Origin of the sequence: Kitasatospora sp. A2-31 (genome assembly GCF_022288725.1) — a bacterium.
Classification (GTDB): domain Bacteria; phylum Actinomycetota; class Actinomycetes; order Streptomycetales; family Streptomycetaceae; genus Kitasatospora.
Genome location: NZ_JAKNTA010000002.1, coordinates 119,187 through 176,857 on the forward strand (window position 1 = coordinate 119,187; position 57,671 = coordinate 176,857).

General features: G+C 75.6%; 44 protein-coding genes (2 of these 44 cut by a window edge). 25 read left to right on the plus strand and 19 right to left on the minus strand.

Annotated features, from left to right (window positions below):
- A protein-coding gene (locus MCM47_RS05520) for an SPFH domain-containing protein (protein ID WP_238859105.1) crosses the window boundary here: on the minus strand, positions 1-150 show its 5' end (the start). It extends 855 nt beyond the left edge of the window; only the first 150 of its 1,005 coding nucleotides appear in the window; its start codon is at positions 148-150; its stop codon lies beyond the left edge, outside the window.
- Positions 151-302: 152 nt separating this feature from the next.
- On the opposite strand from MCM47_RS05520, the gene MCM47_RS05525 reads away from it, so the two are divergent.
- Together MCM47_RS05525 and MCM47_RS05530 are read left to right on the plus strand one after the other, a co-directional pair.
- Complete coding sequence (locus MCM47_RS05525; protein WP_238859106.1) at positions 303-1,400, plus strand: hypothetical protein; 1,098 nt, start codon at positions 303-305, stop codon at positions 1,398-1,400.
- A 212-nt stretch (positions 1,401-1,612) separates the two neighbouring features.
- Positions 1,613-3,928, plus strand: a complete 2,316-nt coding sequence (locus tag MCM47_RS05530) for a transglycosylase domain-containing protein (protein ID WP_238859107.1) — start codon at positions 1,613-1,615, stop codon at positions 3,926-3,928.
- Between the two features lie 135 nt (positions 3,929-4,063).
- On the opposite strand, the gene MCM47_RS05535 is transcribed toward MCM47_RS05530, so the two are convergent.
- Entirely contained in the window at positions 4,064-5,347 is a 1,284-nt protein-coding gene (locus MCM47_RS05535; protein WP_238859108.1) for a glycerophosphodiester phosphodiesterase, read from the minus strand.
- A 207-nt stretch (positions 5,348-5,554) separates the two neighbouring features.
- Positions 5,555-6,103, minus strand: coding sequence for an alpha/beta hydrolase (locus MCM47_RS05540; protein ID WP_238859109.1), 549 nt, complete (start codon positions 6,101-6,103; stop codon positions 5,555-5,557).
- Between the two features lie 357 nt (positions 6,104-6,460).
- Between MCM47_RS05540 and MCM47_RS05545 the strand changes: the two genes are divergently transcribed.
- From MCM47_RS05545 to MCM47_RS05560, 4 genes are all read left to right on the plus strand, one after another.
- Positions 6,461-7,027, plus strand: a complete 567-nt coding sequence (locus MCM47_RS05545; RefSeq protein ID WP_238859110.1) for a DJ-1/PfpI family protein — start codon at positions 6,461-6,463, stop codon at positions 7,025-7,027.
- A 368-nt stretch (positions 7,028-7,395) separates the two neighbouring features.
- The gene (locus MCM47_RS05550) at positions 7,396-8,670 is read left to right on the plus strand and encodes a serine hydrolase (protein WP_238859121.1); all 1,275 of its coding nucleotides are present in this window, start codon (positions 7,396-7,398) and stop codon (positions 8,668-8,670) included.
- Positions 8,671-8,901: 231 nt separating this feature from the next.
- Entirely contained in the window at positions 8,902-9,543 is a 642-nt protein-coding gene (locus tag MCM47_RS05555; protein WP_238859123.1) for a DedA family protein, read from the plus strand.
- Positions 9,544-9,731: 188 nt separating this feature from the next.
- Positions 9,732-10,274, plus strand: coding sequence for a gamma carbonic anhydrase family protein (locus tag MCM47_RS05560; protein ID WP_238859125.1), 543 nt, complete (start codon positions 9,732-9,734; stop codon positions 10,272-10,274).
- 40 nt (positions 10,275-10,314) lie between these two features.
- On the opposite strand, the gene MCM47_RS05565 is transcribed toward MCM47_RS05560, so the two are convergent.
- Positions 10,315-11,547 (minus strand): MFS transporter, encoded by a 1,233-nt coding sequence (locus MCM47_RS05565; RefSeq protein ID WP_238859127.1) that lies wholly within the window; start codon positions 11,545-11,547, stop codon positions 10,315-10,317.
- Positions 11,548-11,734: 187 nt separating this feature from the next.
- On the opposite strand from MCM47_RS05565, the gene MCM47_RS05570 reads away from it, so the two are divergent.
- The 4 genes from MCM47_RS05570 to MCM47_RS05585 all read left to right on the plus strand — a co-directional run bounded on the left by MCM47_RS05570 (position 11,735) and on the right by MCM47_RS05585 (position 13,638).
- The gene (locus MCM47_RS05570; protein WP_238859129.1) at positions 11,735-11,971 is read left to right on the plus strand and encodes a DUF2277 domain-containing protein; all 237 of its coding nucleotides are present in this window, start codon (positions 11,735-11,737) and stop codon (positions 11,969-11,971) included.
- 90 nt (positions 11,972-12,061) lie between these two features.
- Positions 12,062-12,298, plus strand: coding sequence for a DUF6296 family protein (locus MCM47_RS05575; RefSeq protein ID WP_238859131.1), 237 nt, complete (start codon positions 12,062-12,064; stop codon positions 12,296-12,298).
- Positions 12,299-12,367: 69 nt separating this feature from the next.
- Complete coding sequence (locus MCM47_RS05580) at positions 12,368-12,652, plus strand: DUF427 domain-containing protein (RefSeq protein WP_238859133.1); 285 nt, start codon at positions 12,368-12,370, stop codon at positions 12,650-12,652.
- A 92-nt stretch (positions 12,653-12,744) separates the two neighbouring features.
- Positions 12,745-13,638, plus strand: coding sequence for a hypothetical protein (locus tag MCM47_RS05585; RefSeq protein ID WP_238859135.1), 894 nt, complete (start codon positions 12,745-12,747; stop codon positions 13,636-13,638).
- A 126-nt stretch (positions 13,639-13,764) separates the two neighbouring features.
- Here MCM47_RS05585 and MCM47_RS05590 read toward each other — a convergent pair whose 3' ends face one another.
- The 5 genes from MCM47_RS05590 to MCM47_RS05610 form a co-directional block, all read right to left on the minus strand.
- Positions 13,765-14,121, minus strand: coding sequence for a hypothetical protein (locus tag MCM47_RS05590; RefSeq protein WP_238859137.1), 357 nt, complete (start codon positions 14,119-14,121; stop codon positions 13,765-13,767).
- Between the two features lie 108 nt (positions 14,122-14,229).
- Positions 14,230-14,391 carry a hypothetical protein gene (locus tag MCM47_RS05595; protein ID WP_238859139.1) on the minus strand — a complete coding sequence of 54 codons (162 nt, stop codon included), beginning with the start codon at positions 14,389-14,391 and terminating at the stop codon, positions 14,230-14,232.
- 176 nt (positions 14,392-14,567) lie between these two features.
- Positions 14,568-15,818, minus strand: a complete 1,251-nt coding sequence (locus MCM47_RS05600; protein ID WP_374209079.1) for a cytochrome P450 — start codon at positions 15,816-15,818, stop codon at positions 14,568-14,570.
- Positions 15,819-16,104: 286 nt separating this feature from the next.
- Positions 16,105-16,347, minus strand: a complete 243-nt coding sequence (locus MCM47_RS05605) for a ferredoxin (protein ID WP_238859144.1) — start codon at positions 16,345-16,347, stop codon at positions 16,105-16,107.
- 224 nt (positions 16,348-16,571) lie between these two features.
- Positions 16,572-18,113 (minus strand): ATP-dependent DNA ligase, encoded by a 1,542-nt coding sequence (locus MCM47_RS05610; protein ID WP_238859146.1) that lies wholly within the window; start codon positions 18,111-18,113, stop codon positions 16,572-16,574.
- Positions 18,114-18,422: 309 nt separating this feature from the next.
- On the opposite strand from MCM47_RS05610, the gene MCM47_RS05615 reads away from it, so the two are divergent.
- The 3 genes from MCM47_RS05615 to MCM47_RS05625 all read left to right on the plus strand — a co-directional run bounded on the left by MCM47_RS05615 (position 18,423) and on the right by MCM47_RS05625 (position 22,212).
- Positions 18,423-18,965, plus strand: coding sequence for a GNAT family N-acetyltransferase (locus MCM47_RS05615; RefSeq protein ID WP_238859148.1), 543 nt, complete (start codon positions 18,423-18,425; stop codon positions 18,963-18,965).
- Positions 18,966-19,223: 258 nt separating this feature from the next.
- A complete protein-coding gene (locus MCM47_RS05620; protein WP_238859150.1) occupies positions 19,224-20,228 on the plus strand; it encodes a CAP domain-containing protein in 1,005 nt (334 codons plus the stop codon).
- A gap of 325 nt (positions 20,229-20,553) precedes the next feature.
- Positions 20,554-22,212, plus strand: coding sequence for a sigma-70 family RNA polymerase sigma factor (locus MCM47_RS05625; protein WP_238859152.1), 1,659 nt, complete (start codon positions 20,554-20,556; stop codon positions 22,210-22,212).
- Positions 22,213-22,326: 114 nt separating this feature from the next.
- Here MCM47_RS05625 and MCM47_RS05630 read toward each other — a convergent pair whose 3' ends face one another.
- Positions 22,327-22,578: a hypothetical protein gene (locus MCM47_RS05630; RefSeq protein WP_238859154.1), complete on the minus strand. Its 252-nt coding sequence runs from the start codon at positions 22,576-22,578 to the stop codon at positions 22,327-22,329.
- A 214-nt stretch (positions 22,579-22,792) separates the two neighbouring features.
- Here MCM47_RS05630 and MCM47_RS05635 point away from each other — a divergent pair, with 214 nt between their 5' ends.
- Positions 22,793-23,893, plus strand: coding sequence for a chemotaxis protein (locus tag MCM47_RS05635; protein ID WP_238859157.1), 1,101 nt, complete (start codon positions 22,793-22,795; stop codon positions 23,891-23,893).
- A 42-nt stretch (positions 23,894-23,935) separates the two neighbouring features.
- On the opposite strand, the gene MCM47_RS05640 is transcribed toward MCM47_RS05635, so the two are convergent.
- A complete protein-coding gene (locus MCM47_RS05640) occupies positions 23,936-24,361 on the minus strand; it encodes a hypothetical protein (protein WP_238859159.1) in 426 nt (141 codons plus the stop codon).
- A gap of 221 nt (positions 24,362-24,582) precedes the next feature.
- Between MCM47_RS05640 and MCM47_RS05645 the strand changes: the two genes are divergently transcribed.
- The 4 genes from MCM47_RS05645 to MCM47_RS05660 are packed head-to-tail and all read left to right on the plus strand — an operon-like array spanning position 24,583 to position 33,456.
- On the plus strand, positions 24,583-25,938 hold the full coding sequence (locus tag MCM47_RS05645; RefSeq protein WP_238859162.1) for a hypothetical protein: 1,356 nt from the start codon (positions 24,583-24,585) through the stop codon (positions 25,936-25,938).
- Positions 25,935-28,142: a caspase family protein gene (locus MCM47_RS43160; RefSeq protein ID WP_238859164.1), complete on the plus strand. Its 2,208-nt coding sequence runs from the start codon at positions 25,935-25,937 to the stop codon at positions 28,140-28,142. Before MCM47_RS05645 ends, MCM47_RS43160 begins: the two co-directional genes overlap by 4 nt.
- 41 nt (positions 28,143-28,183) lie before the next feature.
- Complete coding sequence (locus tag MCM47_RS05655; RefSeq protein ID WP_238859167.1) at positions 28,184-29,320, plus strand: MoxR family ATPase; 1,137 nt, start codon at positions 28,184-28,186, stop codon at positions 29,318-29,320.
- Positions 29,317-33,456: a TIR-like protein FxsC gene (locus MCM47_RS05660; RefSeq protein WP_238859169.1), complete on the plus strand. Its 4,140-nt coding sequence runs from the start codon at positions 29,317-29,319 to the stop codon at positions 33,454-33,456. The genes MCM47_RS05655 and MCM47_RS05660 overlap by 4 nt, the downstream gene beginning before the upstream one ends.
- A gap of 50 nt (positions 33,457-33,506) precedes the next feature.
- Here MCM47_RS05660 and MCM47_RS05665 read toward each other — a convergent pair whose 3' ends face one another.
- The 3 genes from MCM47_RS05665 to MCM47_RS05675 all read right to left on the minus strand — a co-directional run bounded on the left by MCM47_RS05665 (position 33,507) and on the right by MCM47_RS05675 (position 37,001).
- The gene (locus MCM47_RS05665; protein ID WP_238859171.1) at positions 33,507-34,532 is read right to left on the minus strand and encodes a hypothetical protein; all 1,026 of its coding nucleotides are present in this window, start codon (positions 34,530-34,532) and stop codon (positions 33,507-33,509) included.
- On the minus strand, positions 34,519-35,040 hold the full coding sequence (locus MCM47_RS05670) for a SigE family RNA polymerase sigma factor (protein ID WP_238859173.1): 522 nt from the start codon (positions 35,038-35,040) through the stop codon (positions 34,519-34,521). The genes MCM47_RS05665 and MCM47_RS05670 overlap by 14 nt, the downstream gene beginning before the upstream one ends.
- A 449-nt stretch (positions 35,041-35,489) precedes the next feature.
- On the minus strand, positions 35,490-37,001 hold the full coding sequence (locus MCM47_RS05675) for a M1 family metallopeptidase (RefSeq protein WP_238860027.1): 1,512 nt from the start codon (positions 36,999-37,001) through the stop codon (positions 35,490-35,492).
- 455 nt (positions 37,002-37,456) lie between these two features.
- On the opposite strand from MCM47_RS05675, the gene MCM47_RS05680 reads away from it, so the two are divergent.
- Positions 37,457-38,374, plus strand: coding sequence for a carbohydrate kinase (locus MCM47_RS05680; protein WP_238859175.1), 918 nt, complete (start codon positions 37,457-37,459; stop codon positions 38,372-38,374).
- Positions 38,375-38,402: 28 nt separating this feature from the next.
- Here MCM47_RS05680 and MCM47_RS05685 read toward each other — a convergent pair whose 3' ends face one another.
- On the minus strand, positions 38,403-38,945 hold the full coding sequence (locus tag MCM47_RS05685) for a GNAT family N-acetyltransferase (RefSeq protein WP_238859177.1): 543 nt from the start codon (positions 38,943-38,945) through the stop codon (positions 38,403-38,405).
- A gap of 254 nt (positions 38,946-39,199) precedes the next feature.
- Between MCM47_RS05685 and MCM47_RS05690 the strand changes: the two genes are divergently transcribed.
- A complete protein-coding gene (locus MCM47_RS05690; RefSeq protein WP_238859178.1) occupies positions 39,200-40,153 on the plus strand; it encodes a polysaccharide deacetylase family protein in 954 nt (317 codons plus the stop codon).
- A 50-nt stretch (positions 40,154-40,203) separates the two neighbouring features.
- Here the strand turns inward: MCM47_RS05690 and MCM47_RS05695 are convergent, their stop codons facing one another.
- Positions 40,204-40,644, minus strand: a complete 441-nt coding sequence (locus MCM47_RS05695; RefSeq protein ID WP_238859179.1) for a YchJ family protein — start codon at positions 40,642-40,644, stop codon at positions 40,204-40,206.
- A 465-nt stretch (positions 40,645-41,109) separates the two neighbouring features.
- Between MCM47_RS05695 and MCM47_RS05700 the strand changes: the two genes are divergently transcribed.
- The 4 genes from MCM47_RS05700 (at position 41,110) to MCM47_RS05715 (ending at position 53,624) form a co-directional block, all read left to right on the plus strand.
- Positions 41,110-46,146: a non-ribosomal peptide synthetase gene (locus tag MCM47_RS05700; protein ID WP_238859180.1), complete on the plus strand. Its 5,037-nt coding sequence runs from the start codon at positions 41,110-41,112 to the stop codon at positions 46,144-46,146.
- A complete protein-coding gene (locus MCM47_RS05705) occupies positions 46,143-51,662 on the plus strand; it encodes a non-ribosomal peptide synthetase/MFS transporter (RefSeq protein ID WP_238859181.1) in 5,520 nt (1,839 codons plus the stop codon). The genes MCM47_RS05700 and MCM47_RS05705 overlap by 4 nt, the downstream gene beginning before the upstream one ends.
- 151 nt (positions 51,663-51,813) lie before the next feature.
- The gene (locus tag MCM47_RS05710; protein WP_238859182.1) at positions 51,814-53,121 is read left to right on the plus strand and encodes a tyrosinase family protein; all 1,308 of its coding nucleotides are present in this window, start codon (positions 51,814-51,816) and stop codon (positions 53,119-53,121) included.
- Positions 53,121-53,624, plus strand: a complete 504-nt coding sequence (locus tag MCM47_RS05715; RefSeq protein WP_238859183.1) for a hypothetical protein — start codon at positions 53,121-53,123, stop codon at positions 53,622-53,624. Before MCM47_RS05710 ends, MCM47_RS05715 begins: the two co-directional genes overlap by 1 nt.
- Positions 53,625-53,699: 75 nt before the next feature.
- Here MCM47_RS05715 and MCM47_RS05720 read toward each other — a convergent pair whose 3' ends face one another.
- Entirely contained in the window at positions 53,700-54,356 is a 657-nt protein-coding gene (locus tag MCM47_RS05720) for an NADPH-dependent F420 reductase (RefSeq protein WP_238859184.1), read from the minus strand.
- 157 nt (positions 54,357-54,513) lie between these two features.
- On the opposite strand from MCM47_RS05720, the gene MCM47_RS05725 reads away from it, so the two are divergent.
- Positions 54,514-56,127, plus strand: a complete 1,614-nt coding sequence (locus tag MCM47_RS05725) for a PQQ-binding-like beta-propeller repeat protein (protein ID WP_238859186.1) — start codon at positions 54,514-54,516, stop codon at positions 56,125-56,127.
- A gap of 119 nt (positions 56,128-56,246) precedes the next feature.
- On the opposite strand, the gene MCM47_RS05730 is transcribed toward MCM47_RS05725, so the two are convergent.
- Together MCM47_RS05730 and MCM47_RS05735 are read right to left on the minus strand one after the other, a co-directional pair.
- Positions 56,247-57,332 (minus strand): polyprenyl synthetase family protein, encoded by a 1,086-nt coding sequence (locus MCM47_RS05730; RefSeq protein ID WP_238859188.1) that lies wholly within the window; start codon positions 57,330-57,332, stop codon positions 56,247-56,249.
- Positions 57,329-57,671, minus strand: partial view of a hypothetical protein gene (locus MCM47_RS05735; RefSeq protein ID WP_238859190.1) — the 3' portion only. 77 nt of this gene lie beyond the right edge of the window; 343 of the gene's 420 nt are visible here — the last part of the coding sequence; its start codon lies off the right edge, out of view; its stop codon occupies positions 57,329-57,331. Before MCM47_RS05735 ends, MCM47_RS05730 begins: the two co-directional genes overlap by 4 nt.

Here is a 57,671-nt window from a genome sequence, read left to right on the forward strand (position 1 = left end):
CACTTCGGAGAGGGCGGCGCTGAGCGGGCGGAACCAGAACGCCAGGCCGGTCCCGTCGTGGGCGACCTTGCCGCGGTTCAGGTGGCGGATGTGGGCGGTGGGGGCGGCGCGCAGGTGGCGCAGTCCGAAGCGGCGGGTGATGTCGGCCATGGGGAGGCACCTCTTTTCGTCACTCAGACGATATGGGTCGGAGATCGCTATCGTCAAGATGACGAAAAGTGGGGGTCGGTGCGGCCGGCCGTTCTCCGCCCGGGCGCACCCGCGCGCGGGCGCCGCCGTGGGAGGATCGGCGGGTGCTGAGGATGCGAACGAACACGCGGCGGAGGCGGAGCCCCGGGCCGGCGCGCCCCTCGGCGGCCCTGGCCGCGGCCGCCCTGGCCGCAGCCGCCGCCCTCGGAACCCTCGCCGTCGCCCCGCCCGCCCGCGCGGCCGACGGTGCCGGCCAGGCGTTCACCATCACCGACCCGCGGATCACCGAGTCCAGCGGGCTCGCGGCCAGCCTCGCCCACCCCGGCGTCTACTGGACGCACAACGACAGCGACGACGGCCCCTACGTGTACGCCGTCGACTCCAGAGGGCGGACCGTCGCCACCGTCACCCTGCGCGGCGTCGAGCCGCGGGACGTCGAGGCGATCTCGATCGGGCCCGACGGACGCGTCTACGTCGGGGACATCGGCGACAACCTCGGCGGCAAGTGGTCCGAGGTGTGGATCTACTCCTTCGCCGAGCCGACCGAGCTGCGTGACCAGTCGGTGGACGTGGTCCGCTACCGGGTGCGCTACGAGGACGGGCCGCGCGACGCCGAGGCGCTGATGGTCCACCCGGTCACCGGCCGGGCCTACATCGCCAGCAAGAAGCAGAGCGGGGGAGCCCTCTACCAGGGCCCGGAGAAGCTCGCGCCCACCGGCATCAACACCTTCCGCCGGATCGCCGACGCGCCCTGGGTCACCGACGGCGCGTTCTCGCCGGACGGCACCCGGCTCGTGCTGCGCGGCTACTTCTTCGCCACCCTCTACCGCTGGAAGGACGGCGCGCCCGCCGAGATCGGTGCGCTCTCCGCGCCCTGGCAGAGGCAGGGGGAGTCGGTCACCTTCACGGCCGACGGCCGGGCGGTGCTCTACGGGAGCGAGGGCAAGGACAGCCCGGTCTGGCGGGCGCCGCTGGCCGACGACGAACTCCCCGACACCGTGAAGCCGTTGCCCGGCTCCTCGCCGTCGGCCGCGGCCGGTGCGGGGGCGCCGCCCGCCGGCTCGCCGGCCGATCCGACCTCCGGCGCCTCCGCCGGGCCGGCCGCAGCGGGCTCCTCCGACGGGCCGTCGGACCGGGCGCTCGGCGTGGTGTTCGTCCTCGCCGTGGTCGCCGCCGTCCTCGGCCTGCGCAAGAAGCGGAAGGGGGCCTGACCGGCCCGGGCGTGCACCGGAAGCCCTTCGGTCGCGGCCCTGCCAAGCGGTCGCGACCGAACGGCCGTGGGCGAACGGTCCCTTCGCCGCCGGGGAGCGTCGCCGGGCGGGTTTCCGGCTGGTCCCGATGAGGTGAATCTGTCGCCGATTTGTGACAAAGGTTGGCCAACACCCGCCCCGCGCGGGGTTTTCGTGGACGTAGTGTTCCGGCTATGTCACGGAAGAGTCGCCGCACCTCCACCCCCGACCCGGGCGACACCTGGGTCGCACGCCCCCGCCGCCGCGAGACACCGCTCGGCCTGCTGGGCCACGGAGTGAAGTTCCTCGGCTACAGCTCGCTCGCCGGCGTGCTGCTCGCCGGGGTGGCCCTGCCGGCCGCGGGGGCGCTCGGGCTGACCGCCAAGAGCACCGCCGACAGCTTCGACAGCATCCCGGACGACTTCAAGACCCCGCCGCTGAACCAGGCCTCGCAGATCTTCGACGCCGACGGCGGCCTGATAGCCAAGGTGTACGAGCGCGACCGCACGGTGATACCCGCCGACCAGATGTCGCCGCTGATCCGCACGGCGCAGGTGGACGTCGAGGACGCCCGCTTCTACGAGCACGGCGCCGTCGACCTCAAGGGTGTGCTGCGCGCGATCACCAAGAACGCCGAGAGCGGCGCCACCGTCCAGGGTGCCTCGACGCTGACCCAGCAGTACGTGAAGAACGTCAACGTGGAGAAGGCCGGCGACGACCAGGCGGCCGTCCTGGAGGCCCAGCGCAAGACCCTGGGCCGCAAGATCCAGGAGCTCAAGTACGCCATCAAGCTGGAGGAGGACCTGACCAAGGACCAGATCCTCACCAACTACCTGAACATCACGTTCTACGGCCACCAGGCGTACGGCATCCAGGCCGCCGCCCAGCGCTACTTCAGCAAGGACGCCAAGGACCTCACGCTCCCCGAGGCCGCCATGCTCGCCGGCCTGGTGCAGAACCCGTCCCAGTACGACCCGAAGCTGCACCCGGTGGCCGCCCAGAAGCGCCGCGACACCGTCATCGACAAGATGGTCGAGAACAAGCACGTCACCGCCGCCCAGGCGCAGGAGGCCAAGGCCGCGCCGCTGGGCCTGAGGTACAAGGAGCCGCAGAACGGCTGCATCACCGCCAACGCGGGCATGGGCTTCTTCTGCGACTACGTGCGCCACGTGGTGAAGCAGGACCCGGTCTTCGGCAAGACCGCCGCGGAGCGGAAGAAGCTCTGGGCCGAGGGCGGTCTGAACATCTACACCACGCTCGACCCGGCCAAGCAGGCCGCCGCCCAGAACGCCGTGACCAGGCGGGTCAACGTCACCGACCCGGTCTCCGCGGCCATGACGATGGTCGAGCCGGGCACCGGCAAGATCCTGGCGATGGCCCAGACCCGCCCCTACGGCCTGGACCCGAACAGGAACCAGACCGTCGTCAACTACAACGTCGACGCGGCGATGGGCGGCGGCAACGGCTTCCAGCCGGGCTCCAACTTCAAGCCGATCGTGGCCGCCGCGGCACTGGAGGCCGGCCTCCCGCCGACCCAGCAGTACTCCGCGCCGAACCGGATGGACTGGCCGACGATGTCCACCTGCTCGGGCAACTGGAAGAACCTGAAGAAGGGCACCAAGGAGGGCAGCGTCCCCAACGAGTCCGCCGGCGAGGTCGGCCCCTACGACCTGAAGAAGGCGATGGCCCTCTCGGTCAACACCTACTTCGTGCAGATGGAGCAGGAGATCGGCCTCTGCGCGGTCAAGCAGATGGCCAACAAACTGGGCATCGCGACCACGGCCAGCGGCGAGCCGCTCAAGGAACTGCCCGCGATGGGCCTCGGCACCCAGGAGGTCAGCCCGCTGGTGATGGCGAACGTCTACGCCACCTTCGCCGCCCGGGGCACCTACTGCGCGCCGGTCGCGATCAGCAAGATCTCCACCGTGGACGGCCGCGACGTGCCCGTCACCCCGGTCAAGTGCAGCCAGGCGATCGCCCAGACCACCGCCGACGTGATCAACACCGTGCTCCTCGGCGTCACCGAGAAGGGCACCGCGCGCGACCTCGACCTCGACGACGGCCGGCAGATCGCCGCGAAGACCGGTACCGCGGACGAGAAGAAGGCCGCGTGGTTCAGCGGCTACACCGCCAACCTGGCCGCCTCGGTCTGGCTCGGCGGCCCCGCCAAGGGCGTTCCGATGAAGGACATCCGGATCGGCGGCAGGTACTACGACGAGGTCTTCGGCGCCACCGGGCCGGGCCCGATCTGGCGGCTGGGCATGAACCAGGCGGTCAAGGGCATGCCCGAGGAGACCTTCCCGACCGTCTACATCCCCGACCCGCCCAAGCGCGAGCCCACCCCCAGCCCCGGCGCGAGCGGCGGCTCCGGGTGGCCGACCTTCGGGCCGGGCTCCAACCGCCCGGAGACCGCGCCGGGTTGGCCCGGCGGTGGCCGTACGCCCAACCCCCGGCCCGGCAACCCGCGCACCACACCGACCCCCGGCGGCGGCCAGGACGACGAGGGCTGACGTCCGTTCCACGCCGCGCCGGCCCTCGCCCGCGTCCTCGCCCGCGTCGGCCGTCGCGCCGGCGCGGGCCCGCCGACAGCCGTGCCCCGGACCGTCCGACGGTCCGGGGCACGGCTGGTTCGGCCGGCGGAAGGGTCAGTTGACTCCCTTGGCGGCCCAGAAGTCCTGGCGGGCCAGGATCGCGGTGTCGGACTGGTCCGTGAAGAAGCCGTCCACCCCGAGCTCGAACAGGTACCGGGCCCAGCCGATCGCGTCGCCGTAGGCGTTCGGGTCGGTGCCGCGCCGGTAGTCCGCGGGCAGGAAGGCGTTCTCGTTGCGCACCGTGTACGGGTGCAGCAGCAGCCTGGCCGCGTGGGCGTCGCGCACCAGCGTGGTCGGCGGCTGGAGCTTGCCGTCGGCGTCCACCGGGGCGATCAGCTGGGTGGTCGGGCCGATGCCGTGCGCGAAGGACGCGATCCAGCGCAGCCCCTCCGGCTTGACCAGGTCGGCCACCGTCCGCGGGTCCCCGGCGAGCACGAAGTCGTACGGCCGGCTGGTCGCGCCGCCGAGCAGCTGGATCCGCGGGTTGTCGACCAGTGCGGCCAGCCGCTGCAGGCTGCTCGGCTCGAACGACTGCAGGATCGCCCGACCGTTCCGCCCGGCCAGGCCGGTGCGGCGCAGCTCGTCGGCGAGCCGCTCCTCCAGCGGCAGGCCGATCGAGCGGAAGTAGCTCGGGTGCTTGGTCTCCGGGTAGAGCCATACCTCGCGGCCGAGCTCGCGCCCGCGCTTGCGTGCGAAGTCCGCCAGCTCGCGGAAGGTGAGGATCTGCCAGCGGCCGTCGTAGAGGGTGTTGCGCTGGCGCTGCTGCGGCAGGCGCTCCTTGGCACGCAGCGTCTTCAGTTCGGCGAGGGTGAAGTCCTCGGTGAACCAGCCGGTGAGCGGCTGGCCGTCGACGGTCCTGGTGGTCCTGCGGCCCTCGAACTCGCGGTGGTCGGCGACGTCCGTGGTCTCCGCGATGTTGTTCTCGTGCCGGACGACCAGGTGGCCGTCCTTGGTCGGGACCAGGTCCGGCTCGATGACGTCCGCGCCCAGCTCCAGCGCCAGCTCGTACGAGCCGAGGGTCTCCTCCGGCCGGTAGCCCGGGGCGCCGCGGTGGCCGATGACCAGCGGGTGCGGCAGCCGGTCCAGCCCGGTGCCGGTGCGCACCGGCGGACGGGTCCCGGTCGGGCGGGCGGCGGCACCGCGCTCCTCGTCGCCGGCCTGGCGTCCCGCGTCCGGCTGGTCCTCGCCGCCCGCCGCGAACGCGTCCCCGGCGCCGGCGGCGAACGCGGCCGCACCCAGGCCGGCCGCGCCGGTCGCCCGCAGGAACCAGCGGCGCGAGGACTCGGCGTCCGGCGCCGACTCCGCCGGGCTGTTGCCGTCGAGCGGACGGTACGTCATGACTGCTCCTTGCTCGCACAGGTGGCGTGGAGGTGGTGGGTCCTCGCCCGCAGACTAGGAGCCGTGACGCCAGGCCGGGTGGCCGTTCGGCGAACTGCGGGAGAAGATCCGCCACCCGTCGACCCGTCGACCCGTCCAGCAGTCCACCCGTCCACCCGGCGCCGGGCGTCCGGACGCAGCCGGGCAGCCGCCCGGCCGGGCCCTGCCTCAGAGCTCGGCCAGCAGCTTCCGACCCTCGGGCCAGTCGCCCAGCGCGGAGTCCGAGTTGATGTGCCCGAGCGCGCCCACCTCGGCGTACCGGGCACCCCACGCGGTGGCGAAGCCCCGGCCGCGCTCCGGGGTCACCCACGGGTCGTCGGTGCTGTTGACGACGATCGCCGGGAACGGGAGCCGCTCCCGTGCCACCGGACGGAAGCCGAACAGCTGAGGGACGTCGGCGGTGTCGATGTCGGCGGGCGCGACCAGCAGCGCGCCCCGGACGGCCGCCGTCCGTTCGGCGGGCGCGGTGGCCGCCCAGCGGGCCACCGTGGCACAGCCGAGGCTGTGGGCCACCAGCACGACCTCCCCGTCGGCCGCCGCGCCGGCCACCGCCGCGTCCAGGGCGGCCACCCACGCCTCCGGCTCGGGGTGGTCCCAGTCCTCCTGCTCCACCCGCCGGAACGCCACGGGGTCGGCCGCCTCCCAGCGGCTCTGCCAGTGCTCCGGTCCCGAGCTCTGGTAGCCGGGCAGGACGAGGTACGTGGTGCGGTCCGGCATCGGGTGCGGACTCCCTCCGGTGTGCGGTGCCTTGTGTGCGGTCGCGGGCCCCGAAGTCTAGGCCCTTGGGGGTCACGCGTGGGCCGAGGGTTCACGCGTTCCCCGCCTGCCGGCGCTGGACTCCGGCAGGCGGGCATTCCCGCGGAACCTTCCGCGCACTCCAGGGGCGCGCGTGCGTCCTCACCGGCGCGTGATGGGCGAACCCGGCGCGCGTGGGAGCGTATGCGCCACTGCATGACCGGTGCGCCCTGTTGCGGGGCCGCGCCCGGTGCGGGAGGTTGGTCGCGGCTCGCGGCGGTCGCCATCTCGGCGAGTGCGGAGCATGCCTGACGACCGATCATGTGGAGGGCTGTCGCTATGACGTCGAAGATCCTGCTGGTCACCGGTGATGCCGCGGAGTCGTTGGAGGTGTTCTACCCCTACCAGCGGCTGCGCGAGGAGGGCTACCAGGTCGACATCGCAGCGCCGGCGAGGAAGCGGCTGCAGTTCGTGGTCCACGACTTCGTCGACGGTTTCGACACCTACACCGAGAAGCCCGGCTACACCTGGCCCGCGGACATTGCCTTCGCGGACGTGGACCCCGCCGACTACGTCGCGCTGGTCGTCCCCGGCGGCCGGGCGCCCGAGTACCTGCGCAACGACCCCCACGTGCAGCGGATCGTCCGGCACTTCTTCGAGGGCGACAAGCCGGTCGCGCAGATCTGCCACGGACCGCTGGTCTCCGCAGCGGCCGGGGTGCTGTCCGGTCGCCGCAGTGCCGCCTACCCGGCGCTGGAGCCGGACGTGATCGCCGCCGGTGCGCAGTACGTCGACGGCGAGGCCGTCGTGGACGGCGTGGTGGTCTCGGCCCGCGCGTGGCCGGACCACCCGGCGTGGATCCGCGCGTTCGTCGAGGTGCTGCGGGTGAAGGCGCCGCTGTCCTGACCCGCCCCCCGCGCGCGGCCGTCCCCGCGCGCGGCCCCTCCGCCCCCTGGCTCCTCGGCCCGGGGGCGGAGGCGTTTCCCCGGGATTCGTCGGGGTCGGGTACGACCTGAGGGGTAGCGGTCCGCGCGCGGGGATCGGACCCGGGGCGGACACGGCCCGGACCTGAGGCTGACGACCATCGCCGAAGCCGCCGTCAGAGTGTCAGTTATCGGTTTCGGGGCGGGTGTTGGGTAAATCCGCCCGTTCGATCGCGGGAGGGTGGCGGCATGGCGGAAGCGGTGTACGGGCGGCCGGAGCAGTCCGGGGGGCCTTCAGGGCGGGGGAGCGCGGCACGGGAGGCGCGGAGGCGCGGAGCGGCCGTCCGCGCGGTGGCCGTGGTCCTCGCGGGCGCGGGGCTGGTCGGCGCGTTGACCCCGGTCGCCGCGGCGACCGGGGCGCGCGGTGCCCGGCCGGCCGTGGACGGCGCAGCGGTGGCGGTCGCCGGGCCGGAGCCGGTGGCCGAGGCCGCCGGGCGGGCCGACCGGGCGGCCCTGGACGCCGCCGTGCGCGCCATGGTGAGCCCCGGCGGCTCCACCGCCGCCCTGGGCCTGGTCGTCGAGCGCGGCCGCCCGGTCTGGAAGGGCGCGGCCGGTACGGCGGACCTCGCCACCGGCACCCCGGCCTCCCCCGACGGGCAGTTCCGGATCGGCAGCGTGACCAAGACCTTCGTGGCGACGGTCGTCCTGCAGCTCGTCGCCGAGCACCGGGTGGGCCTGGACGACCCGGTGGAGCGCCACCTCCCCGGCCTGGTGCCGAACGGCGGGCAGATCACCGTCCGCCAGCTGCTCGGTCACACCAGCGGCATCTTCAACTACACCGAGGACGCCTCCTTCGCGTTCGAGGAGAGCGAGGGCACGCTGCAGCAGTGGCTCGCCACCGGCCGCTGGCGCTCCTACCAGCCCCGGGAGCTGGTCGCGTTGGCGACGAGCCACCCGGTCTACTTCGCGCCGGGGAAGGGCTGGCACTACTCCAACACCAACTACATCATCGCGGGGATGCTGATCGAACGGCTCACCGGCCGCAGTTGGGCCCAGGAGGTGGAGCGGCGGATCATCCGGCCGCTCGGCCTCTCCGGCACCTCCATGCCGATCGACTCGCCCTTCGTCCCGGGCCCGCACGCCCACGGCTACTACAAGCTGGCCGACGGCCCGGCGGACACGACCCTGCTCAACCCGAGCATGGCCGGCTCGGCCGGCGCCGGCATCTCCACCACGGCCGACCTCACCCGGTTCATCTCGGCGCTCCTCGGCGGACGGCTGCTGGGCCCGGCCGAACTGGCCGAGATGAAGCGGGTCAGCCCCGAGAGCGGGCAGGCCTACGGCCTGGGCCTGCAGCGGACGCCGACCGCGTGCGGCGAGTTCTGGGGCCACGGCGGCGGCATCCCGGGCTACATCACCCTGCTGTACGGCGCGGCCGACGGGAGGCGGCAGTTCGCCGGCTCGGTCAACGCCTACGACCTGTCCGACCCGGCGGCCACCGACACCGCGTTCGAGAACCTGGTCGCCACCGGCGTCTGCGGCGGCCGCCCTCCGGCGGCGCCGGTCCCGGCGGTTCCGCCGGTCGCCCCCGAGGGCGTCCGCGCCGGAACCGGCCCGCTGGCCTGACCGCCCGGCTGCGCCGGCCCCCGGCCCGGCCGGGCCGAGCGGTTTCCGGGCTGCGGTCAGCCCGGCCGAGCGGCTTCCGGGCTGCGGTCCCGGCCGCCACGCGCGATCGGCACAGGCGTGCCCCTCCCCCTCCCCGCCGGCGAGCGCCGGCACCCGGCACGGGGACACCAGCACGGGGACAATCGTTGTGACGGGGCGGAAAGAGGCAAGATCGCCGACGAGGTGTGGCCCATGCACGCGATCACCGACTGGCTGCGCGGCCTGTCCGGCCCGGTCGTGTACGCGGTCGTCGGTGGCATGGTCTTCACCGAGGACGCCCTGTTCTTCAGCTTCTTCATCCCCGGCGAGACCGCGGCCGTCCTCGGCGGCTTCCTCGCCCACCAGGGCCGTGCGTCCCTCGGCTGGATGGTTCTGGTCGTGGTCTGCGCGGCCGTCCTGGGCGACTCCGCCGGCTACGAGATCGGCCGTCACCTCGGGCCGGCCATCCTCCGCACCCGCCCGCTCCGGCGCCACGCGGAGAAGGTCGGCACCGCGCAGGACCTGATCCGCCGGCGCGGGCCGGCCGCCGTCTTCGTCGGCCGTTTCATCGCCTTCTTCCGCCCGTTGGTGCCCTCGCTGGCCGGGATGTCCCGCATGCCCTACCGCCGGTTCCTCTTCTACAACGTCCTCGGCGGGGTCGCCTGGGGCGTGGGCTTCACCCTCCTCGGCTACTTCGCCGGAGCCGCCTACAGCAGGGTGGAGGGCACGGTCGGCCGGATCGCCGCCATCGCGATCGCCGTGATCATCGCCGTCACCCTGCTGGTCTGGTACCGGCGGCGGCACCGTTCCCGGAAGCATGAGCCGTCGGACGGCAGCGGCGGACGGGAGCCCTGACACGGCCGGCCGCCGGGACCGGAAGGTCCTCCTCCGGGCGCTGCCGGGCGAGACGCCGCCGCCGTGGACGATCTCGGACTCGCGTCACAGCGGCCCGCCGGGGCACCATGCAGCCCGAGCCGGAACGCTCCGGACGAAGGCGGAATCCCCCGCCTTCCGACGAGGGGCGGTCGACAGGAGGAGCAGGGATGGCAGAGCCGCTGATCGCCGCAGTCGGGGGCCGGGTGCCGTCGGTGGACCCGACGGCCTTCGTCGCGCCCAACGCCGTGGTGGTGGGGGACGTGACGGTCGCGGCCGGAGCGAGCGTCTGGTACGGCGCGGTGATCCGCGGCGACGCGGAGTCGATCACGGTCGGCGAGGGCAGCAACGTCCAGGACAACTGCACCCTCCACGCCGATCCCGGGTTCCCGCTGGTCGTCGGGGAGCGGATCTCGGTCGGCCACAACGCCGTGCTGCACGGTTGCGTGATCGAGGACGACGTCCTGGTCGGGATGAACTCCACGGTGCTGAACGGCGCCCGGATCGGAGCGGGGTCGCTGGTCGCGGCGGGCGCCGTGGTGCCGCAGGGCATGCAGGTGCCGGCGGGCTCGCTGGTGGCGGGGGTGCCGGCCAAGGTCCGCCGTGAGCTGACCGAGGAGGAGCGGGCCTCGATCAAGCTCAACGGCGAGGGCTACCGCCTGTTGGCCGACGGCCACCGGGAGATCGTGCCGGTGGAGCGTCCGGCCGAGTAACCGGAACGATCGCACGACAGGCCCCGGCGGGCCGGCCCGGTCAGGCCGGTGCACCCGCCGGGGCCGACTCGTTCCGGTCCACCACCGGGGCCGCCGCCGCCCCGTCGGCGCCCCCGTCCGCCGAGGCCGGGGGCCGGCGGTCGGCCGCCCAGGCAGCCAGCGCGATCGCCGCGCCGGAGGCGGCCAAGCCCGAGCCGACCAGGGTGGGAGAGGTCCACCCCAGCCCGGCGTCGAGCGCGAGGCCGCCGAAGTAGGCGCCCTGGGCGTTGGCGAGGTTGAACGCGCCCTGCACCGTCGCCGAGGCGAGCGTGGGGGCGCTGCGCGCCTGCCGCATGACCAGGGTCTGCACGGCCGGGACGATCGCGAAGCCGCACAGGCCGACCAGCACCACCGTCAGCGCCGCCGACCACCGGGCGTGGGCGGTCACCGCGAGCAGCGCCAGCGAGCCGCAGGAGAGCACGAAGGCGGCGCAGACGGTCGGGCGCAGCGCGCGGTCGGCGGCGAAGCCGCCGAGCAGGTTGCCGACGGTCATCCCCACCCCGAACAGGGCCAGCACCAGGGTGACCGATCCGGTGGCGTAGCCGGAGACCTCGGTGAGCAGCGGGGTGATGTAGCTGTAGCAGGCGAAGAAGCCACCGCAGCCGAACACGACGGTCGCCAGCGCGAGCCAGAGCTGTCCGTTGCGGAACGCGCCCAGCTCGTGCCGGAGCCCGCTCCGCGCGGGCGCAGGCAGTTCGGGCACCAGGCGGACGATGGCGGCGGTGCCGGCCGCGGCGATCGCGACCACCACCAGCATCGTCGCCCGCCAGCCGAGGTGCTGGCCGAGCAGGGTGGCGGCGGGGACGCCGACGATGTTGGCCACGGTCAGGCCGGAGAACATCACGGCGACGGCCCGGGCACGCAGGTGCGGGGCGACCAGCTCGGCGGCGGCGACCGCCCCCGCACCGAAGAAGGCCCCGTGCGGGAGTCCGGTGACCAGCCGGGCGGCGGCCAGCGTCCAGAACTCGGGCGCCACCGCGCAGAGCAGGTTGCCGGTCGTGAAGAGGGCGGCCAGGCCGAGGAGGACCGCCTTGCGCCGCCGCCCGGCGGCCAGCGCGGTGAGCAGCGGCGCGCCGATCACCACGCCGACCGCGTAGGCGGAGATCAGCCACCCGGCCTGCGGGATGGAGACGCCGAGGTCGTCGGCGACCTGGGGCAGCAGCCCCATGGCGGCGAATTCGGTGGTTCCGATGGCGAACGCGGTGACGGCCAGGGCGACCAGCGCGAGTGGCAAGGCGGGACTCCGGGGTGACGCCCGCGCGAGGGCAGGGCGGAGCGGGGAGGAGGGCGGACGGCGGGGGATCGAACCGATTGGTTCACGCGGAATCCTAAGCGGGCCGGACGGCGTCCGGCGTGGTGCGGTGACGCCCGGCTGACGGCGGGGGGTCGCCAGTCGTGGCCGCGCGCGCGAAACTGGGGGCATGTGCCGCAGTATCAAGACGCTCCGACCGCCGGTGACGCCCGATGCCACCGACGAGGACTTCCACGCCGCCGCCCTGCAGTACGTGCGGAAGGTGTCCGGCTTCCGGGCCCCGGCGGCGCACAATCGGGAGGCCTTCGACCGGGCCGTGGAGGCCGTCACGGAGGCCACGGCCACGCTGCTCGCCGAGCTGGAGGTGCGGGGCCAGTCCGCCCGTGCCGCCAGGGTCGGCGCCTGACCGGACGCCCGTGCCAGGACCGGCCGGACGCGGTCGTGGCCACCGGCAGAACCGGACCCGGCCGTGACCACCAGCTGAAGGAGATCGGCGATGAACCCCGCGGACCGTTACGCACTCACCTTCCCGGGCACCCCCGGCACGCAGGCCCCGCAGGACGTCGTGGTGGTCACCCGGACGAGTGCGACGGGTCCCGGCGGGCACCCGGTGTACGAGGACGCCAGCGGCATCGTCCGGGCGGAGATCAGCGACGCGGGCGAGGTCCGGATGCTGGCCAGCGGCGGCCACCAGTCGCCGCACTTCCCCGTCCACGCCGAGCCGCTGCCGTAGCTCCCCCGCCGCCGGCGTGCCCGCGACGATTCCGGCCCGAGCGCCCGGCCCCTGCGGCAGAATCGGCGCATGACCACAGCGAGCTGGCAGGGCACGGTCATCGCCGAGAGCGATGACACCACCGTCGTCGAGGGCAACCACTACTTCCCGGCCGAATCCGTGCGCGCCGAATACCTCCGGCCGTCCGACACCACCACGGTCTGTGGCTGGAAGGGCACCGCGGAGTACTACACCGTCCACGTCGACGGCGCGACCAACCCCGACGCGGCCTGGTACTACGCCGACCCGAAGCCCGAGGCGGAGCACGTCCGGGGCCGGATCGCCTTCTGGCGCGGAGTGGAGATCACCGAGTAGGCCGGGCTCCGACGATCCGCGTCGCACGCGGGGCGGGGGGTGCCGGAGGCGCCCGGGGCGTACCGCCCGGCGTCACCGGGTACCCGCAGAGCATGGCCATCTTCAGGAGACCGGGGCGGTCCGGCGAGCCGGAGCCGACCCCCGACCTCATCGCCGGTGAGATCGCCGAGCTGGTCGAGGAACTCGAACGCACGCCCGCCGAGGAGGCCGGGGCCGGCCCGGGCGCGCCGACCGCCGAGGAGCGGGCCGCGCGCGGCCGGCGCCTGGGTGCGGCGCTGGTCGACTCCGTCGCCCGCGCGCTCGCCCGGGGTGCCAAGGGCGGCCGGGCCGCCGCGAAGGGTGCCGCGTACGGTGGGCGGACCATGGCCGACCAGCTGATGCACGCGGCGCCGCGGATCCCCGTCCGGAACCTCGCTGCGCTGCGGGCCCAGCACCCGCGGGCGATCGACGCCGACCAGTTGGCCGACCTGCTGATCACCGGGGCGTCCCGGGCCTCCAGTGCGCTCGGCGCCGGGGTCGGCGCGGCCGCGATGCTGCCCGTGCCGCCTGCGATGCCGGTGGAGATCGTCGCCGAGACCCTGGCCGTGGCGGCCGTCGAGATCAAGCTGCTCGCCGAGCTGCACGAGGCCTACGGCTTCCCGGCGCAGGGGAGCGCCGCCCAGCGCGCCGGTGCCTACCTCGGAGCGTGGGCCAACCGGCGGGGGATCGACGCGACCTCGCTGGTCCGGCCGGCCGGGTTCGCCGCGATGGCGCTCGGGGGCGAGGTGCGCCAGCAGGTCCGCAAGCGGCTCACCCGCAGCACCCTGCGCCGGCTGCCCACACTGATCCCGATGCTGGTCGGCGCGGGCATCGGGGCCACCATCAACCGGCGCGACACCCGCAAACTGGCCCGTGCCGTCCGGCGCGACCTGAGCTCCCGCCGACCGGTCGACGCCGGCTACTGGGCCGCCGCGGCCCCGCCCGTGCGGGGCGAGAAGGGCCCCTGAGCGGCGGCGGGCCCGCCGAGACCGCCGGCGAGCCGCCGACCGTCGGCCCGTTCCGGGCGCCGGCCGGCCCCCGCGGCGGCCCGGCCGGCGCCCGGCACGGACGGGCGGCCCGCCGTGGGGAGCGGGTCACATCCCGGGCGCCGACGGAGCGCCCGCCCCCCTCCCCGCCTTCACGGCGTTGACCATGGCCTGGTGGATCGCCCGGGCGGTGATCTCGTCCCCGGCCGGCACCGGGCTGCCGGCCACGGTGTACCAGTCCAAGGCCCCGGTGTACTGCACGGTCAGGCGGGCCTCGCCGTCCACCCAGGTGGTGTGGACGGTGAGGTCGCCGGAGATCGGTCCGACCTCGGCGGTGGTGACCCCGCCGGGTCCGCTGATGATCGACTGGGTGGTCCAGGTGGCCCACGATGCCCGTGGGTCCGCGGGCGGCTCGGTCGGCCGGCCGCCGGGTGCCGCTGCTGCGCCCTGCTGCTGCTCGCTCATGCGCCCATCCTCCCCCGCGGGGTCGCCGCCGACGCGGCAACGACACCCGCGGTCGCGGAGGCCGCCCGTCGTCGGGCGGCCTCGTGGCAGTTCGTCCGTCGCGGACGGTCAGCTACGGCGCTGGGGGTCGTCCAGCGGTTCGCCCTCCGCCTGCGAGGTGTCCTGCGCGTGCTGGTTCTGCATCGAGGTGATGCCCTCCTCGGGGTCGGCGGCGCGGACGTCCTCCTCGCGGTCGACGCTCACCTCGGACCGTGCGCTCATGTCGGTCATCGCGGGCTCCGTCTCCTCGGCCGGCCGCGGGGCACGCGCCGGCGTCGCCGCGGTGCGCGCGACGCCGCCGCACGGTCCGCCGGACCGGGTCATCTGTCTCGCCCTTCCAGCCTGCCCCCGCGCCCGCCCCGGAGCCAACGGAGCCCGGGGGAGTCGCGAGGGGGGACGCCCGGGGCTCACCAGGTGACCGGGAGCTCCTTCAGACCGTGGATGAGGGAGTCGAAGCGGAAGGCGGGCTCGCGCTCCGGTGCGGCGAGGCGAAGCCCGGGGAGCCGGCGGAAGAGCGTGGCCAGGGCGATCTGCAGCTCCAGCCGGGCGAGCGGCTGACCGAGGCACTGGTGCACGCCGAAGCCGAAGGAGAGGTGGCGCCGGGCGTCGCGGGTCAGGTCCAGCTCGCCGACCGGACGGGTGCCGGGGGCGCCGAACAGCGCCTCGTCCTGGTTGGCGGTGGAGAGCATCGCCACCACGCCCTCGCCGGCCCGGATCAGGGTGCCGCCCAGCTCGACGTCCTCCAGGGCGACCCGCGGCAGGCCGGTGTGGACGATGGTGAGGTGGCGCAGCAGCTCCTCCACCGCGCCGGGCAGCGCCGCCGGGTCGGCGAGCCGGTCGGCCTGCCCGGGGTCGCGGAGCAGCAGCAGGGTGGAGAGCCCGATCATGTTGGCGGTGGTCTCGTGCCCGGCGACCAGCAGGAGCAGCCCGGTGGCGGCGATCTCCCGGAGGCTGAGGTCGTCGCGGGCGACGAGCCGGCTGAGGATGTCCTCGCCGGGCCTGATCCGCTTCCGTGCGGCGAGTCCGCCGAGGTAGTCCATCAGCTCCCGCTGGGCCACGACCACCTGCGCCTCGTCGGCGGTGGTGCTGACGAGCACCCGGCTGAGGTCCTGGAACAGCTGCCGGTCCTCGTACGGGACGCCGAGCATGAGGCAGATGACCAGCGAGGGGACCGGCAGCGCGAAGGCGGCGACCAGGTCGGCGGAGGGGCCGGCGGCGGTCATCCGGTCGAGCGCCTCGTCGACGATCTGCTGGATGTCGGGACGCATCCCGTCCACCCGCCTGACCAGGAAGTCCTCGGTGACCATGCGGCGCAGCCGGGAGTGTTCGGGGTCGTCGAGGCGGACGAACGTGGGGTTGGCGGCGGCGATTTCGCGCCGGCCGGGGAGGAATCCGGGGAAGCCGGGCCGGCCGGCGTCGGCGCTGAACCGGCGGTCGGAGAGCACGGTGCGGACCTCGTGGTAACCGGTGACCAGCCAGCAGGAGGAGCCGTCGCGCATCTCGGCGCGGGTGACCGCCCCCGTGCGGGCGGCCTCGGTGTAGGCGGGCGGCGGGCTGAACGGGCAGCGGCGGTCGTGGGGCGCCGGGAGCAGCGGCGCGGGAGCGGGAGCAGTGGGTGTGCTCGTCAAGGTGGCATCTCCTTGCGTGGCATCGTGCATGGCCGCGGCGTCCGGCTGCGGCGGCGTGGGGAGGACGCGGAGCAGGTCCCGCCGGGCGGGGCGAATCCGGCAGGGGCGAATCCGGTTGCCGATCCGGCGGCGCGGCCGGTGGCGCGCCGGCGCCGGTGCGGCGCGGCCGCCGGCGCAGTCGTGGCCGTGGCGGTCCGGGCTCGCGGACGGTTGGGACTTGCGGACGGTTGGGACTCGCGGACGGTTGGGACTCGCGGGTGGTGGCCGACGACCGGTGGCCGGCGGTGGCTCGGACGTCCGGGTGACTGCCGCGGGCCTATGCGGCGTCGGTCGCCGCGCCGCCCGCGCCGCCCGCCCCGCCGCCCGCCTCGGCCACGGTGATCGCGCCGCCGGGGCAGAGCTCGGCGGCGAGCCGCACGTCGGCGAACTGCGCCGGCGCCGGGGCGGTGGCGCGGAGCCTGACCAGGCCGTCGCGGTCGTCCTGGTCGAAGAACTCCGGCGCGGTCCGGACGCACTGGCCGGAGCTGCAGCAGCGGTCCCGATCGACGCTCACCTGCATGTACGGACACCTCTCAGTGGTGTGGCCCCGGATCGTCCGGGCCGGCCGCCCCCGCTGTTGCTGTCAACCTAGCCGCCACCCCGTCGCACACGAAGGGTGTGTCGCCGCTTCTGCGGAGAATGGCCGATTTCGTGCCGGTACGCGAAACCGCAGGGGCGCAGGGGATTTGAGTGGCCGTCACGCACCGGCGGCGAACGGCACCGGCTGGCAGGCCGGTCGGGCCGTCAGAGCCCCTCCGCCGCGGCGATCTCCCGGACGGTGGCCACGGTGTCGGCCTCGGCGGCGCTCTTGTCGGGCCGGTAGCGGATCACCCGGGCGAAGCGCAGGGCCAGACCGGCGGGGTAGCGGGGGCTGCGCTGGACGCCGTCGAAGGCGATCTCCACCACCAGTTCCGGCCGGACCCGGACGGTGTAGGCGTCGCGTTCGACCTCCCGCGCGAGGAGTTCCGTGGTCTGCCAGGCGAGCGTCTCGTCGGTCAGCCCCTTGAAGGTCTTGCCGAGCATCACCCAGGGGCCGAGACCGGGCTCTCCGGCGGCCCGGGCGCCGAGGTGCAGATTGCTGAGGAAGCCGCGGCGCCGTCCGCTGCCCCACTCGGCGGCCAGCACGACGAGGTCGAGGGTGTGCCGGGGCTTCACCTTGATCCAGCCGGCTCCGCGCCGGCCGGCCGCGTACGGCGCCGCCGGGTCCTTCGCCAGGACTCCCTCGTGGCCGAGCGCCAGGGTGCCGCGGAAGAAGGCCAGCGCCTGGTCCCGGTCCGTGGCCTCGCTGCGCGCAACCCGCAGATCGGCGGGCACCGATTCGGCCAGGGCGGACCACCGTTCCCGGCCCGGCCGGTCGACCAGGTCCTCGCCGTCCCGGTGCAGCAGATCGAAGAAGTAGGCGTTCAGCGGGACTTCGGCCCGGAGCCGGTCGGGGTCCTGCCGGGAGGCGGTCCGGGCGGCGGTGTCCTGGAACGGGCGGGGGCGGCCGTCCGGGCCGAGGGCGATCGCCTCGCCGTCCAGGACGGCCGCGTCGAGCGGCAGCGCGAGGGCCGCCTCCGCGACCTCGGGCACCCGGGCGGTGATGTCGTCCAGGCTGCGGGTGAACACGGCGACCTCCCGGCCGTCCCGGTGGACCTGGACGCGGATGCCGTCCAGCTTCCACTCCAGCGCGGCCCGGTCGATCCGGTCCAGGGCGGATCCGACGTCCGGCGCGGACGCGGCCAGCATCGGCCGGACCGGGCGGCCGACCTCCAGCCGGAAGGCGTCCAGCGCGGGCCGGCCGCCGGTGAGCGCGGCCGCCGCGACCGCGCGGGCCGAGCCGCGGAACATCAGCGCCCGCCGCACCGCCGCCGCGGGCACGCCCGCGGCCTGGGCGACGGCGTCCGCCACCACCGCGTCCAGCGCGCCCTGGCGCAGATCGCCGACCAGGACCGCCCGGAGGAAGGCCTGCTCGACGTCGGTGGCCCGTTCGAAGAGTTCACCGAGCAGGCGGCGCCGCTCGGCCTGCGCCCCGGCGCCGTGCACCGCCGCGATGGTCTCGAGCGCCAGCTCGGTCTCCCGCACGCCCAGCGACGGCGCGGCGGCGGGCGGCGGCAGGTCCCGGAGGGAGGCTGGGCCGACGCCGGTGCGCAGCCGGTGTGACTCGCCGGAGAGCAGAGCCACCGCGGACGGCGCCTCGGCCGGGCCGAGCTCGCGCAGGCAGTCGGCGAGCAAGGTGGTCTTGGTCCGGCGACCGGGCTCACCGGCGACGGCGCGGGAGGTCAGGGCCAGGTTCCGGAGCTGCATGGGGGCTCCTCGGGGAGGGCGTGCCGGGCGCGGGGAGCACCAGCATCGGCGACCGGCCCGGCGCGGGCCGGGAGGACACGCCCCGCCGGTCGGTCCGGGCGGCGCGGCGTACGCCGCGGGGCCGGGCGGCGGACCCGGGGCGGGTGGTCTCCCGACAACCGCCGCTCCGGAGCGAAGCCGTGGCGGACTTGTCCACGGCGTCGATCCGGCCCGGAGCCGACGGACCGTCATGCTGGCGCAACGCCGGGTGCGCCGCACGGCCGCGCCCGGCGGTGACCCTGCTGCCGCCCGACGACCGGAGGCCGAGAGATGACGCCCGTGACCCCGACTCCAGCCCCTGCCGCGCCCGCTGCCTCTGCCCCCGCCCCCGCCGGCGCCCCCGCCGGCGCCGCCGTGGACCGGTGGACCGTCGACGAGCCCGCGGCGGGCGACTTGGCCGCCTGGCGCCGGCTGTTCCAGGCGTACTGCGAGTTCTACCGGGTACCGATGCCGCCGGAGAAGGCCGAGCTGGTCTGGTCCTGGCTGACCGATCCGGCGCACGAACTGGACGGCCTGCTGGTCCGTGACACCGACGGCACACCGGTCGGCCTGGCGCACTACCGGCCGTTCTCCCGGCCGTTGCACGGCGCGGTCGGTGGTTACCTCGACGATCTGTTCGTCCACCCGGACGTGCGCGGCGGCGGCGCGGTGGACGCCCTGCTCGCCCGCCTGCGCGAGATCGCCGCGGAGCGCGGCTGGAACGTGGTGCGGTGGATCACCGCCGACGACAACCACCGGGCGCGCAGCAAGTACGACCAGGTGGCCACCCGGACGATGTTCGTCACCTACGACATGGCGCCGGCGGCGGGCTGAGCGGGCGGGCGGGCAGCGCCGTCCCGGTCGGTCGCCCGGTCGGTCGCCCGGTCGGGCCGCCCGCTTCCGGCTCCGCCGAGCCGGGGACGTCGCCGGGCGGTGCGGGTAGAGTGCGCCAACCGGAGTGCACCAACCGGTAATCGGATCATCGGAATTTCGTTCGTACTTTCTGTTATCCGAACCCGGGCCGGGTGGTCTCCCATGTGTCGGCATCCGCAGCGGCCGATCGGACGCCCCGAACACAGGAAGTGTGCCCAGGTGAACAGCGAAGACAGGACGACCATCCTCCCCGCGTCCGGCCGCGGTGCCGCGGACGGCGGACGAGTCGCGAGCCGCGCTGCCGACCGGCGCGCCGGCCGGGGGCGGCGCGGGCGCCGGCGCGGCGGGGTCGGGCCGGTCGTGGCCGTGGTCGCCGCGGTGGCCGGCACGGGCGTGGTCGCGGCGCTCGCCGGTGCCGGGTTCGGCGTCTACACCGGTGCCACCGGGGACCGCGACGAACGGGCCGCCGTGGTGTTCGAACCGCAGATCGCGGCCGAGGCCGGCGACCACGACGGGATCCAGGTCCCGGGAGCCGGCGGCGGGGACCCGACCATGGCGGGAGGCCCGAGCGGAGCCCCGGGTGGAACCGACGAGGCGCACGCCGCCACCGCCGACCCCGCGTCCCCGGGCGCCACCGCGACCGCCACCGGCTCGCCGACCGCGACCACCTCGACGAAGGCCTCCGCCACGCCGTCGGCGACCGGCCCGACGGCTTCCGCCTCGGGCAAGGCGAGCACGGCCCCGAGGACCTCGGCGACCACGACGACGGCGGGCCGCACCACCCAGGCCGCTCCGCCGGCGGGCAGCGCGGGTGGGGGCAGCGGCGGCGGTGGGGCGTCGGGCGACTACGCCCAGCAGGTGGTGGACCTGGTCAACGCCGAGCGGGCCAAGGCGGGCTGCGGCCCGGTCACCGCCGAGTCCCGGCTGGCCACCGCGGCCCAGAACCACAGCGAGGACATGGCCAACCGGAACTACTTCGACCACGCCAGCCCCGAGGGCTACCACGCCGACCACCGGATCGAGGCCACCGGCTACCGGTGGAGCAGCTGGGGCGAGAACATCGCCCGCGGCCAGAAGGACCCGGCCGCCGTCATGAACGCGTGGATGAACAGCTCGGGCCACCGCGCCAACATCCTCAACTGCTCGTTCAAGCAGATCGGCGTCGGCGTGCGGACCGGCTCCGGCGGCCCCTGGTGGACCCAGGTCTTCGCCGTCCCGGCCTGATCCCGGCCCCCACCGGCCGGTCCCCGACCGCCTACCGCCGTCCTCGCCGCCGACCACCCCCGGCCGACCGCCGTCGCTGCCCGCTCGCCGCTCGCCCGGGGCCGTCCCCCCCTCTTCCGCCACTGCGTCGTCACGTGCCGCCCACCCGTCCACCACGATCCCCGCATCATCCCGACCCACGTGGCGGACCCGTCCGGAAGCCGCCGGCGGGCCCGTTGACGGCCCGTTTTCCGAATCCGCGCAAATTGTTGTTATCTGAGCACTCCTCCGGAGGTCTCCGAGGAGGCAGCGGCGGACGGAACACGGCAAGACGGAGTGCGGACCCATGAACGTTGACGTGCAGAACCGGACCGGGACGACCCTTGTGCTGGCGGCCCAGGCAGGCGACCGGCAGGCCAAGGAGGCGCTGGTCGCCACCTGGCTGCCCCTCGTCTACAACGTCGCCGGACGTGCGATGGACGGGCACGCCGACGTCGACGACGTCGCGCAGGAGACCATGATCCGCGCGCTCGACGGCCTCGGCGGGCTGCGCGACCCGGAGTCGTTCCGCTCCTGGCTGGTCGCGATCACCATGAACCAGGTCCGCCGCCGCTTCACGGGCCAGCAGCAGAGCCCGGTCGGTGGCCTGGACGAGAGCTGGGAGGTCGTCGACCCCCGGGCCGACTTCACCGACCTCACCATCCTGAGGCTCGGCCTGTCCGGGCAGCGGCGGGAGACGGCCGAGGCCACCCGCTGGCTGGACCCGGACGACCGCGAGCTGCTCGCCCTGTGGTGGCTGGAGGCGTCCGGTGAGCTCACCCGGGCCGAGCTGGCCGAGGCGCTCGACCTGACGCCGCAGCACGCGGCCGTCCGGGTCCAGCGGATGAAGAAGCAGCTGGAGGCGGGCCGGGTCGTCGTCCGGGCGCTGACGGCCTACCCGCGCTGCCCCGAGCTGGCCGAGGTGACGACCGGTTGGGACGGCACGCCCAACTCGGTCTGGCGCAAGCGGATAGCCCGGCACATCCGCGGCTGCGCCCGCTGTGACCGGCTGGGCCGCGACCTCTTCCCCGCCGAGGGGTTGCTGGCCGGCCTCGCGCTGGTGCCCGTGCCGACGGACATGCCCATCACCCTGCCCTTCCACCCCACGGCCGGGACGGGTAACGCCGCCGGCTCGCACGGGGGCGGCTCGGCCCCCGGGGCGTCCAACGCCGGCGGCCCGGGTGACGGCGGCGCCGGTGCCGGGAGCGCCGGCCACGGCGGCGGGCAGGCGGCCGGTGCTCCGGCCGGCCCGGGGGGCGGCGGGATCCGGGGCGGCCTGGCGCGGCGGAAGGCCGCCGTCGCGGGCGGCACGGCGGCGGTCCTCGCGGTCGCGACCCTCGCCCTGGTCTGGCCGAGCAGCCGGCAGCCCGAGCAGGCCGCGCCCGAACCCAGCGTCCCCACGACCGTGCCGGACGCCCTGCCGACCGCCACGCCGGCCGCGCTTCCGGTCCCGGAGCCGACGGTGACCGAGACGCCGACGCCGGCCCCGGTGGTCACCCCGCCGCCGGTGACCACCACGCCCACGGTCACGCCCACTCCGACTCCCACGCCGTCACCCACGGCGACGCGCTCGACGCCGCCCTCCCCGGAGCGGCAGCTCGTGGACCTGGTCAACGCCGAGCGGGCCAAGGCCGGCTGCGGCCCGCTGCGGATCGACCCGAAGCTGCACACGGCCGCCCAGAAGCACGCGGACGACATGGTGGCCCGCGGCTTCTTCGACCACGTCAACCCGGACGGCGTCCGTGCCGACGCCCGGATCAGCGCCGCCGGCTACAAGTGGTCGCAGTGGGGCGAGAACCTCGATCGCGGACCGACCGCTCCGTCCACGGTCTTCTCCCACTGGATGGACGGCGGGATCCACCAGTCCAACATGCTGGAGTGCGGCTTCAAGGACGTCGGCATCGGCGTGGCCTCCGGCCCGGCGGGCCTCCTGTGGACCCAGGACCTGGGCAACCAGCTCGGCTAGCCGGACGGGGCCCGGCGGCGCAGGCACGGTCCGGCCCGCGGTCCGGACCGGCTCGGGCCGCCCGGGACCGTCACCGGAGCGACCCGGACCGCGCGGCCGGCGGGTGAGCCCCGGTCAGACCGGCAGGCCGACCAGGCCGTCCGCCTGACCCGTGACGTGGCTGGTCGCGTTGCCGACCACGCCCCCGGCGTCGCCGACCTGCCCCTGGACGGCGTCCGGAGCCGAGGTGACCGTCCCGCCCTGCTGGAGCGGGCCGGTCAGGTCGCCCTGTCCGCCGACCGCGCTCGCGTGCGCGCTGGGAGCGGTGAGGGAGGCCACGACGCCCACGGCGAGCGAGGCGACGGCGAGCATGCTGCGCTTCTTCATGCCCCGTCCAACGAGGCTCCGCCACCCGGGTCACGGGTGCCGAGTGGGCGGGTGACGGCGGGTTTCCGGTGGCGAGTGGCATGAGAGGGCGGTGGGATGGGGAAGGGTCGGGGGGCAAATCCGGCAAACCATCGCACTTCGCCGGAGTGAACCAGGTGCGCGGATGCTCCCCGCTCCGCGCCCGCCGAGGCAACCGCGACAAGAAGGGCATCCGATGTACGCAGCCGAGCTCACGCCGACCGTCCTCGCCGAGCTGCGCCGCCCCCGGCGCTACCCGGCCGTCTCCGTCCTGCTGCCCACCCACCGCAGGGAGCCGGACAACTCCCAGGACCCGGTGCGACTGCGGAACCTGGTCGCCGAGGCCAAGAACCGGCTGCACGCCGACGAGGCCGTCTCCCGGGCCGACCGGCTCGACGTGGTCGACCAGCTGGACCGGGCCATGCGCGAGGTCGACCTGGTGCACGCGGAGGACGGCCTGGCGATCTTCGCGGCGCCCGGCGAGTTCCAGGTGTGGTCGCTGCCGCGCACCGTGCCCGCCCGCGTGGTGCTCTCCGAGACCTTCCTGACCCGCAACCTGGTCTCCGCGTACATCGCCGGCGCGCCGTACTGGGTGCTCACGGTGGCCGCCGACCGGGTCGCGCTGTTCGGCGGGACCGGGCCGCGGCTGGTCGAGCACACGGCGGGCCGGTTCCCGCTCGACCAGGTCCTGCCGGACTGGGACGTCGAGCGCCAGGAGCAGATCGGCGACGTGCCCAGCACCTTCCGCGACGAGGAGACCCGGCGCTTCCTGCGCCACGCGGACACCGCGCTCACGGCCGTGCTGGAGGCCGACCCGCGCCCGCTGTACGTGCTCGGCGAGGCCGCCGCGCTGGCGCTGCTGGACGAGGTGGGCACCGCGGTGAAGCGCGCCACGGCCCAGGTGCCGCGCGGCGGCCTCGGGCACGCCGCGGCCGCCGCCGTCGCCGAGGCCGTCCGGCCGACGGTGGCCCAGCAGGGGCAGCGCGCCGTCGCGGAGGTGCACAAGCGCCTCGACCAGGCGCGCAGCGACAAGGCGCTGGCCAGCGGCATCGACGAGGTCTGGCAGAGCGTCACCCTGGGCCGGGTGGCGCTGCTGGCGGTCGAGGAGGACTACTGGGAGCCCGTCAGGGTGGCGGACAACCACCTGGTGCCCGCCGACGCCGGCGAGCCCGACGTCCGCGAGGACATGGTCGACGAGATCGTGGAGCGGGCCCTGGACACCGGTGCCACGGTGCGGTTCGTGCCCGCCGGCGAGCTCGCGGACGGCGGCCGGATCGCCGCCGTCCTGCGCTACTGATCGCCTCCTGATCCCGTCGGGCCGCGGCCGGGCCCCCGCTCGTCAGCGGTAGAACGTCCGCCCGGCCGCGCCCGAGGAGACCGACCAGACCTCGCTGATCCGGCCGGCCGTGATCCGCAGGGTGTCCGTCCCGCTGCGGGCGACCGTCCCGCCCCCCTCGTCCGTGAACTCGGCGAGGTACGGCCGGGCCACCGCCCCGGACGGCAGGCCGTCGACCAGTGCGAGGTCCACCACCGCCACCCCCTCGGCCCGGAACCGCAGGCCGGGACGGCGGCCGTGCCACCCGGCTATCAGGGCGGCGAGCTGCTGCGGCTCCCGTGCCTCGTCGAAGGCCTCGGTGCCCGCCTGGGCGTACCGCAGCGTGAACTCCGGGGCCATGATCTGCGCAGCGAGCCCCGTCTCGCCGTTCCACATCGCCGTCCAGCGCTCGTAGGCCTCCACCCCGAAGCGCCGCAGCTCCTCGTCCATCCCCGTCCCCCGCTCTCGATCGTGCTCGATCCCGACGTCTGCGACGGTAGCAAGGGGCAGTGACAATCCGACCCGGCGGCCCGTGCCCGTCGTGCGCCGCGCCGCCCGCCGGTGCCCGTCCTGCGTCGTTGCCTGGCGGGAAGCGCCGCGGACACCCTAGGGTGCTGGTCGGAGCGCCGGCCGTGCGGGCCGGGGGAGTTGGCGGAGAGCCTGGGGGCGGCATGCGATTCCTGTTCGTGCACGGCACCGGGGTGCGGCGCGAGGGGTACGACCCGCTGTTCGAGCTGGTGGCACGTGAACTGACGAAGCGTTTCCCGGCGGCCGACGTGGTGCCCTGCTACTGGGGGGACGACCACGGCGTGACGCTGGCCGCCGGGGGCGCGTCCATCCCGGGCTTCGCCGGCCTCCCGACGCCCCCGGCCGACCCCGCCGGGGTGCCGGCGGAGGCGCTGGTCGACCGGGTGGACGGCGGGTGGACCCTGTTGCTGGTCGACCCGCTCTGCGAGCTGCGGGTGCTGGCCGAACTGCCGGCCCAGGAGGACGCGTTCGGCGCGCCGGGGGTCCGCACCCCGGGCGAGGTGGTGGCCGGGCTGCTGGCCGCGCTGTCCGGTTCCCCGGCGGCCGGCGGCGCGGCCGGATCCGGCGAGCTGGAGGAACTGCTGGCCGCCACCGTGCTCGCCCCCCACCTCGCCGCCGCACTCGACCGGCTGGCCACCGCCGAGGAGTTCGCGCAGGCCTGCGACCGGGCCGTCGAGCCGGCGGCCGGGGCGGAACTGACCGCCGCCACCGCCCGCGCGCTCACCGCCGAGCTGCTCACCCTGGCCGGCCCGGCCGCGCTCTGCACCGCGGACGAGCGGGACCGGCTGGTCCTCCTCCTCACCGACCGCCTCGGCGGCGCCGCCCGTGGCCCGCTGGGCCGGGCGGCCGGGGTGCTCGGCCGGCTCGGCATGCGGCTCGGCGGACAACGACTCCTGGAGCGCCACCGCGGCGCCCTGACCGTCGGCGCCACCCCGGCGCTCGGCGACATCCTCCGCTACCAGGCGCGCGGCGGCCCGCTGCGCGCCTACCTGGCCGACCGGATCGCCGCCGCCCCCGGCCCGACGGTGGTGATCGGCCACAGCCTCGGCGGCATCGCGCTGGTGGACTGCCTGGCGCTCGCCGCCGCCCGGGGCGAGACGCCGGCCGGGCTCAGGCTGCTGGTGACCGTCGGCTCCCAGGCACCGTTCCTGCACGAGCTCGGCGCGCTCCACGGGCTGGAGCCGGGCGCCGCGCTGCCCTCCGGATTCCCCCAGTGGCTGAACGTCTACGACCCCGGGGACGTGCTCGGCTACCGGGCCGCGCCGGTCTTCCCCGGCGACCCGCGGGTCACCGACCACGAGGTGAGCAGCCGTCAGCCGTTCCCGTACTGCCACGGCGCCTACTTCAAACTCCCCGCCCTCTACGACCGGATCGCCGCCGCACTGGACGGCACGGACCCCGCGGCCGGGCCGCGGGCCGCGGGCGGCGCAGCGGGAGCCGCCGCGCCGCCCGCCGTCCCCCGCACGAGGCGCGCGGGCGACGCCCGGGCCGCCGGGTGACCGTCGCCGCCGACGCCGACCACGCGGGCCTCGCGCCCGAGCGGGTGTTCGCCCTCGTCGTCGGCATCGAGTCCTACGGCGTGGGCGCCGACTGGAACCTCCGCGGCCCGGCCCGCGACGCCGTCCGCTTCGCCGAGTGGCTGACCGGCCCGGCCGGGGTGCCCCCCGGCAACGTCCGGCTCTTCCTCTCCCCGCTGCCGGCCCCGCCGGTGGTGCCGCCCCGGCCCCGGCCCACGCCGCAGTCGTACGCGCGGCGCGTCGGCGCCGCCGAGGCCGGCCCGGACGGGGCGCCGCCGCGGCCCTGCCCGGGAACGCCCGGCCCCCCGTCGGCCAACGGCGGACAGCCGCGGGCGGCGCTGCCCGGCCCGGTCCGGCTCCCCGCCGCCCGCCCGGCCACCAGCCGGGAGATCGAGGACGCCCTGCTGCGCGAACTGCCCGCCTGCGACGGCGACCTGCTGCTCATCTACTGGGCCGGCCACGGCTACGCCGGTGACCACGACCAGCTGCTGCTGCCGTTCGCCGACGCCTCGGCCCCGCCGATCCGACACCTCGACCTCGACTCGGTGCTGCGGTTCTGGCGCTCCAGCAAGGTCCACCAGCGCTTCCGCCGGGTCGTCTCGATCGGCGACGCCTGCCGCCTGGACGTCCGCTCCGGCGTCCGCTCGACCTTCGGCCGGGTGGACTACGGCACCGGCAGACCGGTGCGCGGTCGCCGCACCTTCGTCCTCTACGCCGCCCAACCCGGCCTGCCCGCCCAGAACCTCGACGGCGGCGGACGCCTCACCGACACCCTGCTGGCCCGGCTGGCCGGCCGCAGCCTCGACGACAGCCTCCGCCACCTGCCCGACATCGCCCGCGAGGTGCACGCCGACCTGGCCGCGCTCGCCGACCGCGGCCAGGCCTGGCAGCAGATCCAGTGGCGGATCAGCGACTGGGACGGCAATCCGGTCCTCGACGACGGCTGGCCGGACGAACCGGCCGGTGCGCCCCGCCTCGACGACCAGGCCTGGGCCGAGCTGGACCGCCTGCTGCCCGGCCCCGGACTCCCGCCGGACGCCTACCGCGCCTACCGCTGGGCCTTCGAGGCGGCCGGCTGCGCCCCGCCGGGCCCGGTGCTGCCCGCCGCGGAGCCGATGGCCGTGGTCCGCGACCTCGACCACCGGCTCGGATCCGCCGACCGCCGGCTGCCGCTGCCGCTCGCCTTCGTCCGCTACCTGGCCGCCCGCGAGGCCGACCCGGTGCGCGCCGAGCGGCTGGCGGACTGGGTCCGCCGCACCGGCGGGCGGCTCGGCGCCGAGGCCGTCCCCGCACCGCCGGCGCCGGAGCGCGACGGCCGCGCCGAACTCCACGTCGAACTCACCGAGTCCAGCGACGAGGACGCCTACCTGGCCCGGATCTGGCTGCACCGGCGCGGCTTCGAGGCGCTCTGGGAGTCCGGCCGGCCGCTTCCCCTGCGGGCCGTCCGGGCGGAGCTGCTCCGGCAGCTGTTCGGCCCGGCCGTCGGACCGGACCTGCGGCGGATCGAGTTCCACGTCCCCGAACCGCTGCTGGAGGAGGAGTTCGAGCGCTGGCCGCTGCCCACCCGGGGCCGCCGCAGCGCCGAACTCGGCAGCGCCTACGAGGTGCTGGTCCGCTGCCCGGACGAGCGGACGCACCAGTCCGGCCGGCGCTGGCGGCGCAAGTGGGCCTGGTACCGCGAGCACGGCGGCCGGCACCCGGACGCCGTCCACGCGCTCACCGAGGGCAGCGCACTAGATCCCGGGCTCGCCGACCGGCTCGGCGCCGAGGGCCACCCGGTCTGCGCCCTGCTCGACCGGCACGCCGCGCCGGTGGCGGAGCGGCTGGAGCTGGTGCTGGACGCGGGCCTGCCGATCGCGGTCTGGCGGCGCACGGGTGGCGCGCGCCCGGCCGCGTGCGCCCGCCCGGCGGGCCGCACCGCCGATCGCCCCGAGGACCGCCCGGCCGACCTGCCCGGGTGCCCCGCCGAGTCCGGCCTGGCCGTCCTCCTCGCGCCCGGGGCCGGCCCCGGTGACGCCCCGGGGGACGACGGGAACGGCCTCGACCTCGACCGACTGCCCGCGGCCGTCTGGAAGCTGCGCATCGGGGCCGCCGCCGGCAGCTGCGCCGGCTGCCCGGGCGCGCGGCGCCTCGGACTGCTCTGGGACGACCCCGACCACCGCCCGCAGACCAGATCGCTGTCCTGACGGGGGATCGCCGTCCTGACAGGAAGGGAAGGAAGCAGCACATGAAGGACTGGTGGATCTACCAGGGCGAGGGCACCCCGGAGGAGCGGCTCTCCCGCCTGGCCGGCAAGCAGCCGCCCTGGCGGGACTTCGACGGCACCCCGGACCCGCACTACCGGGCCCCCGGCGCCACCGGGCACCCGTGGGAGCGGACCGCCCGGCGCGGCACCGGGTACGTGCCCGACGAAGCGGAGATCGACGCCGTCAACACGGCCCTCTACCTCAGCCGCCCGCTGCTGGTCACCGGGAAGCCCGGGGTCGGCAAGTCCACCCTGGCCTACAGCATCGCCACCGACCTCGGCCTCGGCCCGGTCCTGCACTGGCCCATCACCAGCCGCAGCACCCTGCGCGACGGCCTCTACCGCTACGACGCGATCAGCCGCCTGCACGACGCCAACCTCCAGCAGCTGAGCGGTGACGGGGGCACCGGCCCGACCGCGGCCCGCCCGGCGGAGCCGGACCACTCGATCGCCCCCTACCTGCGGCTCGGCCCGCTCGGCACCGCGCTGCTGCCGCAGGAGCGACCCCGGGTGCTGCTGATCGACGAGATCGACAAGAGCGACATCGACCTGCCGGGGGACCTGCTCACCGTCTTCGAGGACGGCGGCTTCGAGATCCCCGAGCTGGCCCGGATCGCCGCCCGGGAGCCGAGGGTCCGGATCGGCACCCACGACACCCTCGACGCCCCGACCGCACCGGCCCCGGTCGATCCGGGCCCCGTGCCACCCGGGCTGGCGACCGCGGGGCCGGTGGCCGCCACCGTCGGCGTCGACCACGGCCGCGTCCAGTGCCGCGCCTTCCCCGTCGTCGTTCTCACCAGCAACAACGAGCGCGACTTCCCACCGCCCTTCCTCCGCCGCTGCATCCGCCTCCACGTCCAGCCGCCGGGCCCGGCCAGGCTCGAACAGATCATCAGACAGCGGCTCCACCTGCCCGCCGAACTCGACGACCGGCGCCGCAGCCTCGTCCAGGACCTCGTCCGGGCCTTCGAGGAGCAGCGCACCGAGGGCGACCTCGCCACCGACCAGCTGCTCAACGCCGTCCAACTCCGGCTCAGCGGAGCCTGGTCGGACGACGGCGAGCGCGACGCGTTCCTGCGGACCGTCCTGCAGAAGCTCACCGGACCGGCCTCGCCATGACCGACCGGCTGCTGCGCGCCCTCGCCGAGGCCGACGCCGCCTCGGCGGCCGGCCTCGGGCCCGAAGAGCTCGCGGACATCCTCTGGCTGGCCGGCTGCCTCGACGACGCCGCCCGCGACCGGGACCGGCCGGCCCCGCCCGTCCAGCCCGGCGGGAGTGCCGACGAGGCCGCCCCCGGCGCCGGCCCGGACGACGGTCCCGCCGACGAACGCGCCCCGGACGAGCCCCCGTCCGAGCAGCACTACGCCACCGCGGACCTCGCCGCTCCGCCCTCCGCGCCGCACCAGGCGCCCGCTCCCGAAGCCGAGCCGGATCCCGGCCCCGGCGGCCCGGAGCCGGACGGCAGGGCGGAGAACGCCCCCGCCGCCCGTCGCGGCGACCTCGTCCGCGTCCCCCGCGCCGCCGCCCTCGCCGACCCGCTCGCCGTCATGCGCGCCCTGCGCCCGCTCGGCCGCCGCACCCTCGCCGACGCCCACGGCGAGCCCGAACTGGACGAGGAGGCCACCGTCAGCGCGGGCGTCGACCAGCGCCTGCTGCTCCCCGTGCTCCGCCCCACCCCCGGCCGCTGGCTCGACCTCGCCCTGGTCATCGACACCCACCGCTCGATGACGCTCTGGCACGACCTCGTCGCCGAGCTCCGCCGGGTCATCGCCCAGACCGGCGTGTTCCGCGACGTCCGCACCTGGTACCTCGGCGGCACCGAGGCCGGCGGGCGGCCCGGTCTGGCCGCCCGCCCCGGCGGAGCGCTGCGCCGCCCGCAGGAGATCGCCGACCCCGCCGGGCGCCGCCTGATCCTGGTCGTCACCGACACCGTCGGCGGCGGCTGGGGCGGCCCGGCGCTGGACGCGGTGCTGCGCGGCTGGGGCCGGCACGGCCCGGTAGCCGTCCTCAACGTCCTGCCCGAGCGCCTCTGGTCGCGCGGGTCCGTCCGCCCCACGCCGCTCTGGCTGCGCGCGGCCGGCCCGGCCGCGCCGAACACCGCCTGGGAGGCCGCGGCCACCCGTGCGCGCGGGCGCACCCACCGGAGGCTGCGCGCCGACGCACCCGACCGCCCGCTGCCCGTGCCGGTGGTGGATCCGAACCCGGCCTCGCTGGCCGCGCTCGCGGCCCTGGTCTCCGGCGGCGGCCGGCGCAGCCGGCTCAGCTGCCTGCTGGTCGGCGAGCCGGGAACGGCGCCCGTCGACCGGGCCGACCGGCCGCCGGCCTCCGACGGGTCCGGCCGGCCGCCGACCGCCGGTGCGCACGGCCGCCCGACGACCGCCGCCGAGCCGGCGCTGGAACGGTTCCGGGCCAGCGCCTCCCCGCTGGCGCAGGAGCTGGCCGGCCACCTCTCCGCCGTCCCGCTGGTCCTGCCGGTGATGACGCTGGTCCGCCGGGCGATGCTCCCGCAGGCCGACCACGGCCACCTCGCCGAGGTGCTGCTCGGCGGCCTGCTCGCCCCCTGGGAGGCGCCGCCGCCCGGCGCCGACCCGGACGTCGTCGAGTTCGACTTCCTGCCCGGCGTCCGCGACGCCCTGCTCGGCGCCCAGCGCCGCGACACCGTCGCCCGGATCCGCCGCACCGTCCGGCACCAGGTCGCCGCCTACCTCCGCTCGCGCCGCGCCTCGGCCGCCGACTTCCCGGCCGTCCGGGTGGCCGAGGAGACGCAGAGCCGCGAGCTGGCGCCCGACGCCCTGCCCTTCGCCGAGTCGCCGGCGGCCGTCCCGGCCCCGACGCCGGCCCTGCCGCCGGCCTACCGGTCGGCCGAGGAGTCCTGGGACTCCATGACCGTCGCCGAGGCCCTCGAACGGCCCGACCTGCTCGGCGTCCGACCCGCCGAGCAGCGGCCCGGTCTGCCGTACCTCACCCCCTACCTCGACCGCCCGGTGGACGCCGAGATCCGCCGCCTGGTCGGCCGGGCCGCGCAGGGCGTCTCCACCGTGCTGCTGGTGGCCGGCGGCCCGGCCTCCGGCCGGACCCGGGCCTGCTTCGAGGCGCTGCGCACCCTGCCCGCCGACTGGACGGTGTGGCGGGCGCAGAGCCTGCAGGGGCGCGAGCTCCGACCGGAGGAACCCGAGCGGTGCACGGTGGTCTGGTTCGACGAGGCGGAGCAGGTGCTGAACGCCCCGCAGGGCGAGGAGTCCGACCCGCTCCGACGGATCTCGGCCTGGGCGCGGTCCCGCTCCGGCGGCCCGCTCCTCCTGCTGGGCACGCTCCGGACGGACCGGCACGACCCGCCGGGCCCGGCCGGATCCCCGGCGGGGGGGATGCTCCGGCAGCACGTCCGGATGCTCGACATGCCCGAGTACTTCGACCGGCAGCAGGCCGCCGATGCCGTCCTCGGCAGCGACCCCCGGCTCGCCGAGGCGGCCCGGGTGGCCGCGGACGGACGGGTCGTCCAGGCGGTGACGGCCGCTCCCGGGCTGCGGGCCCGGTTCGACCGGGCGCCCGAGGAGGTCCGCGCCGTGCTCCACGCGGCGCTCGACGCGCTGCGCCTGGGCCATCACCGCTCCCTGCCCGCGAGCCTGCTGCGGGCGGCGGCGCCGGGCTACCTCCACGCCGCACCGGCGACGGACACCTGGTTCGAGCGGGCGATGGCCGACGCCACGGCGGAGGGCGCGGGTGGGGCCGGACTGTTCCGGGCGGACCACGGCCCCGGGTTCGAGGGCGCCGCCGGCTCCCGGGCGCCGTACACCCTGCACCCGCTGCTGGAGGCCTGGTACCTCGACGGGCGGGCGGGCTCGGTGCCGCCGGACGCGTTCTGGGACGCGCTGCTGGCGCACGCGGACCGCGGCGACCTGAGCCGGCTCGCCCGCGGGGCCCGCGGCATCGGTGCGGACGCCCGGGCCGAGGAGCTGGCCGCCGCGGCGAGCACCTACTACCGGCACCGGTACGCACAGTTCGTGGACTCGGGCGGCGGGGTCGAGCTCGCCACCGCCCGGCCCTACTTCTTCCTCAGCTACGCGCACACCCCCCGGGCCGGTGCGACCGGCGCCGGCGATCCGAACCTCTGGGTGCGCCAGCTCTACCGGGACCTCTGCGAAGCGGTGCTGCAGCTGACCGCCGTCCCCGACGGCGCGCCGATCGGCTTCATGGACGAGTCCATGCACCAGGGGGAGCTGTGGGCGGACCGGATCGCGCGGGAGCTGGCCACCTGCCGGGTCTTCGTGCCGCTCTACTCGCCGCGGTACTTCGACAGCCTGCCGTGCGGTCAGGAGTGGTACTCCTTCACCCGGCGACAGGTGTACGCGGCCCACCGCGAGTCGGGGCACACCAGCGCCATCGTGCCGGTGCTGTGGCAGCCGACGCGGCAACTGCCCGCGGTGGCGCGCGAACTGCAGTTCGACCACGCCGGCTTCGGCCCGGCCTACATGAGCGAGGGCCTGTTCGCGCTGATGAAGCTGAGCTACTACCGCTCGGCGTACGAGCTGGCGGTCCACCGGCTGGCCCGGCGGATCGTCGAGGTGGCCGAGGAGACCGTCGTCCCGGTCGGGCGCACGCTGGACCTGAACGCCCAGCCCAGTGCCTTCGAACCGGTCCGCCGCAGCGTGCGGGAGCTGCGCGTCCTCGTCCTCTCCTGCCGCCGCGACGAGCTGCCGGCCGGCCCGAGTCCCGCCGCCTACGGGCCGCAGCGCACCGACTGGAACCCGTACGGGGGCACCCTCGGCCGCTCGCTGGCCGAGCACACCGCGGGGCTCCTCCGCGGGATGGGCTTCGAACCCACCGTGCACGACCTCGTCTCCGAGGGCGAGCGGCTGCTGGGGGAGGAGCCGCCCACCTCCCTCGCGGTACTGCTGCTCGACCGCTGGGCCCTGCTGGACGCCGAGCGGATCGCGCTGCTGCGCCGGCTCGACCGGCGGAACCACAAGGTGGTGGCCGTGCTGGAGCCGGGCGGCCCGGACGAGCCGGGTGACACGGCCGCCGGGGCGGAGCTGGCCGAGCTCAGCCGGTCGGCGCTGGCGGCCGGCGGCTTCCTGCCGCCCGGCCGGCCGCGGGCCGGCCTGCCCGTCCTGGGCTCGCTGAGCGCCTTCGAGGACGCCCTGGCCGGGGTCGCGACGGCCGCTCGCCGCGCGGTGGAGAACCGCTGGCCGGACGCCCCCCGTCGCGGCTCCGACGGTGAGGAGGGCGGGAGCCCGGGCCGCCCGCGCCTGCGCTGACCGCCGCCGGCCGGCCCGCCGCGCAGGGGCAGGCCGTGGGCCGGGGCGGCTCAGCCGGTCCCGGTGCCGACCGCGTCGACGGCGTCGCCGCCGATCTGCACCGAGTCGAGCACCTCCGTGAACACCTGCACCGCCTTCGCGGACGGCTGGTTCAGGCAGGCCGACAGCCGGACCACCGTCACGGCGTCGTCGACCTCGATGGTCCGGTGGCCCACCAGCTCACGGGTGCCCCCGCGCAGGGCGCAGGTCTTGTCCAGCTGGGTGTCGGCCGGCGGCAGAGCGGTACGGAGGACCTTCTGCGCCTCCGTCCACTCGGTGACCAGGGTGACGGTGACCAGGCTGCCACCGTCGGCCAGGGCGGCGAGCGGCGCACAGGTCGCCCCCTGGCCGGCGCAGTACACCCCGGGCTCCAGCGGCTGATCGGCCAGGTACCCGACGCCGCCGAGCGGCTTGGCGGCCGGCCGGTACATGGCGGCCCAGCCGGGCGGCAGGCTGATGACCAGACTGTCGAGCTCGGGGAAGCGGATCGCCCGCTCGGGGAAGAAGCTCCCGCTCGTTCCGGAGGGCGGGGGCGTGCCGGCCGGGGCCGTGCCGGTCCCGCCCGCGCCCTCGTCCGGATCCGCGCCGCGGCCCGGGGTCCTGGCCGGGGTCGGGGACGGCGACAGGGAGGGGACCGGCGGGGCCGAGGTGGCCGCGCCGGGCCCGGCGGCCGTTCCGAGCCCGCCGACGGCTGCCGGTGTGCGGGCCGGCGTGGGCAGGGCGGTCTGCGAGTGGCCGGGCGCAAGGGCGGGTGCGGCGGCCAGGGCGGCGGCGGCCAGACCCGTGGTCAGGCCCGCGGCGAGGGCTGCGGCCCGCCGCCGGCTGCGGCTCCGGGCGGCCCGCTCGCGGATCCGCTCCATCCGGTCGGCGGGCGCGGGCAGGTCCGGGGCGGCCCGCTGCAGCAGGATGCGCAGCTCGCTCTCCACCTCGGCGTCGCTGCGCCCGTCATCGGGACCGGTCGTGCCGCCGCCCGCCGTGTCCCACCGGCTCCGCTCGTCCCACCCGGTCCGGCTCCAGCCGGTGTCACGCCGCGTCACGGCGTCCCCCGTCCAGCAGCAGCTCCCGGGCCGGCAGCTTGCCGCGCAGCGCGTTCAGCGCACGGTGCGTGTTGCTCTTGACCGTGCCCGTGGAGCAGCCGAGCGCCTCGGCCGTCTCCTCGACGCTGAGGTCCTCGAAGAAGCGCAGCACCACCACGGCCCGCTGACGGGGCGGCAGCGCCCGGACGGCGGCGGCCAGCACCTGCCCGACCACCACGTCCTCGAACGGGTCCGCGTGCGTCGGCGGCTCCGGCAGCTCGCCGTGCGGCAGCTCCCCGTGCCAGCGGCGGCGCCACCAGGAGACGTGCGAGTTCACCAGCACCCGCCGGACGTACGCCTCCGGCCGGTCGATGGCGATCTTGTCCCACTTCGGCCAGACCTTGGCCAGTGCCGTCTGGAGCAGGTCCTCGGCCAGGTGCGCGTCTCCGGTCAGCAGCCAGGCCATGCGCAGCAGGCGCGGGCTGCGGGCGGCGACGAACTCCTCGAAGTCCGTGTTCGCTTCCCTCATCGTCCCGTCCCCGCCATGCTGCTCCAGTCGTTCCGGTGGTCCGTTCCGGCTCGGCCGGCCGGGTCGTCGGTGTCGTGTGCGTCGTCGGTGTCGCGTGCGTCGTCGGTGTTGGTCCCACAGCAGCTCAACGCGGTGGGAGCCCGTTCGGGTTGCGCGCCGGCGGGGGATTTCCGGAACGGATTCGGTGGGTGCCCGGTGGTGCCCGGTGGCGGCCGGCCCGGGGGCGCCGGAGGATGCCGTCCGGGAACGCTGGACGGCCCGCGCGCCGGCCGGGACCAGGCCGGGCGGCGGGCGGGCCGTGGCACCACGATGCGTCCGCCGGCCTGCACCGTCCAGGGGCGCGCGGCGGGCGCCCGAGCGCACCGGCCCGGCGCGCCCGGGTGTACGGGAAGCGGCCGTCGGGCCGCCGGCTGCCGGGTCGTCAGCCGCCGGGCCGGCGGCCGCGAGTCCTACAGCGTCCCGGTGCCGCGCGGGGCGGGGGCCGAGCGCCGGGCCGTGGGATCGACCGGGGCCACCGTCCAGTCCGGGTGGCCGGGCATCGGAGGGGTGCGCTCACCGTGCAGCCAGTCGGTGAGGAAGGCGGTGACGTCACCGCCGGAGACCTCCGCGGCCGTCCGGACGTAGTCCGCGGTCGTCGCCGAGCCGCCCCGGTACCGCTGCAGGAAGGTCCGCTCGATCCGGTCGAAGGCCTCCGCCCCGACCCGCTCGCGCAGCGCGAACAGCACCAGGGCACCGCCGGTGTACCGCTGGCTGTCGAAGAGGGTGGCGGCGGTCGGTGCGGCGACCGGCCCGGAGTCGTGCCGCCACTGGTCGCCCGCGGCGTACACGTCGCGCATCCGGTCGGCGAGCGTGGTGAAGCCGGCGGAGTCGGCCCAGCCGCGCTCGTAGCGGTACATCAGGCCGTAGAAGTCGGCGTGGCCCTCGTTCAGCCAGAGGTCCGCCCAGCTGTGCGGCGAGACGCTGTTGCCGAACCACGAGTGCACCAGCTCGTGCATCATGTGCGAGCCGATCTGCCGCTCGGCCTGGCGCAGGAAGTTCGGCTTGTAGAGCGTCAGGGTCTGCGTCTCCAGCCCGGTGAAGTCGAAGGCGGCCGGGTCGTCGGTGTCAGCGGGCAGCAGCCCGTAGGTCTCGAACGGGAACGGCCCCAGGTGCCGCTCGGCCCACTCCAGCTGCGCGGGGGTCAGGGCGAGGGCGGGCTCCAGGTCGGCGGCGCGCGCCGTCGGGACGACGTCCCGCAGCGGCAGCCCGTCCGGGCCGGTGCGCTCGCGCACCGTGTAGGTGCCGACCGAGACCTGCACCACCTCGGTGGCCACCGGCTCGCGCGAGACGTACCAGCGGGTGGTCGTCGGCCCGTCGTCGCTCGCCGTGCCGGTGCCGCCCCCGGTGCCCCCGCCGGTGCCGCCGCCCGACGGGCCGCCGTCGTGCCGGGTGGCCGAGAGACGGCCGGTCGCGACGCCCAGCAGGCCGTCCGGGGCGGTGACGGCGACGGTGAGGCGGGCCTTGTCGCTCGGGTGGTCGTTGCAGGGGAAGACGGTGTGCGCGCCGTCGGGCTGGCCGGCCACCGCGAAGCCGTCCGCCGTCGGCACCCAGCCGGTGTGCGGGAGGTGCGCCCGCGGGTCGGCCGTGTACTCGACCGTCACCCGGAGGACGGCGCCGCGCCGCACGGGCTGGTCCGGGACGACCGTCAGCTTCTCGTCGTGCGCGCGGAAGCCGGCCGTTCGCCCGTCGACCCGGACCGCGTGCACGTCCAGCCCCAGCGCGTCCAGCTCCAGGCTCGGCAGGGCGGTCAGCGCGCGGGCGGTCAGCACGGCGGTGGCGTCCACCGTGCGGCTCGCCGGCCGGTAGCGGAAGGCGAGGTCGTAGGCGAGCGCGTCGTACCCCGTGCTGCCGAGCGAGGGGAAGACCGGATCGCCGACGCCCGCGGACGCCCCGTTCTCGGCGGCGGCCGCGTCCGGCAGCATGGTGGTGCCGAGCAGCACCGCGGCGAGCGCGAGGGCGACGGGGCGGCTGGAACGGAGCCTGAACAGGGTGATCACCGCTTTCGGACGTCGAGCTGGGCGCCGGGCCGCCTGCGACCGACGCCGCTCCGCGACCATTCGAGCACGGATCGTAGCGGAACGCGCCGACAGTGCGGCCGGCCAGCGCGACACGCAGGCGTCCCCCGGACGGCCGACTGTGGTGGCCGACCGGCTGCGGACTGTCATAGCGTTCGAAGTGCTCCGCCCCCTGACGGACGGGGCCACGGCCGTCGGAGAACCTGGCCAGGTCCGGCGGCCGTCCTTGCTGTCCGCGCCCTGCCCGCTCCCGGACTCCGGGCAGGGCCGGCCTCCTCCGCCGCGCCGGCCCCGTAGGCTGGTCCGCCGAAGCACCCGGCGCGTGGTCCGCGCCGGCCGCCCGGACGGCAGGAGCAGCAGACGTGACCGGCACCGACCCGTACTTCCTGGTGGTCGGCGAGTGCGTCGCCGACATCGTCCGCACCGAGGGTGCCGCCGACCGCGTCCACCCCGGCGGCAGTCCCGCCAACGTCGCCTACGGGCTGGCCCGGCTCGGCCTGCCGACCGTGCTGCTCACCCAGCTCGGCGCCGACGCGAACGGGCGGCTGATCGGGGCGCACCTGGAGGCGGCCGGCGTCACCGTGCTGGCCGAGCCCGCCGAGGGCGGGCGGACGCCCTCAGCCGTGGTCCGGCTCGACGCGCAGGGGCGTGCGGAGTACGCCTTCGACATCGGCTGGAGCCTGCCCGACCGCCCGGATCTCGAACTCCCCGGCCCGCCCGGCCACCTCCACCTCGGCTCGATCGCCGCGGTCACCGAGCCCGGCTCCTCGGCCGTGCTGGCGCTGGCCGAGCGCCTGCGCGGCCGGGCCGGGGTCAGCTACGACCCCAATGTCCGGCCGGCGCTGATGGGTGATCACGCGGCGGCCGTCCGTCGGGTTGAGCGCTGCGTGGCGCTCAGCGACCTGGTCAAGGCCAGCGACGAGGACCTCGTCTGGCTCTACCCCGGACAGGACGCCGAGGAGGTCGCCCGGCACTGGCTGGGCCTCGGGCCGACCACGGTGGCGGTCACCCGCGGGGCGGCGGGCGCCTTCGCCGTCACGGCGGACGGCCGCCGGGCCGAGGCGCCGGCGCGACCGGTCGCGGTCGCCGACACCGTGGGGGCCGGCGACTCGTTCATGGCCGCCCTGCTCGGTGCCCGGTGGGCCGGCGCGGGCCTGGAGCAGGCGCTCGCCCGGGCCGTCACCGCCGCGGCCGTCACCGTGTCCCGGCCCGGCGCCAACCCGCCCGACGCCGCCGAGCTCCGGGCCGCCCTGTCCGCCGGGGCCGCCGGCCGCGCGTAGCGCCGACTGCCGTGCCCGGGCCGCGGGCTCAACCGCCCGCGGCCGCCCCGGCGGTGAGGTCCCTGCCGTACCAGATCTGGGCGTACGGGCCGCTGCTGTAGGCGGGTATCTCGCGGTAGCCGTGCCGGGTGTAGAGCGCGCGGGCCTCGACCAGGTCGAGCCGGGTGTCGAGCACGATCCGATCGGCGCCGAGCTCGCGGGCGGCCTCGTCGACGGCGGCGAGCAGCCGGGCGCCGCCGCCGGTGCCGCGCACCGCGTGCCGGACGAAGACCCGGGTGAGCTCGACGGAGCGGTCGTCCAGAACGCGCAGGCCGGCACAGGCCTGCGGTTCGCCGTCGTACCGGCCGAGCAGGAAGACGCCGGTGGACCCGGCGAGGTCGTCGCTGGGGGAGTCGGCCAGTCCGGTCTCGATCTCCTCCGGGGTGCCCTCGCGGCCGAGGTGGAGGCGGTAGTACCGGTTGGCGACGTCGATGTAGTACTCACGCAGCAGCGCCGCCGCCTCGGGGGAGCCGACATCGGCCCGGGAGACGGTCCAGAGGCCGGTGGCGGTGTGCGGCGTGCTGATGGTCATGCGCGTATTGTCGGCGGTCGCCCCGCCCCGTGGCGAACGAATATTCGGCTCGGCACCCGCGGGGTGCGGGAGCCGCGACCGGGCCCGGTCGAGCGGGTGGTTGCGCCGGGCGGGTGACGGGGGGTTGAGCGGCGGGTGTGTCGGGGGAGCACTGCTCCATGGACAGACCATCAGCTAATCGTACTTATTGGGGGTTAAGGGGGCGTCGGCAGCCGGGCCGCACGGCCCGAAGTGCCGGGGCCGGAGTGGCCGCGGTGATCCTCCTGTCGACCGCGATGGCCGGGTGTACCGCACCCGTCGGCCCGGGCGGCCCGTCCGCGGGGGCCGGCGCCGCCGCCGGCCTGGCCGGGGCCGCAGCGGAGGCAGGGGCGGGTGCCGGTCAGGTGGCCGACCGGGGCGCCCCCAGGCCGCCGGCCGTGGTGCCGCTCACCCTGCCGGGGCTGGCCCGGGTCGAGGAGGAGAGCAGCAGTGAGGCGGTCGCCCGTCAGCAGGCGGCCGGCCGGGCCGCACTGGCGACGGCCCGCCGGTGGGGGCTGGAGCGGCTGCCCGCGCAGGCGCCGCCGCGGCCGGCGGTCCGGCCGGAGCTGAAGGCAGGGCAGGGCGTGAAGCTCGCGCCCGGGCGCCCCCCGGTGGTGTACCGCGTCCCGACCGACGAGAAGATCGTCTTCCTGACCGTCGACGACGGGGCGGAGAAGGACCCGGAGTTCTCCCGGATGGCCGCCGAACTGGGCGTCCCGCTCAGCGTGTTCCTCGCCGACTACCTGGCCCGCGAGGACTACGGCTACTTCCGCCGGCTCGCCGCCCAGGGCGACGTGGTGAACAACCACACCGTCAACCACCGCGACCTCCGGCTGCTCGGCTACGACCAGCAGCGCGACGAGATCTGTCGGCAGCAGGACCAGCTGGAGCAGCAGATCGGCGTCCGGCCGAGGTTGTTCCGGCCCCCGTACGGCGAGTACAACGACGACACCCTGCGGGCCGCCGCCTCCTGCGGCATCGAGGCGGTGCCGCTCTGGAACGAGGAGGCCTTCCCCGACCGGATGGAGTACCGCTACGACGACCAGCGGCTGCACCCGGGGGACATCATCCTCACCCACTTCCGCGGCCCCTCCCTGTGGAACGGCACCATGACCGACCTGCTCCGCAAGGTGGTGAAGGAGGTCGGCGCGCAGGGCTTCACGCTCGCGCGGCTCGACGACTACCTGTAGGGCCCCCGGACCCCGCGGCCCGTGCCTCGCCCGGCACGGGCCGTGCGGTGTCAGCCGAAGGAGAGCGCGTCGACGTAGACCCAGGCGCCCTCGTGCCGGACGAAGCGGCTGTGCTCGGTGAGCATGCCCTCCTCCCGGCCCTCGGTGTAGTGGGCGCGGAAGGCGACCGTGCCCTCGGCGTGGAACGCGCCGCCCTCGCTGGTGGAGAGCACCTCCAGCCCGGTCCAGCGCTGGGCCGGGTCGAGGTCGACCGCGTCCGGCCGCGTGTCGGGGTGCCAGCTGCGCAGCAGGTAGGCCTCGTCGTGGGCGACGAACGCGCTGTAGCGCGAACGCATCAGGGCCTCGGCGGTCGGCGCGGCGGCCTGGCCCCGGTGGTAGCGGCCGCAGCAGTCGCCGTAGGCGGCGGGCAGGCCGCACGGGCAGGGCGAGGAAGGCAGCAGCCGGGGTGCGGGGGCGGCGGCACGGGGAGTGGAGCGGCGTCGGGAGGACATGGCGTCCATTCTGGCGCGTCCGCGGAGCGCTGTCCGCCGGGGGTAGGGGGTGTCGCGTGGGACGGCCCTGCGGACCGGTACGCCCGGTGGGGCCCGGCCCTGCCCAGACCGGACCGACTGCTTCCCGCTCCGAGCAGGAGTAAAAGGGCAGGTCAAAGCCTCGTGTGCACGGAGTGTCCACGTGGTGTGCACACCCGCTGCCGACGATGCGTCAGGTGGCCCGCCAAGAAGGTAGCGCTACCGGGCCCGAATGTCAGGGGGATCTGACTATCAGGCAAAATCGTCAACGAACCGTCACCTCTCCGCGGCGCTGCGTGAGGGCCGGAAAGCGATCTTTCCGGCAAACCGAACGAGTGTCGGACTTGTGCTGGTCATTCGGAGATCTTTACCCCACCATCTCCGGTGGCACACCGCCTGAATCCGGCCGACCACAAGTCGGCGCAGGGCCATCCCTCAGGAGAGTTGATGAGTTCGACGGGACATCCGCCACTCGATCCGACCGATTCGCTGGCCGCACTGTTCGACGCCCAGGTCAGACGCACCCCGCAGGCCATCGCGGTGATCGACGGCGGGCGGCGCCTGACCTACCGTGAACTGGCCGACGCCGCCGATGCGGTGGCCGGCAGACTGGCCGGATCCGGCGTACGCGCCGAGACCCTCGTCGGGGTCTGCCTACCGCGATCGGCGGACCTCGTGGTCACCCTGCTGGCGGTGCTGCGCGCCGGCGGCGCGTACGTGCCGCTGGACCCGGCGTACCCGCAGGACCGGCTGGAGCTGGTGATCGGCGACGCGCAGGCGCCCGTCGTGGTCACCGACCGCGCACACGAGCACCTGCTCGCCGGCGCCGGCGCGACCCTGCTCCACACCGACGGCGACGGCCCGGCCGCGCCCCTCCCGCCCCTCAACCCGGCCGCCGGGACCGACGCGCTCGCCTACGTGCTCTACACCTCCGGCTCCACCGGCCGGCCCAAGGGCGTCTCGGTCACCCAGCGCGGCGTCAACGCCATGCTCCGCTGGGCCGCGAACACCTACACGCCGGCCGACGTGGCCGGCGTGCTCTTCGGTACCTCGGTCTGCTTCGATATCTCGGTCTACGAGCTCTTCTTCCCGCTCGCCGTCGGCGGCACGATCGTGGTGGCGGAGAACGTGCTCGCCCTGCCCGACCTGCCGGCGCGCGACGAGGTGACGCTGGTCAACACCGTGCCGAGCGCCATGGCGGCGCTACTGCGCGGTGGCGGCCTGCCCGGCGGCGGGGGTCTGCCGGGCAGCGTACGCGTGGTCAACCTGGCGGGCGAGGCGCTGCCGCGCCACCTGGCCGACCAGGTCTACGCCCAGCCGCAGGTCGAGCGCCTGTACAACCTGTACGGACCGACCGAGGACACCGTCTACTCCACCTGGTCGCTGGTCGGCCGGAACGGGGCCGGCGAGCCCGTCATCGGCCGCCCGCTCGACGGCACCACCGGCCACGTCCTCGACGAGCAGCGGATCGCCGTGCCGGACGGCGGCATCGGCGAGCTCTACCTCGCCGGCGAAGGCCTGGCGCGCGGCTACCACGGCCGCCCCGACCTCACCGCGGAGCGCTTCGTCACGGTCGGCGGCGAGCGCTGCTACCGCACCGGGGACCTCGTCCGCCGGCTGCCGAACGGCGACCTGGAGTACCACGGCCGCGTCGACCACCAGGTGAAGGTGCGCGGCTTCCGGGTCGAACTCGGCGAGATCGAGGCCGTGCTCGCGACCCACCCCGCCGTCGAGGCGGCCGCCGCGGTCGTCCAGCGCGACGGGACGGGCGACTACCTGGCCGCCTTCGTCCAGCCCGCGGCCGGCGCCGCCGAACCGACCGCCGCCGAACTGCGCGCCCACTGCGCCGCCGCGCTGCCCGGCTACATGGTGCCGCTCGCCGTCGGGGTGCTCGAGCGGATGCCGCTCACGCCCAACGGCAAGACCGACCGCAAGGCGTTGCCGCCGGTGGCCCGCGGCCGGGGCGGCCAGGAGGTGTTCACCGCCCCCCGTACGCCCGTCGAGGCCCGGATCGCCGAGATCTGGCAGCAGCTCCTCGGCGTCCCCGAGGTCGGCGTGCACGACGTCTTCCTCGACCTGGGCGGCCACTCGTTGCTCGCCGCCGGCCTGCTGGCCCGGATCGAGCGCGAGTTCGGCAGCCGCGTCCCGCTCACCGAGTTCTTCGCCGCGCCGACCGTCGCCGCGCTGGCCGTCCGGGTCGCCAACGGCGGCGGCGGGCGCCCGTCCGTCGCACCGCCCGAGCGCGGCGCCGACCTGCCCGCCCGCCCCACCGCGTTCCAGCGCGAGCTCTGGCTGCACCAGTCCGTCCAGCCCGGATCCGCGCTCTACAACGTGCCGCTGCGGGTGCGCGCCACCGGCGATCTCGACCTCGACGCGCTCGGCCGCGCCCTCACCGAGGTGGTCCGCCGGCACGAGGTGCTGCGCACCGCGCTCACCGGCCGCGACGGCGAGCCCGTCGCCGAGGTCCGCCCGCCCTACCCGGTCGACGTCCCGCTGCGCGACCTCACCGGCGCCGGTGAGGAGGAGCTCGACGCCGTACTGCGCGCCGAGGCCGCCCGCCCGCTCGACCTGGCCGGGGGCCGGCTGCTGCGCGCCCTCGCCCTGCGCACCGGCGACGGCCGGTACGAGCTGCTGATCACCGCCCACCACGCCGCGATGGACGGCTGGGCGGCCGGACTGCTCCTCGCCGAGCTCGGCCGCGCCTACCGGGACGGCGAGCTCCCCGAGCCCGCACTGCAGGTCTCCGACGTCGCCCGCTGGGAGGAGCGCGCCAACGCCGCCGCCCGCGAGGACGCCCTGCGCTGGGGCGAGCGGCTGGTCGGCCTGGACGCCGACCAGCACCTGCCCGGCGACCGCCCGCACCCCGACCCGCACGACACCGCCGGCCGCCGGATCGCCCACCGGCTCGACGCCGAGCTGGTCCGCTCGGCCGAGCGCTGGGCCGCGCAGGAGGGCGCCAGCCTCTACATGGCGGTGCTCGCCGCGCTCGGCGGCGTGCTGCACCGCTACACCGGGCGCTCCGACCTGGCGGTGCTCAGCCCCTTCGCCGTCCGGCCCGTGCCCGAGCTGGAGCAGGTGCTCGGCTCGCTGATCAACACCGTCGCGCTGCGCTTCGACGCCGACGGGACCGACAGCTTCCGCGACCTGGTCGCCAGGGTGCGCCCGGTGGTGCTGGAGGCCGCCGAGCACAGCGGCTTCCCCTTCCTGGAGCACGCCCGCCGGTCCGGCGGCACGGCCGGGCTGACCGCCTCGCCGATCGCCCAGGTGCTGCTCGCCGTCCAGAACCACCCCGTCCCGGGGATCGAACTTCCCGGCCTCAGGCTGCAGTTCGTCGCCGAGGTGTGCAACGGCACGGCCAAGACCGACCTCTCGCTGTTCCTCGAGTTCCCGCCCGAGGGTCCGCTGCTCTCCGCCGAGTACCGCACCTCCCGCTACGACGAGCGCTCGGTGCACGCCGCGCTCGACCACCTGGTGGCGCTGCTCGCCGCCGCGGTGGCCGAACCGGACCGACCGATCGGCGAGTTGGCGATGCTCTCGGCCGCCGACCTGGCCCTCGCCGAGACCGGCCGGCGCGCCGCCACCCCGGTGCCCGACCTGCGGCTGCACGAGCTGGTGGCCGCCCAGGCGGCCCGCAGCCCCGAGGCGGTCGCCGTCTCGGCGGCCGACGGCGTCCTCGACTACGCCGGCCTGGACGCCGCCGCGAACCGGCTGGCGCACCTGCTGGCCGCCCGCGGAGCCGGGCCCGGCACGCTGGTCGCGGTCGCCGTCCGGCGCGGCCGGCTGCTGCCCGCCGCCCTGCTCGGCGTGCTGCGCAGCGGCGCCGCCTACCTGCCGCTCGACGTCGACCAGCCGCTCGCCCGCAACCGCGGGGTGCTGGACGACGCCGGCGCCACCCTGCTGGTCGCCGAGCGGGCCACCGCCGACGACCCGCTGCTCGACGGCCGGACCGCCGTCCTGGTCGACGGCCCGGAGGCGGCCGCCGCCCCGCCGACCGCGCCGGCCCCGCCCGCCGCCGTCGGCCCGGAGGACCCGGCCTACCTGCTCTACACCTCGGGCTCCACCGGCCGCCCCAAGGGCGTCGCCGTCCCGCACCGGGCGATCGTCAACTTCCTCACCTCGATGGGCCGCGAACCCGGCCTCACCGAGAGGGACGTGATGGCCGCGGTCACCACCGTCACCTTCGACATCGCCGGCCTGGAGCTCTGGCTGCCGCTGGTCACCGGCGCCCGGGTGGAGCTCGCCGACCGCGCCACCGCCACCGACGGCCGCGCGCTGGCCGGCTGGCTGGAGCGGCGCGGCGTCACCCACCTCCAGGCCACCCCGGCGACCTGGCGCATGCTGCTGGAGGCCGACTGGCCCGGCAGCCCGGGCCTGACCGCGCTCTGCGGCGGCGAGGCGCTGACCGCCGACCTCGCCGAGGCACTGCTCAAGCGCACCGGCGCGCTGTGGAACCTCTACGGCCCGACCGAGACCACGGTCTGGTCCACCGTCCAGCGGGTCACTCCCGAACTGGCCGCCCACGGCGGGGTGGTGGCGCTCGGTGCGCCCGTCGACAACACCCGGCTCCACCTGCTGGACGCCGGCGGCCGGCCGGTGCCGGTCAACGGCGTCGGCGAGCTCTGCATCGCCGGTGCCGGCGTCGCGCTCGGCTACCACGGCCGGCCCGACCTCACCGCGGAACGGTTCACGGCCGAGCCCGGCGGCACCCCGGGCGCACGGATGTACCGCACCGGGGACCTCGCCTGCCGCCGCGCCGACGGCCGGCTGGAGTACCACGGCCGCGCCGACGCCCAGGTCAAGCTGCGGGGGTTCCGGATCGAGCTCGGCGAGATCGAGGCCGCGCTCACCGGCGTCCCCGGCGTCGGCGCGGGCGCCGCCCGGCTCGTCGACACCCCAGCCGGACCGGTGCTGGCCGGCTACGCCGTCACCGACGGCACGCTCACCGAGGAGGCGCTGCGCACCGCCCTGGTCGGCCGGCTGCCGGACTACATGGTCCCCGCCGCGCTCGTGCTGCTCGACGCGCTGCCGCTGACGCCCGCCGGCAAGGTGGACCGCGCCGCGCTGCCCGCGCCGGTCCTCGGCGGTGCCGGGGCACCGCCCGAGGGCGACTGCGAGGAACTGCTCGCCGACCTCTGGCAGGAGGTGCTCGGCGTGCCGGAGGTCTCCCGGCGCGACGACTTCTTCGCGCTCGGCGGTCACTCGCTGCTCGCCACCCGGCTGGCCGCACGGGTGCGCGACACCTTCGAGATCGACCTGCCGCTGCGCACCGTCTTCGCGGCCCGCACCCTGGCCGCGATGGCGCGCCGAATAGAGGACCAGCTGCTCGACGAGCTCGACGGACTCGACGGACTCGACGGACTCGACGGACTCGACGGACTCGACGAACCGGCCGGGCTCGACGGCCCGGACGCCGTCGGCTGGTCCGCGGACGAAACGGACGAAGCGGGCGCCGTGACCGGCGCCCGCACGGGGGAGAACGCATGACCGACCAGAACAGCGCGGGGGCCCGTCCGGCCGCCCCGCTCGACCCGGACGCCAGACGGCAGGAGCTGCTCCGCCGCCGGCTGGCCAAGGCCAGGGCCGCCAAGGAGGCCCAGCAGTCCGGCGCCGCCGCCCCCGCCCGGGGCGGCGTCCCGCGCCGGCCCGAGGGCGCCCCGGCGCTGCTCTCCTCGGCCCAGCGCCGGATGTGGTTCCTGGCCCAGTACGAGCCCGACAGCGCCGCCTACCACATCCCGCTCGCCCTCCACCTCGACGGCGAGCCCGACACCGCCGCCCTCGCCGCGGCGCTGGCCGACGTGCTGGCGCGGCACGACGTGCTGCGCACCGTCTACCGCACCGTCGACGGCGACGTCCGCCCCGAACTGCTGGACGCCGCCGGCACCGTCCTCACCACCGCCGACGTGCCGGCGGACGAGGTGGAGCGGCGGCTCGCCGACGAGGCCCGGCGGCCGTTCGACCTCGCCGCCGACCTGCCGCTGCGCGCCGTCCTGCTGCGCAGCGGCGGGAGCAGCGTGCTCAGCCTGGTGCTGCACCACATCGCCGCGGACGGCTGGTCGATCGGCGTCCTCTTCGCCGACCTCGCCACCGCCTACGCGGCCCGGCTGGAGGGTCGCGAGCCCGCGTTCGACCCGCTGCCCGTCCAGTACGCCGATGTCGCGCACTGGCAGCAGACCGGCCTCGCCGAGGAGCTGGCCCGTCAGGAGGCCTGGTGGCGGGAGCGGTTGGGCGGCGCCACCGCCACGGTCACCGTGCCCACCGACCGGCCCCGGCCGGCCGTGGCCGGCACCCGCGGCGAGCGGATCACCGCCGACTTCGGCGCCGAGCGCAGCGCCCGGGTGCGCTCGCTCGCCGAGCGCACCGGCAGCACCACGTACATGGTGCTGCTGGCGGCGCTGCAGACCGTCCTGTCCCGCTACACCGGTGCCGAGGACGTGGTGGTCGGCACCCCGGTCGCCGGGCGCACCCGCAGCGAGACCGAGCCGCTGGTCGGCTGCTTCGTCAACACCCTCGCGATGCGCACCGACCTCTCCGGCGACCCGACCGTCCGGCAGCTGCTGGAGCGGGTCCAGGAAGGGACGCTCGGCGCGTTCGGCCACCAGGACCTGCCGTTCGAGCGGCTGGTCGACGCGCTGGGCCTGGAGCGGGAGCTCGCGCACACCCCGCTCTTCCAGGTCATGCTCAACGTCCACAACCAGGCCGAGGCCACCGTCCGGCTGCCCGGTCTGAAGGCCGACTGGCGGCCCGTCGGAACCGACACCGCCAAGTTCGACCTCTCCGTGGCCGTCGTCGACCAGGGCGGCGACCTCACCGCCGACCTCGTCTGGCGCAGCGAGCTGTACGACGAGGCGACCGTCCGCCGCGTCTTCGGCCACCTCACCACGGTGCTCGACGCGATGGCCGAGGACCTCGACCGCCCGCTCGCCGAACTGCCCCTGCTCACGCCCGCCGAGGAGCGCCTGCTCACCGAGTGGGACGACACCGTGCGCGGCTGGGACCTCGGCGACACCCTGCACGGCCTGGTCGAGGAGCAGGCCCGGCGCACCCCCGACGCGCCGGCCGTCCGCGGGGCCGACGGCGTGCTCGACTACGCCGGGCTCGACGGCCGGGCCAATGCGCTGGCCCTGCGGCTGCGCGCGCTCGGGGTCGGCCCGGACCGTCCCGTCGGCCTGCTGATGGAGCGCTCGGCCGCGCTGGTCGTCGGCATGCTCGGCATCCTCAAGGCCGGCGGCGCCTACCTGCCGCTCGACCCGGTCTACCCGGACGAGCGGATCCGCGCCCTGCTGGCCTCCGCCGGGGCCGCGGCGGTGGTCACCACCGAGGACCTCGCGGGCCGGCTCGACGCCGCCACCCCGGTGGTCGTCCCGGACGGCTCGACCGCCGCGCGCGGGCCCGAGGTGGACGTCCGCCCCGAGCACCTCTGCTACCTGATCTTCACCTCCGGCTCCACCGGCGCGCCCAAGGGCGTCGCCGTCGAGCACCGCAACTACCTCAACTACCTGCACGGCCTGCGCGAGCGGATCGGCGGTGACCAGCAGGGCTGGAACTGGGCGCTGGTCTCCACCTTCGCCGCCGACCTCGGCACCACCAACGTGTTCGGCGCGCTCACCGGCGGCGGCTGCCTGCACCTGCTCACCCGCGACCAGGCCACCGACCCGGAGGCCTTCGCCGCCTACGCGGCCGAGCACCGGATCGACGCGATGAAGCTGGTCCCCAGCCACCTGGAGGGCCTCGCCGCGCACGGCGCCGGCCTCGGCGGGATCCTGCCCGGCCGGCTGCTGATCTGCGCCGGCGAGGCGCTGCGGCCGGACCTGGTCGCCCGGATCCGGGCGGCGCGCCCCGACCTGCTCCTGCACAACCACTACGGGCCGACCGAGACCACCGTCTCCATGCTCGGTGCCCCCGTCCCCGCCGACCTGGGGGACGCGGCCACCGCGCCGCTCGGCCGGCCCTTCGGCAACGTCGGCGCGCACGTCCTGGACGCCCGGCAGCGGTGCGTCCCGGTGGGAGTCCCCGGCGAGCTGTACGTCTCCGGCGGGGGCGTCGCCCGCGGCTACCTCGGCCGGGACGACCTGACCGCCGAGCGCTTCACCCAGGTGCGGGGCCGGCGCTGCTACCGCACCGGCGACCTGGTCCGGCGGCGCCCGGACGGCGCGATCGAGTTCCTCGGTCGGGTCGACCACCAGGTCAAGATCCGCGGCTTCCGGGTCGAGATCGGCGAGGTCGAGGCCGAGCTGACCGGCCGCCCCGAGGTGCGCGAGGCCGTGGTGGTCGCCCGCGGCGAGGGCGCCGCCCGCAACCTGGTCGGCTACCTGGTGCCCGCCGACCCGGCCGCCGCCCCCGACCCGGGCGAGCTGCGCGCCGCGCTGCGCAGCCGCCTTCCCGACTACATGGTGCCGGCCGCCCTGGTCGTCCTGGACGCCCTGCCGCTGAACGCCAACGGCAAGGTCGACCGGGCCGCCCTGCCGGAGCCGGTCGCCGTCCAACCCGCCTCGGGCGGCGGCGAACTCGCCACGGCGACCGAGCACGAGGTGGCCGCCGCCTACCGGAGCGTTCTCGCCGCCGACGGGATCGGCGCCGCGGACGACTTCTTCGCGCTCGGCGGCGACTCCTTCTCCGCGGTGCACGCCGTCCGCCTGATCGGTCGCGGCCTCTCGGTGATCGACCTGTTCCAGCACCCCACCGTCCGCGAGCTCGCCGCGCTGCTCGACGCCCGGGCCGGCGGCACCGCGGACGAGGGCCCGCGCACCCTGCTGCACAAGCTCACCCGCGGCAACGCTCCCGCCGGGCTGAACGTCGTCTGCGTGCCCTACGGCGGCGGCAGCCCGATCACCTTCCAACCGCTCGCCGACGCCCTGCCGGCCGGCCACCGGCTCTACGCCGTCGAGCTGCCCGGCCACGACCCGAGCCGACCGGACGACGAGCTCGCCGAACTCGAATCCCTGGCCGACCGGTTGACCGAGCAGATCACCGAGCGGATCGACGGCCCGGTGCTGCTCTACGGCCACTGCCTCGGCGGCGCGCTCGCCACCGCGCTCGGCTCCCGGCTGGAGGCGGCCGGCGTCGAGCTGCGCGGCGTCGCCCTCGGCGGGACCTTCCCCGCGGCCCGGCTGCCCGGCCGGTTCGCCGAGTGGATGGCCAAGCGGCTGCCCGGCGACCGGATGCTCTCCAACCGCTCCTACCTCGACTACCTGCGCGCCATGGGCGGTTTCACCGACGTCTACGACCAGGCCGAGCAGGACTTCCTGGTCCGGGCGCTGCGCCACGACGTCCGGCAGGCCGAGGAGTTCTACACCCGCGCCTACGGGGACGCGCGGCCGGCGCCGATCGCGGCGCCGATCCTGTGCGTGGTCGGCGAGAAGGACCGCGCCACCCAGCTCTACGAGGAGCGGTACGCCGAGTGGGAGCACTTCGGCGACACCGTCGACCTGGCCGTGATCCCGCGCGCCGGGCACTACTTCCTCAAGCACCAGGCGGACGAACTCGCCCGGGTCATCTCCGAGTTCGGTGCCACCGGCGCGGTGGCCGAGCAGGTCGCGGCCAAGCGCCCGGCCGCCCGGGCCGACCTCTCCACCTTCGCCAAGGTGGCGATCGGGCAGTTCGTCTCGATGATCGGCACCAGCCTCTCCACCTTCGCGCTGGGCGTCTGGGTCTACCAACGGACCGGTTCGGCCTTCGACTTCGCGATGATCTCGGTGGTCGCGGTGCTGCCGGCCGTCCTCCTGCTCCCGATCGCGGGCGCGGTGGCCGACCGCGTCGACCGGCGAAGGATCATGATCGTCACCGACACCGTGGCCGCCGCCGGCATGCTCTCGCTCGGGCTGCTGCTCTGGGCCGATCTGCTGGAGGTCTGGCACATCTACGTGGTGGCCTGCATCGGCGCGGTGTGCTCGGCCTTCCAACGCCCCGCCTACCTCGCGGCGATCACCCAGCTCGTCCCCAAGCGCTACCTGGGTCAGGCCAACGGACTGGCCCAACTCGGCACCGGGGCGGGTGACATGATGGCCGTCCTGGCCGGCGGCGTGCTGGTTTCGCTGATCGGCCTGCACGGCGTGGTGCTCTTCGACATGGCGACGTTCCTCACCGGCGTCACCTGCCTGCTGCTGGTGCGCTTCCCGGACGCGATGTTCGACAAGCAGGAGGAGCCGCTGCTGCGCGAGGTCGTCACCGGCTGGCGCTACATCGTCCGCCGGCACAGCCTGGTCGCCATGGTGGTCTTCTTCGTCGTCTTCAACTACCTGTTCGCAGTGGCCACCGTGCTGATCACCCCGATGGTGCTGGCCGGCGGATCCGCCGTCCAGCTCGGCGTGGTCACCGCCGTGGGCGGGGTCGGCGCGATGACCGGCGCGCTGGTGATGGCCCTGTGGGGCGGCACCCGGCGGCGCGCCGTCGGCATGATCGGCTTCACCTCGGTGGTCGGCCTGGCCGCCGTCGTGGCCGGCAGCCGGCCGCAGGCCGCGGTCACGGCCTGCGGGCTCTTCGTCCTCTGGGCCGCCCTGATGATCCTCAACTCGCACTGGATGGCGCTGATCCAGACCAAGGTCGGGATGGAGCTGCAGGGCCGGGTCCTGGCCACCAACCAGATGCTCGCCATGTCGATGATGCCGCTCGGCTTCCTCACCGCCGGGCCGCTCTCCGACCACGTCTTCGAGCCGCTGATGCGCCCCGGGGGCGCGCTCGCCGACTCGGTCGGCATGGTCCTCGGCACCGGTCCGGGCCGCGGTGCCGGCCTGCTGCTCGTGCTGGTCGGCCTCGTGCTGGCGGTCTGGGGCCTGCTGGGCCTCGCCTACCGCCCGCTGCGCCTGATCGAGGACCTGCTGCCGGACGCCCTGCCGGACGCCGAGATCGGCGACAAGGACGCCATCCAGGCCGAGGCCGACCGCCTGCTGGCCCTCGCCGAGGCCGCCCGCTCGGGCGGTGCGGACGCCGTGGTCCCCGGCGCCCGCCCCGCGCCCGCCGCGGACCGGTCCGAGAACCGCGTCCCCGCCGGCGCCGGCCGGTAGCCCCACCTCGCGGGCCCGTCCCGGCCCGTCCCGCCCCGCTGCCCGACCCCGGGCAGCGGGGCGGATGCTTGTCGAGTGACCGTGAGTGACTGGTGAGATGCGAGTGGTGATCATGCCGTTCGTGTGCGACGCTCCGGGCGGAGGTAGCACCATGACCAAGAACCGCCGGGACATCAACTCCCTGAGTCAGACCGAGCTGGACGACTACATCCACGCGATCGGGATCCTTCGCGCTCGTTCGGCGGCCGACCCGGACGACCCCACCGGGTACGACTTCCAGGCCGCCCTGCACAACGACATGTTCGTCGGCCCCTGCGAGCACGGCAGCGACCTCTTCCTGCCGTGGCACCGTTCGCACCTCTACCACTTCGAAAAGCTGCTCCAGGAGTCCGACCCGCCGCGGACGGCCGACGTCACGCTGCCGTACTGGGACTGGCTCCACCCTGAGCCGACCGGGAAGTTCCCGCCTGCCTTCGCCCTGCCCGGCCTCGCCGCCGAGCGCAACGAGGTGGCGACCGACCTGCCGCCCGACACCCTGGAGATCGTCACGCAGGAGACCGACCAGGGGGCGTTCGGCGGCTACCCGGCGGCGCACCCGGGTGGCGACTACGGACGCCTGGAACTCGGCCCGCACAACTACATGCACGGGGTGTTCATCGGCGGGGCCATGGGAGACCCGTCGACGGCCGCACAGGACGCGATCTACTTCAGCTTCCACACCTTCATCGACCTGCTCTGGGCCGAGTGGCAGCGCCGCAACGGCGCTCCGCCCCTCACCTCGCCCGACCACGACCTGCGCGGCTTCCTCTCCCAGGCCAAGCACAAGGTGGCGGACTTCGCCGACACCGTGGCGCTGGGCTACGAGTACGAGTACACCGACCGGCTGAAGAGCGCCTTCGCGGTGCCGGTGCCCGCGCCGGTCGAGCGCACCCTGCTCGCCACCCGGCCGCTCAGCCTGGTCTCGGCGCCGGACTTCGCGACGCAGATGCGGGAGGCGTCCCGGGCCCAGTTCGGTCTGGTGGCCGCGCCGGAGGAGGGCCGGGAGGCGGTGGTCCGCCTCGACGAGCTGAAGATCCCGCTGACCGGCAGCTACCTGCTGCACGCGTACGTACACCCGCGCGACGTCCCGTTCCGTGCGGACGACGCGGAGTTCGCCGACCGCTACGGCGTCGGCTACGCCGTGCTGTGGCGGGCCCACGCGGGCCCGGCGGACGGTGGTCACGAGCACGAAGCGGGCCACGACCACGGCGGCCGGCAGCCGCACCCCCACCACCCGAGCTCCTGCACCGTCCGGTTCGACGTGACGGCGGTCCTGGCGGAGGCACCGGAGGCCCTCGGGACGCACGTCCTGACCCTCCAGTACAGCCCCGCGCCCACCGGCACCGGTCAGCCGCAGCGCCCGCCCGAGCTGGTCCAGGAGGTCGCCCTGAAGGACGTCGTGATGGAGGTGTACGGCTGATGCGCACTCCGGTGTACGAGCTCCACATCAGGCCGCTGTTCCGGGCCACCGACCGGGAGCACATGGCCTTCTCCCTCGACCTCTGGGACTACGACTCCGTGGTCGCCAACGCCGATGACGTCCTCGCCCGCGTCGACGGCGCCGGGATGCCCCCGGACGACAGCGGCGGGCCCTGGCCCGAGGAGTGGATCGCGCTCTTCCGCCGCTGGCACGAGAGCGGACACAAGCGCCTGGAGGTCGGCACGGGGGAGTTCACCCTCGCCCGGACGCCCACCGCCGTGACCGTCACCGCGACCGGGACGTTCCCCGGCCCCGGCTTCGAGGGCTGGCTCCAGCTGGAGAGCGAGACGGACAGCGCGAAGACCTACGTCCTCTACTTCGAGGCTCCGGACAGCCCGGGCGCCGGCACACCCGCCGCGTTCACCCGGAAGGAACGGTACAAGGCCACCGACACCCGCGCCGTCTTCGTGCACGACAGCAACGGGGTGCACGAGCTGCACTGAGCCCGCCGCCCCCTCCGCCAGCCCGGGCCGAGCCCGCCGAGCCGAAGCCGGCCCGGCGGGTCCGCCGTGCGCGTCCTACTGGGCGCGCCGGATGGAGTAGTTGAACTGCGCCGTGCCGAAACTGCGCATCAGCCGCAGCCAGAACGGCATCATCATCTCCATGCCCCGGGCGCCGGCGATGTCCCCGAGGTCGATCACCCACTCCGCCGGCCAGCCGAACTCGCCGAGCAGGGCGACGGCCTCGGCCTTGGCGCCGGCGTCGTTCCCGGCGATGAACAGGTTGTGCTCGCCCCCCAGCCGGCCCGGGTCGACCATCAGCGGTGCGGTGACCGTGTTGAGCGCCTTCACCACCTTGGCGTCGGGGAACTCCCGCTGGATCCGCTCGCCCACGCTGTCCGTGTTGACCGGGTCCAGCGAGACCTCGCCCTCGGCCGAGAAGACCAGCGGGTTGGAGACGTCCACCAGCAGCTTGCCGGCCAGCCGCTCGGCGCCGGCCGCCCGCAGGGCCGCCAGCGAGACCGTCCCCGAGGTCGCGTTCAGCACCACCTCGCCGAAGGCCGCCGCGTCCGCGAACGTCCCCGCGTGCCCGGTCGGGCCCGCCTGCTCCGCCCAGGCCAGGCCGGTCTCGTTGTCCTTGGTCCGCGAGCCCAGCGTCACCTCGTGGCCGAGCGCCACCAGCTTGTCCGCGATGGTGCGGCCGACCGTGCCGGTGCCGATGATTCCGAATCGCACAGTTTCTCCGTCTCTCCGGGCCCGTGCCCCGTGACCCGGGCCGCGATGACGATAGTTCAACCGGCCCGCTCCGCGCGGGAAACAGCCGCGAACGGGCGACCGCCGACTGGACCACCCCCGCTGGTGGCGGCCGGTCCGCCGCCGAACCATGGTCGCCATGAACCGAACCAACAGACCGTACGCCCGGGCCGCCGCCCTGCTCGCAGGCCTCGCGCTGCTCGTCCCCGCCGGCGCGGCCCGCGCCGACGTCACGACCGTCTCCTTCGGCACCGACCGTACCGCCTGGGACCGCAACGAGCCGGGCCTCTCGCCCGAGGAGGTCGCCGCGTCCGACTTCGGCGTCCGCTTCTCCGTGCCGCTCGACGGCCAGGTCTTCGCGCAGCCGCTGGTGATCGGCCCGACCGTGGTGGTGGCCACCGAGACCAACCACGTCTACGGGATCGAGGCGAGGACCGGGAAGATCACCTGGCACCGGGCGATGGGCGCGGCCTGGCCCTCCGCCGCGATCGGCTGCTCCGACCCGGGCCCCAACGTCGGCACCACCTCCACCCCGGTGTACGACCCGGCGACCGGCACCGTCTACCTCACCAGCAAGGTCAACGACGGCCCCGACGACAAGCACCCGCACTACTACGTGCATGCCGTCGACGCGCAGACCGGCGCCGAGCGCAGCGGCTGGCCGGTCACCGTCCAGGGCGACCCGGTCAACGCCCCGGGCAAGCCGTTCAACGCCTACCGCTCGCTCCAGCGCCCCGGACTCCTGCTGCTCGACGGCTCGATCTACTTCGGCTTCGGCTCGCTCTGCGGCATCGGCGACTACATCGGCACCCTGGCCGGCCTCGACACCCGCACCCGAAAGCTCACCCTCTGGTCCACGGTGGCCGGCTCCGACACCCAGCGGGCCTCCATCTGGATGGCCGGCAGCGGCCTCGTCTCCGACGGCCCCGGGCGGATCATCCTGGCCACCGCGAACGGCCAGGGCGCCGGCGCCTCGCCCGCGCAGGGCCCCGGCAGCAAGCCGCCCGGCGGCCTCGGCGAGTCGGTGATCCGCTTCGCGGTGAACAGCGACGGCACCTTCGCGCCGAAGGACTTCTTCAGCCCCACCAACAACGCCACCCTCGACAAGAAGGACACCGACCTCGGCTCCGGCGGCCCGGTCGCCCTCCCGTCGTCCGTCTTCGGCACCCCCGCCCACCCCCGGCTGCTGGTCCAGGTCGGCAAGGACGGCCGGATCTTCCTGCTCGACCGGGACGACCTCGGCGGCATGGGGCAGGGCCCCGGCGGAACCGACAAGGCGGTCGGCGTCACCGGCCCCTACGGCGGCGTCACCGGCCCCTACGGCGGCGTCTGGGGCCACCCCGCCGTCTGGGGCGGCGACGGCGGGTACGTCTACACCGTGGAGAACTTCGGCAAGCTGCGCGCCCTGAAGTACTCCGTCGACTCCGCCGGGAACCCGCGGCTGACCAGCGCCGGAACCAGCGCCGAGGACTTCCTCAAGATGTCCGGCTCACCCGTCGTCACCTCCGACGGCACCCGCTCCGGCTCGGCCCTGGTCTGGGTGATCTGGTCCGGCACCGGGCAGTACGGCGAGGGCGGCGAGCTGCGCGCCTACGACCCGGTGCCGGTCGGCGGCACGCTGAAGCTGCGCCGCTCCTTCGCGCTCGGGACGGTCAGCAAGTTCTCCGTCCCCGCCACCGACAAGGGCCGGATCTACGTGGGCACCAAGGACCACCACCTGGTCGCCCTCGGCCGCCCCTCGGCCTTCGCCTGACCGGCGGGCGCGGGGTCCCCGGGCGTGTCCGGGGGGATCGCGCCCGGGGACCCGCGGGCGGCCGAACGGTGTCGGCGGACGGACCGCGGCGACGCCGGGAGATCCGGCGTTCCCGGTGCTCAGCGGCCCCGGGTCACCACGAAGCCGGGCAGCGCCAGCAGGAACTCCCGGGCCTCGGCGGCCTCGTCGGACGCCTCGGCCGGGGCGGGCGCGGTCTCCATCACCTCGGCGATCTCCCGCTCGGCGGCGGCCACCAGACCGTCCGCCGCCGCCCGGGCGCTCTCCACGCACCCGTACGCGATCAGCCGCTCCGACAGCCAGCGGACCTCCTCCGCCGCACCCGGGCCCCGCTGCGCCCGCGTTCCCTCCAGGTAGCGCTCGGTGCGGGCGCGCTCCGCCGGGGTGCAGCGCTCCAGCAGGTGGATCAGCAGCAGCGTGCGCTTGCCCTCCCAGAGGTCCCCGGCGATCTCCTTGCCGTAGTCGGCCAGCGTGCCGACCAGGTTGAGCACGTCGTCCTGGATCTGGAAGGCCGCGCCCAGGTACCAGCCGAACCGGTCCAGCCGGGTGGCCTCGGTCTGCGCACCCTCGGCGACGAGCAGACCGGCGCGGCACGGGTAGAGGAAGGTGTACCAGGAGGTCTTCTTGAGACACATCCGGTAGTAGTCGGCGGGCGCCAGGTCGCACGCGTTGTCGCGGATCCAGGCGATCTCCAGGGCCTGCCCCTCCAGCGACTGGCGGCACATCAGCTCCGTCTCCTCGAAGAGCCGCCAGGCCAGCTCGGCGCCGAGCTCCCGCCGGTTGGCCATCAGCCGGCGCAGTCCGAGCAGGTTGGTCGCGTTGCCGACGTTCAACGCCACCTCGACCCCGTACGCGGCGGAGAGCGTCGGCAGGCCCCGGCGCAGCTCGCTGCCGTCCTGGATGTCGTCGTGGATCAGGAACGCGTTGTGGAACATCTCGACCGTCACCGCGGGGTTGAGCGCCCGCTCCGGCCGGCCGCCGAAGGCCTCGCAGGTGGCCAGGCAGAGCGCACCCCGCAGCCCCTTGCACGGCCGGACGGGGTAGTCGCCCGCCAGGTCGTAGAGGTACGGCGGGCTCTGCTCGGGGATGTGCCGCAGCAGTTCGGCGACGGTCCGCTCGCGGTAGCGGGCGAGGACCCGGTCGACCAGCGGCTCGGCGTCGGCGATCGCCCGCGCCGGCCCCGTCACCCCCGCGGGCCTTCGGCACCGTCGCCGGACGCGGCCTCATCGCGCTCGGGGCCGAAGGTGGCGCGCAGCGACCGGTTGGCGAAGGCCGGGGCCAGGGTGCTCAGGTTGAGCAGGAGGTCGAGGATGTCGTGGGCGTTGGCGGTCAGCTGCCGGGTCTGCTCGGCGGCGTCGCCACGGGTGCCGTCCTGGACCCGGGCGCTGACGGCGTCGATCAGCTGGTGGGTGTTCTCCGAGACCCGGCGGACCAGGCGGCGGAACTCCTCCTCGTCGACGCGGTGTTCGGAGGTGAGCCGGGTACCGGCGGCCTTCGCGTCCGCCAGCCCGGCGGCCAGCTCGCGC

Bases quoted from the DNA above. Each gene is read 5' to 3' on its own strand.
- MCM47_RS05525 (WP_238859106.1), top strand. From the start codon at position 303: ATGCGAACGAACACGCGGCGGAGGCGGAGCCCCGGGCCGGCGCGCCCC.
- MCM47_RS05530 (WP_238859107.1), top strand. From the start codon at position 1,613: ATGTCACGGAAGAGTCGCCGCACCTCCACCCCCGACCCGGGCGACACC.
- MCM47_RS05535 (WP_238859108.1), bottom strand. From the start codon at position 5,347: ATGACGTACCGTCCGCTCGACGGCAACAGCCCGGCGGAGTCGGCGCCG.
- MCM47_RS05540 (WP_238859109.1), bottom strand. From the start codon at position 6,103: ATGCCGGACCGCACCACGTACCTCGTCCTGCCCGGCTACCAGAGCTCG.
- MCM47_RS05545 (WP_238859110.1), top strand. From the start codon at position 6,461: ATGACGTCGAAGATCCTGCTGGTCACCGGTGATGCCGCGGAGTCGTTG.
- MCM47_RS05555 (WP_238859123.1), top strand. From the start codon at position 8,902: ATGCACGCGATCACCGACTGGCTGCGCGGCCTGTCCGGCCCGGTCGTG.
- MCM47_RS05560 (WP_238859125.1), top strand. From the start codon at position 9,732: ATGGCAGAGCCGCTGATCGCCGCAGTCGGGGGCCGGGTGCCGTCGGTG.
- MCM47_RS05570 (WP_238859129.1), top strand. From the start codon at position 11,735: ATGTGCCGCAGTATCAAGACGCTCCGACCGCCGGTGACGCCCGATGCC.
- MCM47_RS05575 (WP_238859131.1), top strand. From the start codon at position 12,062: ATGAACCCCGCGGACCGTTACGCACTCACCTTCCCGGGCACCCCCGGC.
- MCM47_RS05580 (WP_238859133.1), top strand. From the start codon at position 12,368: ATGACCACAGCGAGCTGGCAGGGCACGGTCATCGCCGAGAGCGATGAC.
- MCM47_RS05585 (WP_238859135.1), top strand. From the start codon at position 12,745: ATGGCCATCTTCAGGAGACCGGGGCGGTCCGGCGAGCCGGAGCCGACC.
- MCM47_RS05590 (WP_238859137.1), bottom strand. From the start codon at position 14,121: ATGAGCGAGCAGCAGCAGGGCGCAGCAGCGGCACCCGGCGGCCGGCCG.
- MCM47_RS05595 (WP_238859139.1), bottom strand. From the start codon at position 14,391: ATGACCGACATGAGCGCACGGTCCGAGGTGAGCGTCGACCGCGAGGAG.
- MCM47_RS05600 (WP_374209079.1), bottom strand. From the start codon at position 15,818: ATGCACGATGCCACGCAAGGAGATGCCACCTTGACGAGCACACCCACT.
- MCM47_RS05605 (WP_238859144.1), bottom strand. From the start codon at position 16,347: ATGCAGGTGAGCGTCGATCGGGACCGCTGCTGCAGCTCCGGCCAGTGC.
- MCM47_RS05610 (WP_238859146.1), bottom strand. From the start codon at position 18,113: ATGCAGCTCCGGAACCTGGCCCTGACCTCCCGCGCCGTCGCCGGTGAG.
- MCM47_RS05615 (WP_238859148.1), top strand. From the start codon at position 18,423: ATGACGCCCGTGACCCCGACTCCAGCCCCTGCCGCGCCCGCTGCCTCT.
- MCM47_RS05625 (WP_238859152.1), top strand. From the start codon at position 20,554: ATGAACGTTGACGTGCAGAACCGGACCGGGACGACCCTTGTGCTGGCG.
- MCM47_RS05630 (WP_238859154.1), bottom strand. From the start codon at position 22,578: ATGAAGAAGCGCAGCATGCTCGCCGTCGCCTCGCTCGCCGTGGGCGTC.
- MCM47_RS05635 (WP_238859157.1), top strand. From the start codon at position 22,793: ATGTACGCAGCCGAGCTCACGCCGACCGTCCTCGCCGAGCTGCGCCGC.
- MCM47_RS05640 (WP_238859159.1), bottom strand. From the start codon at position 24,361: ATGGACGAGGAGCTGCGGCGCTTCGGGGTGGAGGCCTACGAGCGCTGG.
- MCM47_RS05645 (WP_238859162.1), top strand. From the start codon at position 24,583: ATGCGATTCCTGTTCGTGCACGGCACCGGGGTGCGGCGCGAGGGGTAC.
- MCM47_RS05655 (WP_238859167.1), top strand. From the start codon at position 28,184: ATGAAGGACTGGTGGATCTACCAGGGCGAGGGCACCCCGGAGGAGCGG.
- MCM47_RS05660 (WP_238859169.1), top strand. From the start codon at position 29,317: ATGACCGACCGGCTGCTGCGCGCCCTCGCCGAGGCCGACGCCGCCTCG.
- MCM47_RS05670 (WP_238859173.1), bottom strand. From the start codon at position 35,040: ATGAGGGAAGCGAACACGGACTTCGAGGAGTTCGTCGCCGCCCGCAGC.
- MCM47_RS05675 (WP_238860027.1), bottom strand. From the start codon at position 37,001: ATGCTGCCGGACGCGGCCGCCGCCGAGAACGGGGCGTCCGCGGGCGTC.
- MCM47_RS05685 (WP_238859177.1), bottom strand. From the start codon at position 38,945: ATGACCATCAGCACGCCGCACACCGCCACCGGCCTCTGGACCGTCTCC.
- MCM47_RS05695 (WP_238859179.1), bottom strand. From the start codon at position 40,644: ATGTCCTCCCGACGCCGCTCCACTCCCCGTGCCGCCGCCCCCGCACCC.
- MCM47_RS05700 (WP_238859180.1), top strand. From the start codon at position 41,110: ATGAGTTCGACGGGACATCCGCCACTCGATCCGACCGATTCGCTGGCC.
- MCM47_RS05705 (WP_238859181.1), top strand. From the start codon at position 46,143: ATGACCGACCAGAACAGCGCGGGGGCCCGTCCGGCCGCCCCGCTCGAC.
- MCM47_RS05710 (WP_238859182.1), top strand. From the start codon at position 51,814: ATGACCAAGAACCGCCGGGACATCAACTCCCTGAGTCAGACCGAGCTG.
- MCM47_RS05715 (WP_238859183.1), top strand. From the start codon at position 53,121: ATGCGCACTCCGGTGTACGAGCTCCACATCAGGCCGCTGTTCCGGGCC.
- MCM47_RS05725 (WP_238859186.1), top strand. From the start codon at position 54,514: ATGAACCGAACCAACAGACCGTACGCCCGGGCCGCCGCCCTGCTCGCA.